The 42311-nt window shown below is 33.6% G+C and carries 39 protein-coding genes; 18 read left to right on the top strand and 21 right to left on the bottom strand.

Annotated elements, in window-relative coordinates; genetic code table 11:
* Positions 1 to 774 precede the first annotated feature (774 nt).
* Positions 775 to 1356: an LOG family protein gene (locus tag E0F91_RS16075; RefSeq protein WP_132067434.1), complete on the top strand. Its 582-nt coding sequence runs from the start codon at positions 775 to 777 to the stop codon at positions 1354 to 1356.
* Between the two features lie 160 nt (positions 1357 to 1516).
* On the opposite strand, the gene E0F91_RS16070 is transcribed toward E0F91_RS16075, so the two are convergent.
* The gene (locus E0F91_RS16070; protein WP_132067436.1) at positions 1517 to 2746 is read right to left on the bottom strand and encodes a multidrug effflux MFS transporter; all 1230 of its coding nucleotides are present in this window, start codon (positions 2744 to 2746) and stop codon (positions 1517 to 1519) included.
* Between the two features lie 117 nt (positions 2747 to 2863).
* Positions 2864 to 3583, bottom strand: coding sequence for a sulfite exporter TauE/SafE family protein (locus E0F91_RS16065; RefSeq protein WP_132067433.1), 720 nt, complete (start codon positions 3581 to 3583; stop codon positions 2864 to 2866).
* Positions 3584 to 3689: 106 nt separating this feature from the next.
* Between E0F91_RS16065 and E0F91_RS16060 the strand changes: the two genes are divergently transcribed.
* Complete coding sequence (locus E0F91_RS16060) at positions 3690 to 4109, top strand: Lrp/AsnC family transcriptional regulator (protein ID WP_132067432.1); 420 nt, start codon at positions 3690 to 3692, stop codon at positions 4107 to 4109.
* A gap of 233 nt (positions 4110 to 4342) precedes the next feature.
* Here E0F91_RS16060 and E0F91_RS16055 read toward each other — a convergent pair whose 3' ends face one another.
* The gene (locus tag E0F91_RS16055; RefSeq protein ID WP_132067431.1) at positions 4343 to 4849 is read right to left on the bottom strand and encodes a DUF2911 domain-containing protein; all 507 of its coding nucleotides are present in this window, start codon (positions 4847 to 4849) and stop codon (positions 4343 to 4345) included.
* Positions 4850 to 5032: 183 nt separating this feature from the next.
* On the opposite strand from E0F91_RS16055, the gene E0F91_RS16050 reads away from it, so the two are divergent.
* Both E0F91_RS16050 and E0F91_RS16045 read left to right on the top strand, forming a co-directional pair.
* Positions 5033 to 6949: a DUF294 nucleotidyltransferase-like domain-containing protein gene (locus E0F91_RS16050; protein WP_132067430.1), complete on the top strand. Its 1917-nt coding sequence runs from the start codon at positions 5033 to 5035 to the stop codon at positions 6947 to 6949.
* Positions 6950 to 6951: 2 nt separating this feature from the next.
* A complete protein-coding gene (locus tag E0F91_RS16045) occupies positions 6952 to 7548 on the top strand; it encodes a 3'-5' exonuclease (protein ID WP_132067429.1) in 597 nt (198 codons plus the stop codon).
* A gap of 8 nt (positions 7549 to 7556) precedes the next feature.
* Here E0F91_RS16045 and E0F91_RS16040 read toward each other — a convergent pair whose 3' ends face one another.
* Genes E0F91_RS16040 through E0F91_RS16010 form a run of 7 tightly spaced genes read right to left on the bottom strand, consistent with a single transcriptional unit; the run spans position 7557 to position 13030 of the window.
* Positions 7557 to 8048, bottom strand: coding sequence for a 4'-phosphopantetheinyl transferase family protein (locus tag E0F91_RS16040; protein WP_132067428.1), 492 nt, complete (start codon positions 8046 to 8048; stop codon positions 7557 to 7559).
* A 27-nt stretch (positions 8049 to 8075) separates the two neighbouring features.
* Positions 8076 to 8333, bottom strand: a complete 258-nt coding sequence (locus E0F91_RS16035) for an acyl carrier protein (RefSeq protein ID WP_132067427.1) — start codon at positions 8331 to 8333, stop codon at positions 8076 to 8078.
* Between the two features lie 52 nt (positions 8334 to 8385).
* Positions 8386 to 9657 carry a beta-ketoacyl-[acyl-carrier-protein] synthase family protein gene (locus E0F91_RS16030; RefSeq protein WP_132067426.1) on the bottom strand — a complete coding sequence of 424 codons (1272 nt, stop codon included), beginning with the start codon at positions 9655 to 9657 and terminating at the stop codon, positions 8386 to 8388.
* 38 nt (positions 9658 to 9695) lie between these two features.
* Positions 9696 to 10142: a 3-hydroxyacyl-ACP dehydratase FabZ family protein gene (locus E0F91_RS16025; RefSeq protein WP_132067425.1), complete on the bottom strand. Its 447-nt coding sequence runs from the start codon at positions 10140 to 10142 to the stop codon at positions 9696 to 9698.
* Between the two features lie 15 nt (positions 10143 to 10157).
* Entirely contained in the window at positions 10158 to 11210 is a 1053-nt protein-coding gene (locus tag E0F91_RS16020; protein ID WP_132067435.1) for a type III polyketide synthase, read from the bottom strand.
* Positions 11207 to 11917 (bottom strand): methyltransferase domain-containing protein, encoded by a 711-nt coding sequence (locus E0F91_RS16015; protein WP_132067424.1) that lies wholly within the window; start codon positions 11915 to 11917, stop codon positions 11207 to 11209. The genes E0F91_RS16020 and E0F91_RS16015 overlap by 4 nt, the downstream gene beginning before the upstream one ends.
* A complete protein-coding gene (locus tag E0F91_RS16010) occupies positions 11918 to 13030 on the bottom strand; it encodes an NAD(P)/FAD-dependent oxidoreductase (RefSeq protein ID WP_132067423.1) in 1113 nt (370 codons plus the stop codon). It lies immediately after the preceding gene.
* Between the two features lie 103 nt (positions 13031 to 13133).
* Between E0F91_RS16010 and E0F91_RS16005 the strand changes: the two genes are divergently transcribed.
* A complete protein-coding gene (locus tag E0F91_RS16005; protein ID WP_132067422.1) occupies positions 13134 to 13859 on the top strand; it encodes a hypothetical protein in 726 nt (241 codons plus the stop codon).
* A gap of 5 nt (positions 13860 to 13864) precedes the next feature.
* Here E0F91_RS16005 and acs read toward each other — a convergent pair whose 3' ends face one another.
* The 7 genes from acs to E0F91_RS15970 all read right to left on the bottom strand — a co-directional run bounded on the left by acs (position 13865) and on the right by E0F91_RS15970 (position 24278).
* Entirely contained in the window at positions 13865 to 15772 is a 1908-nt protein-coding gene (gene acs / locus E0F91_RS16000) for an acetate--CoA ligase (RefSeq protein ID WP_132067421.1), read from the bottom strand.
* A 511-nt stretch (positions 15773 to 16283) separates the two neighbouring features.
* Complete coding sequence (gene ilvC / locus E0F91_RS15995; protein WP_132067420.1) at positions 16284 to 17753, bottom strand: ketol-acid reductoisomerase; 1470 nt, start codon at positions 17751 to 17753, stop codon at positions 16284 to 16286.
* A 110-nt stretch (positions 17754 to 17863) separates the two neighbouring features.
* Positions 17864 to 18397, bottom strand: coding sequence for an acetolactate synthase small subunit (gene ilvN, locus E0F91_RS15990; protein WP_132067419.1), 534 nt, complete (start codon positions 18395 to 18397; stop codon positions 17864 to 17866).
* A 75-nt stretch (positions 18398 to 18472) separates the two neighbouring features.
* On the bottom strand, positions 18473 to 20167 hold the full coding sequence (gene ilvB, locus E0F91_RS15985; RefSeq protein WP_132067418.1) for a biosynthetic-type acetolactate synthase large subunit: 1695 nt from the start codon (positions 20165 to 20167) through the stop codon (positions 18473 to 18475).
* Positions 20168 to 20207: 40 nt separating this feature from the next.
* The gene (ilvD, locus tag E0F91_RS15980) at positions 20208 to 21881 is read right to left on the bottom strand and encodes a dihydroxy-acid dehydratase (RefSeq protein ID WP_132067417.1); all 1674 of its coding nucleotides are present in this window, start codon (positions 21879 to 21881) and stop codon (positions 20208 to 20210) included.
* A 68-nt stretch (positions 21882 to 21949) separates the two neighbouring features.
* Entirely contained in the window at positions 21950 to 23065 is a 1116-nt protein-coding gene (leuB, locus tag E0F91_RS15975) for a 3-isopropylmalate dehydrogenase (RefSeq protein ID WP_132067416.1), read from the bottom strand.
* Positions 23066 to 23102: 37 nt separating this feature from the next.
* Complete coding sequence (locus E0F91_RS15970) at positions 23103 to 24278, bottom strand: 2-isopropylmalate synthase (protein ID WP_132067415.1); 1176 nt, start codon at positions 24276 to 24278, stop codon at positions 23103 to 23105.
* 154 nt (positions 24279 to 24432) lie between these two features.
* On the opposite strand from E0F91_RS15970, the gene E0F91_RS15965 reads away from it, so the two are divergent.
* The gene (locus E0F91_RS15965; RefSeq protein ID WP_132067414.1) at positions 24433 to 25977 is read left to right on the top strand and encodes a hypothetical protein; all 1545 of its coding nucleotides are present in this window, start codon (positions 24433 to 24435) and stop codon (positions 25975 to 25977) included.
* Positions 25978 to 26067: 90 nt separating this feature from the next.
* Here the strand turns inward: E0F91_RS15965 and E0F91_RS15960 are convergent, their stop codons facing one another.
* Together E0F91_RS15960 and E0F91_RS15955 are read right to left on the bottom strand one after the other, a co-directional pair.
* Positions 26068 to 26358, bottom strand: a complete 291-nt coding sequence (locus tag E0F91_RS15960; RefSeq protein ID WP_132067413.1) for a putative quinol monooxygenase — start codon at positions 26356 to 26358, stop codon at positions 26068 to 26070.
* Between the two features lie 2 nt (positions 26359 to 26360).
* Positions 26361 to 26954 (bottom strand): NAD(P)H-dependent oxidoreductase, encoded by a 594-nt coding sequence (locus tag E0F91_RS15955; protein ID WP_132067412.1) that lies wholly within the window; start codon positions 26952 to 26954, stop codon positions 26361 to 26363.
* A 95-nt stretch (positions 26955 to 27049) separates the two neighbouring features.
* Here E0F91_RS15955 and E0F91_RS15950 point away from each other — a divergent pair, with 95 nt between their 5' ends.
* Complete coding sequence (locus E0F91_RS15950; RefSeq protein ID WP_132067411.1) at positions 27050 to 27943, top strand: LysR family transcriptional regulator; 894 nt, start codon at positions 27050 to 27052, stop codon at positions 27941 to 27943.
* A gap of 211 nt (positions 27944 to 28154) precedes the next feature.
* Here E0F91_RS15950 and E0F91_RS15945 read toward each other — a convergent pair whose 3' ends face one another.
* Positions 28155 to 30131 (bottom strand): alpha-ketoacid dehydrogenase subunit alpha/beta, encoded by a 1977-nt coding sequence (locus tag E0F91_RS15945; RefSeq protein WP_132067410.1) that lies wholly within the window; start codon positions 30129 to 30131, stop codon positions 28155 to 28157.
* Positions 30132 to 30301: 170 nt separating this feature from the next.
* Here E0F91_RS15945 and E0F91_RS15940 point away from each other — a divergent pair, with 170 nt between their 5' ends.
* From E0F91_RS15940 to E0F91_RS15900, 9 genes are all read left to right on the top strand, one after another.
* Positions 30302 to 31252: an isopenicillin N synthase family dioxygenase gene (locus E0F91_RS15940; RefSeq protein WP_132067409.1), complete on the top strand. Its 951-nt coding sequence runs from the start codon at positions 30302 to 30304 to the stop codon at positions 31250 to 31252.
* A gap of 114 nt (positions 31253 to 31366) precedes the next feature.
* Positions 31367 to 31750: a GxxExxY protein gene (locus E0F91_RS15935; RefSeq protein ID WP_132067408.1), complete on the top strand. Its 384-nt coding sequence runs from the start codon at positions 31367 to 31369 to the stop codon at positions 31748 to 31750.
* Positions 31751 to 31806: 56 nt separating this feature from the next.
* Positions 31807 to 32136: a translation initiation factor gene (locus E0F91_RS15930; protein ID WP_073351110.1), complete on the top strand. Its 330-nt coding sequence runs from the start codon at positions 31807 to 31809 to the stop codon at positions 32134 to 32136.
* A 114-nt stretch (positions 32137 to 32250) separates the two neighbouring features.
* A complete protein-coding gene (locus tag E0F91_RS15925; RefSeq protein ID WP_132067407.1) occupies positions 32251 to 33120 on the top strand; it encodes a nucleoside phosphorylase in 870 nt (289 codons plus the stop codon).
* Between the two features lie 93 nt (positions 33121 to 33213).
* Positions 33214 to 34338: an SDR family oxidoreductase gene (locus E0F91_RS15920; RefSeq protein WP_132067406.1), complete on the top strand. Its 1125-nt coding sequence runs from the start codon at positions 33214 to 33216 to the stop codon at positions 34336 to 34338.
* A 186-nt stretch (positions 34339 to 34524) separates the two neighbouring features.
* Entirely contained in the window at positions 34525 to 35052 is a 528-nt protein-coding gene (locus tag E0F91_RS15915) for a GNAT family N-acetyltransferase (protein WP_132067405.1), read from the top strand.
* Positions 35052 to 35903 (top strand): substrate-binding domain-containing protein, encoded by an 852-nt coding sequence (locus E0F91_RS15910; RefSeq protein ID WP_132067404.1) that lies wholly within the window; start codon positions 35052 to 35054, stop codon positions 35901 to 35903. Before E0F91_RS15915 ends, E0F91_RS15910 begins: the two co-directional genes overlap by 1 nt.
* A gap of 22 nt (positions 35904 to 35925) precedes the next feature.
* On the top strand, positions 35926 to 36858 hold the full coding sequence (locus tag E0F91_RS15905; RefSeq protein ID WP_132067403.1) for a transglutaminase: 933 nt from the start codon (positions 35926 to 35928) through the stop codon (positions 36856 to 36858).
* Between the two features lie 143 nt (positions 36859 to 37001).
* The gene (locus E0F91_RS15900; protein WP_132067402.1) at positions 37002 to 39269 is read left to right on the top strand and encodes an acyl-CoA dehydrogenase family protein; all 2268 of its coding nucleotides are present in this window, start codon (positions 37002 to 37004) and stop codon (positions 39267 to 39269) included.
* A gap of 37 nt (positions 39270 to 39306) precedes the next feature.
* On the opposite strand, the gene E0F91_RS15895 is transcribed toward E0F91_RS15900, so the two are convergent.
* A complete protein-coding gene (locus E0F91_RS15895) occupies positions 39307 to 40224 on the bottom strand; it encodes a bestrophin family protein (protein ID WP_132067401.1) in 918 nt (305 codons plus the stop codon).
* Positions 40225 to 40445: 221 nt separating this feature from the next.
* Between E0F91_RS15895 and E0F91_RS15890 the strand changes: the two genes are divergently transcribed.
* Positions 40446 to 41855: a glycosyltransferase family 2 protein gene (locus E0F91_RS15890; RefSeq protein WP_132067400.1), complete on the top strand. Its 1410-nt coding sequence runs from the start codon at positions 40446 to 40448 to the stop codon at positions 41853 to 41855.
* Positions 41856 to 42078: 223 nt separating this feature from the next.
* The coding region (locus tag E0F91_RS15885; protein ID WP_207919034.1) for an ISAon1 family transposase N-terminal region protein at positions 42079 to 42311 on the top strand (233 nt) is incomplete at its 3' end.

The raw sequence follows: 42311 nt of genomic DNA, 5'->3' as shown, positions 1-42311 counted from the left end.
TTGGGTGCTTCTTTTTTTAAAATAACTACATCTAATTTTGATTTTGAAATGTCAATACCTACGTAAAATAAATAGTTTTTCATAACTTTGAATTTAGGATAAACAAAAATGTTGAACTTCTTTAGAGCCTTTATTAGACCTTGATGTCTATCATTCTATTTGAAGCAATTCAACGGGATTCAAGGAGAAGACAGAGGACTAATGCGCTAAATAAGTCACAAACTTGGCGGATTTGATAGTTCACCTCTGTTTTCCTTTGAATAAATTTAATGTTTTTTTGTCAAATACAAAGTAAAGGCGGAATTGCATTCCAGATGGAAGAGGTGTTCGAGGAGATATTAGATTTAGTAAAATGTTAGAAATTAAAGCTAGTATCAAATACAATTATAAAGATGATAAGTCTGAAGAGGGAAAATGGAGAATAGATAGGTTGAATGAAATAGGTTTTGATTGGACATAAAGGTAATATCTGCCAACAGCTAGAATCCAGATCGCTCAGATATCATAACGCGAAGTTACCGCAGAATTGCATTCCGTACCCACCATGAGAATCCTGCTAGCCATAGTACAATAGTATGCAGGTATAAAAACCGTTAATCAAATTTGCGTTTATTTTGTCATTTCTATAAAGGAGAAATCACATAACATGAGCAAGTAATAAAATTGGCTAAGCCTATTCGAGTTTTACTCTCGGGTCTCCTTTGTCTGAATCACAAACCACCATAAAAATATCAATTAAAAGTTTCCTTTTCCTACTATACAAAAACAATTACAATGAAAAGAATTACAGTTTTTTGCGGTTCCAGCATGGGAACAGAGGAAGTTTTCCAATCACAAGCGACCTTATTGGGTCAAACATTAGCTAAACAAAACATTGAATTAGTTTATGGTGGCGCAAATATTGGCCTCATGGGAGCAGTTGCAGATGGTGTGTTGAGCGAAGGAGGTAAAGTCATTGGAGTTATTCCGTTCTTTTTGCAATCCAAAGAAATTGCACATACCAATTTGACAGAGTTAATTATAGTAGACACGATGCACGAAAGAAAGACAAAAATGAATGCGCTATGCGATGGCGTCATTGCAATGCCAGGTGGTTTTGGTACGCTTGAAGAATTATTTGAAATGCTCACTTGGGCACAACTTGGACTGCATAAAAAACCAATTGGCCTTTTAAATACAAACGGTTTTTATGATGCTTTAATCGTTTTAATCCAGACCATGGTAGAAAAAGGATTGTTAAAAGCCGTCAATCAACAAATGCTTTTAGTTAGCGATAACATTAATGAATTACTGCATAATATGAAAAACTATAAAGCTCCTGTAGTTACAAAATGGATTAATAAAGAAACCCTATGACGACAATTTATAAACGTTTTCAACTAACGTTTTAAAACTCCTTTAATTAAGAAAGAGCCGCGTGTTGAAGAGTAAATTCGAAAAGAATGAAATTTCAATTATTCTTCTTTTCTAATTATAAAAAAATTGATTAGTGTTATTACGCTCTTACTACAAACCATTAATCTACTGGTGCCATTTCTTCATCTGCTGAAGTTGTAACTATTTTTTTAATATTTCGCTTTCCAAGAATTAAAATAAGCAATGCCAGAACGGTTGAAACCGTCATAATCATCACCATAGGCAACATGGAATTGGTTACAAAAATTCCCACTGCAAAGGATGCAAAAGCACCTAATCCCAACTGAATAGCACCCATAAGCGCTGAGGCACTTCCTGCATTTCTAGCAAAAGGAGCAAGGGTAAGTCCTGCTGTATTCGGGTTTGAAATTCCTAAACAAGCCAGAAATAAAAATAACATTGCGATAGTTTCATACAATCCTAAAAGATCATTCACTGCTAAAATTAGAAATATAACACTAATTACAGTTTGTGAAAGTAAGGCTCCTAAAATCATTTGTTCACTATTGAACTTTCTTAAGAGCAACGAATTCAATTGACTGGCACTTATGAAACTCAATGACATGAACGCAAATATCCAACCATAGGTTTTGGCATCGACCTTAAATATATCCATAAATAAAATAGGAGAGGCGGCCACGTAGGTAAATAAACCAGAGAACGCAATGGCTCCTGCAAAAGCGTAAGTGTAAAATTGTGGTTCTTTCAGAATCTTAATAAAATTAGTAATAATTGGTTTGGGTTTAAGTGAAATCGAAGTGTCCGGCAAATAGGTATTTGGTAAAATAATCTGGGCGGCAATTAGAATTACAATTCCCATACACATCAAGATAAAAAATACAGTATGCCAGCCATAATATTCGGTAACGTAACCGCCAATTGTAGGCGCCAGCATTGGCGAAAGCCCAACAACCAACATCAACATGGAAAATACTTTTGGAATATCTTTCACAGGAAACAAATCCCGAACCATAGATACAGAAGCTACAGTTGCCGCACAACTGCCAACTGCTTGAATGAAACGCAAGCCAATAAAAGTATCTATATCAGTTACGAAGACACAACCTAAGGATGCTGCTATGTACACTAACAAACCAATAAAGAGTGGTTTTTTTCGGCCAAAACGGTCTAACAACGGTCCATAAAGTAATTGTCCTGCTGAAATTCCAATAAAATAACTGGATAAAGTCATTGAAACATTGGCAACTGAAGTATTCAAGTCCTTGGCAATCCCGGCAAAACCAGGTAAATACATATCTATAGAAAAAGGTCCTAAAGCGGTTAATGAGCCCAATATTAGAATTAATTTGATGTATTTTTTCTTTGTAATTGTGGTATTTGTAGTCAAAATCGTTTTTTAATATTTTTGCAAAGGTAAATCAATTAAAGATGCTAATTATCCATATAAAAGCGCAAGATTAAATAAATTTGAATCACTAAAATCGCTTTAATTTTTGATCAATAGTACCGTACCCGATATAAAAAGCAATCCTAAAATCAATTTTTTCAAAAATCCCTCATTTAATTTCAAGTAAACCATATTTCCTAAAATTAACGCTGCAATAAAAAAGGGCAAAACATATAACGAATTATGTAATTCAGTAGCGGTTAAAATGCCTTCAAATACTAAAACTGCTATGCGCATCATGGAAACTAATCCCAGAATTCCAAACATTGTAGCGCGAAAAACTTTAACATCATCGGTTTTATTTTTGATAATTATCGCATATAAGGGGCCACCTGTAGAGAAAACGCCAGAAAAAAATCCACCAAGAAGACCTAAAATAGATTGGATTTTAAACCCAAATGGCTGCTTGTTTTTAGTAATTAAACTGTTCAAAACAAATAAGATAATAAACAAACCAAGCGCCTTTTTTAGTAGTATAGGCTGACCATAAATTAAAACGATCGAACCAATAAGGATTCCAAAAAAAGAAGTTAGCGCTAGTTTTTTTAGCAAGGGTTTATCCATATTTTTCCATTCTTTGTAAAAATAGATAGGAGAAGATAAAGAATAAAATATAGAAATATAACTAACCGCTTCTGTTAGCGGCATCACAAGAAGCAAAAAGGGTAAAGCAACCAAAGCACCAGCAAAACCGCTAATCGTTTGAATAAAAAAACCTAAAAAAATTCCAATAATAAGTAAAAGTAACATTAAATCCATACTGCAAAATTAGAATACCACAGTAAGAACATAAAATTTAATCAATGGAATTAGCATCATTTTCCCATATTTTAAATGTATTTTAGCTGAAATTAAAACTTTATTTATGGTTGATACCGTTGATTTAAAAATAATAGAAAGTTTAAAGGTGAACTCTAGAACTTCGTTTGTAGAAATAGGAAAACAAGTTGGACTTTCTCCATCATCAGTAAGAGAACGCGTTCAAAAATTAGAAGATACTGAAGTTATTAAAGGATACAATGTTCAACTTAATAATAGAAAACTTGGATTTGGTTTAGAAGTTTTCATCATGTTTAAATTGTTCAGCGGGAAGCTAAAAACATTTTGTGAACAATTAGAACAATTTCCGGAAATATGCGAGGTTTTCCGAATTACAGGAACTCATAATATTTTCATGAAAGTGATACTAGTAGATCAATTGCACTTGCAACAGTTTATTGACAGACTTTTGCTTTATGGTGAACCTACAACACACTTAATTCTATCTGATTTGAAGAATTTATAAATCTATATTTAGTTTCATTATTTTACATGTACTAAGGAGGTTTTCTATATTTCTAATTTGTCAAGATGGACTCAACAAAGATATCAATTCCGCCTGCTTTGTACTTGCTTATAAAAGCACTATAATTTATATTATGTAAAATAGAAAATATTCAAATTAAAACACACTCTGGAATTGCCTTCATAAAAAAAACACCACCTACTGGTGATGCTTTTTGTATTTGCTGTCCGTAATTATTTAATACTGATTGGAATATTCCAATTTTCCCAACTTAGCGTAACGTTATTAGCATTAACGGCATACACTAATTTTTCAGCGGTTGTTTTAGCTACTTTTTGTTTTACAGTTACACGCAATTGATCTTCTTTTTCTTTATAATCATAAGCTCCCCATTGTTTCGCTTCTTTGTTAAAGATGATTACAGATTCTTTTTCACTTGGTATAATAAAAAAAGAATATTTTCCTGCTGGCAATTTTGCTCCTTCAATTGTTACCTCTTTATCTGTTTCAAATGTAGTTGCGTCGTTTGCTCCGGCACGCCAAACTTTATTAAATGGTACTAAAGCGCCCCAAATTTTTCTTGCATTTACCGACGGACTGCCATAATTAATAGTGATCGTAGCCCCATTTATTTTTCCTGTAGCTATTTCTTTGCTACTTGTAGGTTTTCCCTGAGCAGCAATAATATTCACAATGAATAAAGCAATAAGCGAAAAATGTATTTTTCTAATTCCTTTCATGATTTTATATTTTAAGTTTAAGTCATAAAAGTAAAAAAAGGCAATTTAATTCATTGTGATTCTTGTTTATTTTATGAAAATATTAAGTAATTTATAAATTAATAGTTTTGCCTGATAAATGGCTGTGTTATAATTTTAAATTTTGTTATTTTTACAGAAATATACATTCTTTATTTGCAAACTATGAATACAATTGCGGAAAACATTGCTGACTTTTTAAAGGAATATCCACCATTTAATCATTTGACTTTTGTAGAGTTATCAATAATTGCAACTAGTATCCGAGTGGTAAATTTGGAAAAACATAAAATATTATTTCAAATAAATGATCTTTTGCACGATAGCTTTTATGTGGTAGCTTCTGGAGTGATCAATTTATCTGTTATAGCGGATGCTGAGGAAACATTATTAAACAAATGTGTTGAAGGAGATATTTTTGGTCTACGCCCATTTTTTGCCAAAAATAATTATATGATGACGGCAAAAGCCAGAGAAGAAAGTATAGTTTATGCCATTCCTATAGCCACTTTTCGGCCTTTTGTAGCCAATAATTCTGATGTTTTAAACTTTTTATTGGAAAGTTTTGCCGTGAACACCCGAAATCCAAAGGATAAAGAAAATTTAATAGGAAAATTGATATCTGATAACGTTTTTTATTCAGATCAACAGTCCGAAATGCAATACTTTCAGACTTTATCTTACAACACTTCGCCCTTAAAAACAAATAGTAGCGCAATAGTTCAAGAGGTTGCACAATTAATGACCGAAGCTTTAAAGAATAATATTGTCGTTTGTGACAATAATATTCCCTTAGGTATTGTTACGGACGCCGATATGCGGTCTAAAATTGCCACAGGACGGTTTCCAGCAACTGCCCCCGTTGCTAAAATAATGTCTTCGCCTGTTATCACGGTATTGGAAAATGTTTCTTTAGCCGAAGCGCAATTGTTGATGCTAAAATATAATGTGACTCATTTGTGTGTAACGCAAGATGGTACCGATAAATCTATCGTTAAAGGAATTATTAGCGAACACGATTTAATTCTTGCGCAAGCCAATAATCCTGGAGTTTTAATCAAAGAAATTAAACGCTGTCAAACATCAAAAGAATTAAAACAAATTAGGGAACGGCTAACTGATTTAATTCAGACTTCCATTTCTAAAAATATACCGCTTTCTCATGTCTTTAATATCGCCAGCGAAATCAATTTGGCAATTATTAAACGTTCAGTTGAATTGTCAATTTTAGATTTAGGCTCACCTCCTGCCCGTTTTGCTTGGTTGAGTATTGGAAGTCAAGGTAGAAAAGAACAATTGTTATTGACGGATCAAGATAGTATTTTGATCTTTGAAGATGTGTCTGCAGACAAATATCGAGAGGTAAAAGACTATTTCCTAAAGTTGGGAAAAAGAACGACGGCCACGCTTGAAAAAATTGGTTATGAACTTTGCCCAAACGGACACATGGGAAGCAATATGCTATGGTGTAAGTCATTAACTGACTGGACAAAACAATACGACAACTGGATGAATACTCCAGGTGAAAACAGTAATGATTTAAGCAGTATTTTCTTTGATTATGAAATCACTTTTGGAGAACAAAAAATTGAAGATGCAATTGGAAATGTCGTATTCAAAAATGCCAAAAACAACACTTTGTTTTTTGACTTTCTTGGAAACGATGCATTACGAAAAAACGCTCCACTAACCTTTTTCAAAAAATTCAATGTTGAAGAAGAGGGAATCAATAAAGACAAATTTGATATTAAAACACGTGCCTTGATGCCATTAATTGATGGCGCGAGACTTTTTGCTTTATATTTTGATATTAGAGGCATTAATAATACGTTCCAAAGATTCAAACAACTATCAATCACAGACCCAAAACATGCTGAAATTTATCTTAATTGTGCCGAAGCCTTTTTGACTTTATCAAAATTTAGAATACTTGAAGGTCTTAAAAATGACAATTCAGGCCAATTTATAAATTTGGAAGAATTATCAAAAATTGATCGTGAAAAATTAAAAAATGCATTAGCTCCTATGAGGGAATTAGAAGAACTTATAAAAGGAAAATTTCAACTTACACAATTTTCATAATCATGTTAGACTGGCTAAAAAATATTAATAAAGAACAACCTGAATTTTGGAAAAATTATGTTTCAAAATTTGAAAAAAAATCATCTCGATTTGTTGTTTTATCAACAGAAACTTCTGGGTTAAATTCGGATAAAGATGTTATCCTTTCTATAGGTTCTTTTGCGGTAATTGATAACAGCATTGTTATTGCCGATAGTTTTGAAGCGGTTTTATTACAATATAAGTTTTTACATGATAATGGACTTTCTAATGAATTCCTGGTAGAGAGTAAAATGAAAAAACTAGGAGAGCCAGATGCTATAAAAGCATGTATCGATTTTATAGGGAATTCCACTTTAGTTGGACATCATATCGATTTTGATGTCGAAATAATCAACGCTGCTTTAGAACGATTAGATTGTGGGCGTTTAAAAAATGAAGCATTAGACATTGATGTTATGCATCGAAAACTAAATGATATTAACGACAAGCAATTTTCCCTAGATGAACTTTGCACTGCCTACAATATTCCTAAAAGCGATCGAAATTCAGCAGCTGAAGATGCCTATAAAACAGCGTTGTTATTTTTAAAGTTAAAATCGAGATTGGGTATAAAATAATATTTTCATTAATCCAAAAGAGTTATTCCTTTCCAAAATCTTCCATGATGCGTAATCGAAACCGCTTTTTTTTTCTTTGAAACAGAATCTATAACAAAAGGGATTCCATTATTTTTTAAGAGTGTTACAGCCGAATCAATACTTTCGATTTTATCAAAATTATTTTTATTTGTTACAGCAATGGTGTAGATAGAATTGTTTTCAATTATACCTTTGGTAAAATAGATTTTCTCTTTTATAGAGACTGTTCCCAAAGTTGCATTTTCGTAAAAACACTCCAGTTGCAAAGGAATATAGCCTCTAATTCCTGTTTCCCTATTGTAGATTTTATAAGCAGCTTCTTTTCTAGTCCATAAGTTCCAAACCATTATTTCTGGATTTATAGCATTCGCAATTAAAAACTGCTCTTTTAGGGTGAAAATTTTATCCAAAAAGCCTTTTCGTTTCCAATTGCTTTCTTTTCTGGCTAAAGCCAAATCTACTATGTCGTTTCCAATCATTTTTACCGACTTTTTAAATCAAATTCACTAATTTTTTTCTGATAATTTAGTCGCAATAATCTCTAATGCAGCTTTTACATTGACCATACGTTCCATTGCTTCATTGTCAATTACAATGTCATATTTCTCTTCGATGTCTAAAATAACATCTACTAAATTAGCAGAGTTTATCTTTAAATCATTGATAAAATCAGTATCTTCCGTTAAAATATCAAATGCTTCTTGATTTTGAATATACGGCTGTACTATGTTTTTTAACTCTTCAATTGTTTGTTCTTTATTCATAATTTTTACTTTTTGTTAATGTTTTCAATTCGAGATTAGCAGTAAATTTTGATTAAATGTATTTCTTAAAAATTACGCATCCATTTACATCGCCAAAACCAAAACTTGCCTTTGCAATTATATTTAATTCCTTTTCAATCAGTTGTTTTGGTATTCTCGATTCATCAATTGTTGCTGTAATTTCGGGGTGCAAATCTTCACAGTTGATATTCGGAAAAACAAATCCGTGGTACAATTGCAATACTGAAGCTACGCTTTCAATGCTTCCCGCACCAGACAAACAATGACCTACCATTGATTTCAAGGAGTTTATAAATGGAAAATCTTTTCCTTTTCTCCCCAATGCTTCACTCCAATTCTGGATTTCTAAACTGTCTTTGGATGTGGCTGTCAAATGACCGTTGATGGCATCAATTGCATTGGCTGAAATTCCTGCATTTGCAATAGCATCAGTTATGCATTTCTGAACAGCAATAGGATTTGGCGCAGTCATCGTTCCTAAACCGCGTTGTCCGCCAGAATTTACATTTCCACCTAAAACTTCAGCATAAATTGTAGCACGTCGATTCAATGCACTTTCTAGATCTTCCAAAACCAAAGCTCCTGCTCCACTTCCAGGAACAAATCCTGAAGCACTCTCTGACATTGGCCTTGAGCCTTGCTCCGGATTTTCATTATGCTTAAAAGTACAGACTTTCATGGCATCAAATCCACCCCAAATATAAGGTCCCGAATCACTAGTGCTTCCTGCTAAAATGCGTTTAGCCTGACCGGATTTAATTCGTTCATACGCCATCAAAATACTCTCGGATCCAGTGGTACAAGCCGATGAATTAGTAGACACTTGATTCCCAAGTCCTAATTTCCCGCCCAGATACGCACTCACGCCACTATTCATCGTTTGCGCTACTGCTGTACTGCCCAATCTTCTCGTTTGAAAATCATCTATTTTATAAATGCTTTCGCGAAATTTATCAATTCCAGAAGTTCCGGTACCAAAAATAGTTCCACTGTTCCAATCCGGCTCTTCCTTTATTTCTAAAGATAACCCCGCATCTTTCCATGCATCAATCCCTGCGATTACACCGTATAAAATCCCTGTAGAATTGAAATTTCGTAATTCTAACTCAGAAAAATATTTTAAAGCTAATTCCGTAGAAATCTCCGGTTTTCCTGCTATTTGACAAGAAAATTGCAATCGTTCTAACTCCGCGTCGTGCTTAATCCCAGAAATTCCGTTTTTGATGGAATGAGTAAACACATCAAGTCCTACTCCATTTGGAGCAACAACACCAAGACCCGTTATAACTACTCTTTTTTGCATACAAAAAATTAATTTTAAACCATTAAGGCATTAGGCCCTTAAGTTATTTCACTCTTTGAAACCATTATTCCTGCTATTGTTCCCGTACAAACATTTTCTCCATTTTCGTTTTTCATGATGACTTTACATTTCAATTTTCCAAATCTAAAGTATACTTTTTCCGAAATTACGATCACTTTTTCTTTAGGAAATACAGGTTTTAAAAATTCTATTTCACTTAATGTTAAAGCAATTGAAGTGGTTGAATTAAATGAATAATCTAATAAAAAAATCCCTAAACAAACCAATCCAATTTGCGCCATCACTTCGGTTAAAATCACTCCTGGGGTTACTGGATTATCTTTAAAATGTCCTTTATAAAAATCCAAATGCTCGTCAAAATAATACGTACCTTCTACTCCATTTTCATTAATTTGAAGAATTTCATCCACAAACAAAAACGGTTTGGAATACGGTAATTTTGCTATGATTTCTTGGTTAGTCATATTTTGAACACTGATTTAAAACTGCAATAAAACCCGTTGTGCTGAAAAACCTGGTCCAAAACTCAACATTAATCCTTTCTCTCCTCTTTCTGGCTGATTGTCCATAATGCGCTCTAAAACATACAAAACAGTTGCACTTGACATATTTCCATACAAACGCAACACTTCTTTAGTATCGTCTATATTTTTCCCTAAACTTGAAAATAATCCTTCTACCGTTTGCACAATTTTCTTTCCGCCAGGATGAAAAATTAGATGATCAATATCTTCTATTTTTAAATTGTTTTTGTCTAAAAAGGGATGAATAATATCCGGAAAATGAGAAGCAATCGTTTCTGGAACTTCAATATCCAAAACCATTTGCAAACCAGAATTCGTGAGTTTAAAACCCATCATGTGAATATTATCATAGAAATGATACATTTCCTCTGCCAAAATTTCCGGACCTTCATCGTCTTGATGTGAAGAAAGCAACACACAAGCCGCTCCATCGCCAAAAATTGCTGCACTTACAATATTTGCCATTGAAAAATCATCCAATTGAAAGGTTGCCGTTGGACTTTCAACTGCAATAACTGCAGCACGTTTCCCCGGATTAGCTTGCAAAAAGTTTTTAGCATAAATAATTCCTGAAATTCCAGCAGCACAACCCATTTCAGTAACGGGAAGCCTAACAATATCTTGGCGTAATTGCAATGAATTGATTAAATACGCATCAAGTGAAGGAATCATAATACCAGTGCAGCTCACTGTAATGATGTAATCTAGATCTTCCGGGTTCCAATTGGCCTTTGTCAGTGCTTTTTCGAGAACTTTTTCACCTAAATCAATGACTTCACGAACATAGATATCATTTCTTTCTTCAAAAGAAGTTTTTGTAAATACTTCAATTGGATCCATAATGGAATACCTTTTGTCAACGGCAGCTCCTTCAAAAATTTTCTTCACTTTTCTAATAAAACGGTCGTCTTGCCCAACGAGCCAAGCATCCAAAAAAGGAATAATTTCATCCGTATTTCTGGAATATTTTGGTAACTGTTTGGTTACGGTTTTGATTTTTACACTCATATTTTTGAAATTATCCATTGGTAACGAAAAGCCCATTTCCAATGAATTTTATAGTTTTTAAAATTTAATTTTTTAGAAAACTGAATCAGTTCTTCTTTTTTAAAACCTCTTAAAATCGAAGTTAATCCGTCTTCTCGAGACATATCGTTCAGTTGAAATACAATACATAAAGCTTGAAATAAACGATAAGCAACCGCACTGCGATGTAAATCATTGATCACTATACCCATACTTGCATTGCTTTCAAATACGTTCAACAACTGAACAATTTCATCGTCTTTGAAATGGTGCAATGTCAAAGTACACAGAACGATATCATACTTTAATTCTGCAAATGAAGGTTTGAAAATATCTAAACATTGGTAGCTGATATTGGAATAATCTTCAGATAATTTTCGAGCATGTGAGATCGTAAAATTATTAGCGTCAACTCCTATCAATCGGAATTTGAAATTATTTTTTAATCCAAAATCGGCTAAAGTTCGTAACATATCACCATTACCGCAACCTACATCAAGAATTACAATTTCTTTTGATTTGGAATTCTGAATCAGTTCTTGTACTCCTTTTAAAGTTAATTGATTTCCTCCTAGAAGCTGATTAATTTTAGCTATTTTATCCAAGGCATCTCTTAATTCTTCGCCTTCGAGCAGAAAGTCATCCATTATTTCGGAATCATTGGTTCTGTGCGTTGTGTTTATAGCCATTTATATAGGTTTACCATGCGTTTTTTTTATTATCATTGGCAGAAGGAATGGGAAAAGTATCAAGATTTTCAGTACAATTTGTGCTGTTTTTTCATGTTGTAATAGCTTTCCTAACCGACGACCTGTTTGCAATCTTTTTTTGAAATTTTTATTCCAATCGTTTAAATAATTATTTTCTAAGGTGGCTCTATCTATTTTATTTTCTAAAAAATGTATTGTATTTTCTGCCGCTAGTTTCGCACTATGAATGGCCATTGCCATTCCATTTCCGCATAAAGGATGAATTAATCCAGCGGTATCACCAATCATTAGAATATGCTCTTCTACACATTTTTTTTCTTCAAACGAAACTTGACTAATTGTTAAAGGCTTTTCAAATTGTATGTTAGCATTTTTAAAAATATTTTTCAAATTGGGATTTTGACAAACTACTTTAGTTTGATAATCTTCAATAGATTTGTACTTTTTGAATGTTTCGTAATTGGCAAGGTAACATATATTTACCAAATCATTTTCTACTTTTGAGACGCCACAATAGCCACCTTTGAAATGATGTAAACCAACATAGTTTTCTGGAAAATCTAGCTTATAATGGGCCTTAACTCCCAACCAATGTGATTGTTTTTGAATAAAATTGCGCTTGAATTTGATGTCTAGATTGGATCTTTTTCCAAAAGCTCCAAGAACAATAGGTGCAGAATACGTATTCAAATTGGTGACGATTGTGAATCTACCGGCTAAAAATTCAATATCAGATACCGTCTCTTGAACAATTACACAACCACGATTTTTAGCTTCGTTATATAAATAGTGGTCTAACTGATACCTACTTATTCCAAATCCACCCATAGGCAAAACTGTGTTTACTGATTTTCCAGAAACCAACGAAAAAGAAAGTTTGTCTATGTAAGTAGGATGTAACGAATTGATGTCTAAACCAATTAATTTTAGATAAGGTAAAACTTCGTTGGAAATGTATTCGCCGCAAACCTTGTGCTTGGGAAAGTCATTTTTTTCGATTACTAAAACAGTATAATTATTATTTTTAAGATGGATTGCTGCAATAAGTCCAGCTAAACCGCCACCAACAATAACTATTGAATTTTGTATCATAGTGGTAAACTTAAGAATTTAGATTTATAAAGTGCTTTAAAATACTCTAAATTTTCACATAAATTTTGTAATAAAAAAATTAAAGCACTAGATTTGTTTCACTATGAAAAGAACCATAATCAATAGAGTATTGCTTTCAATTACTGTAACTTTATTGACTGTTTATTATTGTGCAGGTTTTCTTTTTGATCCCAATCTAGTAATTTTTATTAAGCCATTCATAATACCAAGTTTTATTGCCTATGTAGTAATAAATAATGGCAATAAACTCACTTTAAATTATATTTTATTTGTCTCTTTTTTTTATATTTATCAGCTTCTGATCTTGTTTTGGGAAGATTCACCACACTTATTTAGAGCGGCCATGGTAGCGTCTTTTTTTAGCTACCTATCTTTGATGAATTTAGGCTACCGTTCCATTAAAAGCAGAAAACTATTCACATTACCTAGTGGTTTTACACTCTTTATCTTATTACTAAATTGCCTTTTTTTACTACTAATTCTATATATCTTGATCTCTACCATTGGGGATCAATATTTAAATATAATTTTAGTTTTTAATGGTATTATCACTCTGTTTTTGGGCGCTACGGCCGTATTGTACTTAAGCAAATTTGGAGATAAAAAAGCATATTATTACTTTTTTGGAAGCTTTGCCCTCATTTTTAATGACGTTTTTGCCGCTGTTGGAACTTATTTTTTAAACAATATAGTTTTAAATAGTTTGGACCGAATGCTTCATTTTGGTTCATTTTATTTAATTTATCTTTTTGTTGCGCATAAAAAAAAGGTTGACAATCATTTAATTGATTCCCAACCTTCGCTTTAATTTAATTAAACCCTATTATTTTTAATTTCCTCAACAATTTCAGGATTTAATAGCGTTGATGTATCTCCAAAATTAGAATAATCTCCTTCGGCAATCTTTCGAAGGATTCGTCTCATAATTTTTCCAGAACGGGTTTTTGGCAAACCAGATACAAATTGGATTTTATCTAATTTTGCTATTGGTCCAATATGATCGGAAATATGTTGATTAATTTCTTTAGCCAGATTCTCTTTGTTTCTGGTTTCTCCAGTTTCTTTAAGAATAACAAAACCATATAAAGCATTTCCTTTGATGTCATGTGGAAAACCTACAATAGCAGATTCAGCAACTGCTGGATGTTCATTAATCGCGTCTTCTATGGGTGCTGTCCCTAGGTTGTGTCCTGAAACAATTATTACGTCATCGACCCGACCCGTGATTCTGTAATAGCCCACTTCATCTCGCAATGCACCGTCTCCCGTGAAAAATTTCCCTGGAAATGCTGAGAAATAGGTGTCTTTATAGCGCTGGTGATCACCCCAAATGGTTCTAGCGATTCCTGGCCACGGAAATTTAATACATAAACTACCAACTACCTGATTTCCTTCTATTTCATTGCGTTTGTCATCCATTAAAACGGGTTGAACACCCGGTAAAGGTAAGGTTGCATACGTCGGTTTTGTAGGTGTTACAAATGCCAAAGGCGAAATCATAATTCCTCCTGTTTCTGTTTGCCACCACGTATCTACAATAGGACATCTTTTATCTCCAACATGGTCATTGTACCAGTGCCAAGCTTCTTCATTGATTGGTTCTCCTACAGATCCAATTACTTTAAGCGACTTCAATGGATATTTTTGTACAAATTCTATATTTTCTTTTGCCAAAGCACGAATAGCAGTTGGAGCCGTATAAAACTGTGTTACTTTATGTTTTTCGATAACTTCCCAAAAGCGACTAAAATCAGGATACGAAGGAACTCCTTCAAAAATCACTGTAGTTGCACCGTTCAATAATGGTCCATAAAGAATATACGAATGTCCGGTAATCCAACCTATATCGGCAGTACACCAAAACACATCATTTTCCTCATAATTGAAAACATTCTTAAAAGTATAAGCGGTGTACACCATGTAGCCAGCCGTAGTATGCACCATTCCTTTTGGTTTTCCTGTTGAACCAGACGTGTATAAAATAAATAATGGATCTTCAGCATCCATAATTTCAGCAACATTATTATCCGAGGCTTGATCTAAAAGGGGTTGCAACCATTGGTCACGTCCTTCTTTCATAGTGATATCAGAGTGAATTCTTTTGGCTACTAAAACTTTTTCTACACAAGGACATTTTTCTAATGCTTCATCAACAATCTCTTTTAAATCAATGGTTTTATTACCACGGAAACCTCCATCTGAGGTGATCACCATTTTACACTCACTATCATTGATACGAGTCGCTACTGCAGTAGCTGAAAATCCTGCAAAAACAACAGAATGTATGGCTCCAATTCTAGCACAAGCCAATACTGAAACGGCTAATTCCGGTATCATTGGTAAATAAATGCAAACTCTATCTCCTTTTTTTATGCCTTGCTCACGCAATACGTTTGCCATTTTACAAACGCGTTGGTGCAATTCATTATAAGTTATGTGTAATGCCGCTTCCGAAGGATCATTAGGTTCAAATATGATTGCTGTTTTTTCTCCTCTTTTAGCAAGATGTCTATCAATACAATTTTTTACGATATTAACTTTGGCTTCCGTAAACCATTTGATGTCGGCATCCGCCATATTAAACTCAACCACTTTGTCCCATTGTTGGTACCAAGTGAAATTTTCTTCTGCTATTTTACCCCAAAATTTTCTAGGTTCACGAACTGATTTATTATAATGTTTAAAATATTGTTCTAGATTTTCAATTTTGTAGTAGCTCATGATATAATTTTTTATAAAAGTATTAAATCTCTCGCTATTCTTAAAATTATATATTTTATAAATAGTAACAAAAAAAAACAGATTCCCAAATAAAAAAGCACTTTTTGTATTAATTTGTTTAATTTTTGCTGTTTTTGACAAAATTTATAAAACACAAAAAGGCGAGATAGACAAAATCTATCCCACCTTTTGAATCAACAAAATTTAATAACAATTTTTAATAGCCTAAAATCTCTTGATAAATTATAGTTAACGTTAACCATTTTATCTGAGATCTTACTTTAGCGCTACGTTTATTTTAAAATGTAATCAGATATGAATTTTCTGATAATCAGATAAAATTGTAGGGACTACTTCACTTAACTTTGTTGGTATTTAAAGTTAAGTGAATGTACAAGCATCTATATCTATTTATCTTTTTTAATACTTTTTAACTAATCCAAGATATTATGAAATCAAATGATATAGTGCTAATCCCTGCACACCCTCATGTGTGGTAATTTCTATTTTATTATCCTATTTTTTTCATGGCAGTCATAGATTCTCTCAACCATTCCCCAACTTCTTCAATTGGATGCTGACGAATAGTTTTGTTTACCGCAATAAGAACTGCATTATCCACTCCATTTGAAGTTGAAAAAGGTTTACCTATTACATTTGTATCAATTGTTTTCATAAAATCAGTCAATAACGGTTTACATGCATGATCAAATAAATAGCAACCATATTCTGCAGTATCCGAAATAATTCTGTTCATTTCATACAATTTTTTTCTGGCTACTGTATTTGCTATCAAAGGCAATTCGTGTAACGACTCATAATAGGCTGATTCTTCAATAATTCCTGTTTGAGTCATGGTTTCAAAAGCCAACTCTACACCAGCTTTTACCATTGCAATCATCAAAACTCCATTGTCAAAATACTCTTGCTCTGAAATAGCAGCTGCTGTTGGTGCAGTTTTCTCAAAGTTAGTTTCTGCAGTTGCGGCTCTCCAAGTCAATAAATTAATATCATCATTGGCCCAATCAATCATCATGTTTTTTGAAAATTCACCAGAAATAATATCATCCATGTGTTTTTGAAACAACGGACGCATGATCTCTTTTAGTTCGTCAGCCAAACGGAAAGCTTCAATTTTTGCAGGATTTGACAAACGATCCATCATATTTGTAATTCCACCATGTTTCAAAGCTTCTGTTACTGTTTCCCAACCGTATTGAATTAATTTTGAAGCATATGCTGGCTCAATTCCTTTTTCAACCATTTTATCAAAACATAAAATAGAACCGGTTTGTAACATTCCACAAAGGATGGTTTGTTCTCCCATTAAATCTGATTTTACTTCGGCAACAAATGAAGAGTTTAACACTCCAGCTTTGTGACCACCAGTAGCAACTGCATACGCTTTTGCTTGTTCGAAACCTTCTCCGTTTGGATTATTTTCTGGATGAACCGCGATTAACGTTGGTACACCAAAACCTCTTTTATATTCTTCACGTACTTCAGATCCAGGACATTTTGGCGCACACATAATTACTGTGATGTCTTTACGAATTTGCATGCCTTCCTCTACGATATTAAACCCGTGAGAATAAGCTAAAGTTGATCCATTTTTCATCAAAGGCATGATTGCTGTTACGACAGCCGTATGTTGTTTGTCTGGTGTAAGGTTACATACCAAATCAGCTGTTGGGATTAATTCTTCATAGGTCCCCACTTTAAATCCATTATCAGAAGCATTTTTGAACGAAGCTCTTTTTTCTGAAATTGCATCAGCGCGTAAGGCATAAGAAATATCCAATCCTGAATCTCTCATGTTCAAACCTTGGTTCAAACCTTGTGCTCCACAACCTACAATGACTACTTTTTTTCCTGCTAAAGCTTTAATTCCGTTTACAAATTCAGATTGATCCATGAATTCGCAAACGCCTAATTGTTCTAATTGTAATCTAAGTGGTAATGAATTGAAATAATTTGCCATTTTTTATTATTTAATGATTGTAAATTTTATGTTTTAATATTTAATTCCTGATCAGTTTGAAATTCCTCCTTCGTCGGAATGACAAACTTCAAAGGACTGAAAACTGCAAACTAAACAGGTTCTTGTTTAAGTTCTTCTAATAATGTTGAAATTTGCATTCTTTCTTTTGAAACGGAAATTCTTCCAGAACGAACAAATTGCATGATTCCGAAGGGTTTTAATTTTTCGTACAACGATTCTATTTCAGCACGTTGTCCTGATTTTGAAATAACAAAAAATTCTCTTGCTACTGTAACTATTTCGGAATGGCTTTCTTTGATTATATTCTGAATTTGTTTTTCATCAAATAGCAAGCTCGACTCAATTTTGAATAATGCATTTTCCAAGAAAATGGTTTCTTCATCAACATGATAAAATGCTTTGATGACTTCGATTTGTTTTTCGATTTGTCCTACAATATTTTGCACCCATTTTTCGGTTGTATTAACCACAATGATAAATCTGGAAACACTTTCGATTTCAGATTCGGATACATTTAAACTCAAAATATTGATATGGCGTTTCAAGAATATTCCAGATATTCTATTTAATAAGCCAACGTTGTTTTCTGAATAAACAGAAATGGTGAATGTTTTATTTTCCATTTTAAATTTTTGTTTAAAGTTTTCTTTGTTTAAAGTTTCAGGTTATGCAACTTGAAACTTTAAACTTGAAACTTTTTATGATAACCTAATATCCGATACCGATGCTCCTGTTGGGATCATTGGGAATACGTTATTTTCTTTTTCTACCATAACTTCCAGGAAATACGATTCTTTTGAAGCCATCATTTCGGCAACAGCAGCATCTAAATCTTCTCTTTTGGTTACTTTTTTCGCTTTAATATAATAGCCTTCAGCAATGGCTATAAAATTAGGATTGATCATTTCTGTAGAAGCGTATCTTTTGTCAAAAAACAATTGTTGCCACTGGCGTACCATTCCTAAAAATTCATTGTTTAAGACCACAATTTTCACTGGAACTTTGGTTTGGAAAATAGTTCCTAATTCCTGAATGGTCATTTGAAAACCTCCATCGCCAATTATAGCTACGACTTCACGATCTGGCATTCCCATTTTAGCTCCAATTGCAGCCGGTAGTGCAAATCCCATAGTTCCTAAACCACCAGATGTAACATTACTTTTGGTTGAATTAAATTTAGCATACCGACACGCAAACATTTGGTGTTGTCCCACATCAGAAACCATAATGGCATCTCCTTTAGAATGTTTATTAATCATTTCAATCGTTTCTCCCATAGAAATTCCTTCTTTCTTAGGTTGTAACTCATCATTGATTACGGCTTCTAATTCTATTTCATATTTCTCTTTAAATTCATTGTGCCAAGATTCGTGCGTGTTATTATCAATTAAAGGAAGTAAAGCAGTCAAAGACTCTTTTAAATCTGCCAAAACTGCTACGGTTGTTTTTACATTTTTATCTACTTCTGCAGGATCAATTTCAAAGTGAATTACTTTGGCTTGTTTCGCATAAGTAGCTAAATTTCCGGTTACACGGTCATCAAAACGCATTCCAAGTGCAATCAACACATCACATTCATTAGTCAATACATTTGGGCCATAATTACCATGCATACCTAACATTCCAACGTTTAATGGGTGATCTGTTGGTAATGCCGAAAGTCCTAAAATGGTCCAAGCAGCCGGAATTCCTGATTTTTCAACCAAAGCTTTTAGCTCTGCTTCTGCTTCACTAAGAATTACTCCTTGACCAAATAGGATAAATGGTTTTTTAGCTTTGTTAATTAATTCTGCTGCTGCCGCTACTTTTTCAAGGTTTAAAATTGGTTTTGGATTGTAGCTTCTAATACTGGTACATTTTTTATAGCTGAATTCAATTTCATCAAATTGCGCATTTTTTGTAATATCAATTAATACTGGACCTGGACGACCAGATCGTGCAATATAGAATGCTTTTGCAATAATATCTGGAATTTCTGAAGCCTCTGTAATTTGGTAATTCCATTTAGTGACTGGAGTCGAAATTCCAATAATATCTGTTTCTTGAAACGCATCAGAACCCAATAAATGTTTCCCTACTTGTCCTGTGATACAAATCATAGGAGTCGAATCAATTTGCGCATCTGCAATTCCAGTAACTAAATTGGTAGCTCCTGGACCCGAAGTGGCAATTGCAACTCCCACCTTTCCTGTTGCTCTTGCATACCCTTGTGCAGCATGCGTTGCGCCTTGTTCGTGACGCACTAAAACGTGGTGCAACTGATCTTTAAATTTATACAACTCATCGTAAACGGGCATTATAGCACCGCCTGGATATCCATAAACCAAATCTACACCTTCCTCTAATAAGCATTTTATAACGGCTTCAGCGCCGGATATTTTAGTTGTTCCCATGGGTATTTTTTTATTCGCTTTAGGCGTTGTGCTTTAGGTTTTATTTATCAGTAACACATCCTGTAGATGCGCTTGAAACAGATCGAATGTATTTTAATAAAACTCCTTTTTTTATGTTCGATATGGGTTGTACCCATAATGCTTTTCTTGTCTCAAACTCTTCATCAGAAATTTTGAGATTTATAGTGTTTTTTACTGCATCGATGGTAATAATATCTCCATTCTTGACTAATGCGATTCCACCGCCATCATATGCTTCGGGTGTTACGTGACCTACTACAAAACCGTGTGAACCACCAGAGAATCTTCCATCAGTAATTAAAGCGACACTTTTACCTAAACCAGCGCCCATAATGGCTGACGTAGGCTTTAACATTTCAGGCATTCCGGGACCGCCTTTGGGTCCACAATACCGAATGACGACTACATTTCCTGGTTTCACTTCTCCGCCACGAACTCCTTTTATAACGTCATGTTCATTTTCATAAACAATGGCATCACCTTCAAAATACTCTCCTTCATTACCGCTAATTTTAGCAACACAGCCCTCTTTTGCAAGATTTCCGTATAAAATTTGGATATTTCCTGTCGCTTTTAGTGCTTTTTGAATTTCATGAATCACCTCTTGACCATCGTGTAAATCGGGTACAACAGCTAAATTTTCAGCTAATGTTTTTCCGGTAACAGTTAAGCAATCTCCATGAAGTAATCCTTGTTTTAACAAATATTTCATTACGGCAGGTACACCGCCTGCTTCATGAAGATCTTCCATTAAATATTTTCCACTTGGTTTCAAATCAGCAAGTAGTGGTGTTTTATCACTGATATCTTGGAAATCTTTTAATGTAATTTCGATATCTACCGAATGTGCCATAGCGATTAGATGCATAACAGCATTTGTAGAACCTCCTAAAACTGCCACCATAGTTATAGCATTTTCAAAAGCTTCACGAGTCATGATATCTCTTGGTTTGATATCATTTTCTAATAATATTTTAATTGCTTTTCCAGCATCAAGACATTCTTGTTTTTTTTCGGGACTAAGGGCTGGATTAGAGGAACTATAAGGTAAACTCATTCCTAAAGCTTCAATAGCTGAGGACATTGTATTTGCTGTATACATTCCACCACACGCACCTGCTCCTGGGCAAGCATTTTGGATTACTCCTTTAAAATCTTCAGGTGAAATGGTATTGTTGAATTTTTTTCCAAGAGCCTCAAATGCCGAGACAATGTTCAATGATTCGCCTTTCCATTTTCCAGAATGAATACTACCTCCATACACCATGATTGATGGGCGATTCACTCTACCCATTGCAATTATAGAACCAGGCATGTTTTTATCACAGCCTGGAATAGCAATTAAAGCATCGTACCATTGTGCACCCATTACAGTTTCAATTGAATCTGCAATAACATCTCTAGAAACTAAAGAAAAACGCATTCCGTCGGTACCATTTGAAATACCATCACTCACACCAATAGTGTTAAAAATCAATCCAACTAAATTTTCTTTCCAGACTCCAGTTTTTATTTCACTTGCTAAACCATTTAGATGCATATTACATGGATTACCTTCGTAACCCATACTAACAATTCCGACCTGTGCTTTTTTTAAATCTTCTTCAGTTAGACCAATTCCGTACAACATAGCTTGTGCTGCTGGTTGTGTTTCATCTTGTGTAATGGTTTTACTGTATTTATTTAATTCCATTCTATGTTGGTTTATATATAATTTGTTTTTTATGAAAAAATTAGAGTCGACGTACCGCTTCTTTAAGACTAAACTATTGTGGACTGTCCTATGTAAACATTGTCACTTTTAAAATACAAGTCGTCTTTGCTTAAAATATAATTGGATATAAAGTCTCCTACTTCATTGGTTCCAAATTTTGAATACGGATTTAAATCAGCCGTAACGACATTGAATTCAATTGCTTTTTCAACTGCCTCATATACTCTTTGAGATTCCTCTTGTAGACCAAAATGATCTAAAAGCATGGCTGCTGAAAGTATAGAGGCAATAGGATTTGCAATATTTTTCCTTTTTGCTTCAGGAAAAGATCCATGAATAGGTTCAAAAAGTGCATTTGAATTTCCTAAAGATGCTGAAGGCAATAATCCGATTGCTCCCGTAATTACACTAGCTTCGTCTGATAAAATATCCCCAAATAAATTCTCCGTTAAAATGACGTCAAATTGCTTTGGATTAATAATTATTTGCATCGCTGCGTTGTCAACATATAAAAAGTCTACTGCCACATCTGGATAATTTTCACTAATTTCTTTAACAATTTTTCGCCACAATCTAGAGGTTTCTAGAATACTTGCTTTATCTACTAGGGTAACCTTTTTTCTTCTTTTTTGAGCAGTTCTGAAGGCCAAATGTGTAATCCGAGTAATTTCTTCATCAGAATATTCACACAGATCAGAAGCTAACGTTCCTTGTTCGTTGATTTTTTTTTCACTAAAATAGGATCCTCCTGAAATTTCTCTAAAAATAACGAAATCAGTATTTTCAATAATTTTTCTTTTTAAAGGAGACAAATCCAATAAATCGTTGTAGGGTTTTATGGGCCTAATGTTAGCATACAATCCCAATGATTGTCTCAGTTTTAATAATCCTTGGATAGGACTTAAATGGGTATTAGAATTACTATCCTGCTTAAGATCTCCAACAGTTCCAAACAAAACCGCATCAGTATTAAGGCAAAGATTTAAAGTTTGCTCTGGTAGTGGCTTTCCTGTTTTTTCAATGGCAATAGCACCAATAAGAGCATCTTCAAAGACAAACTCATGATCGAAAACTACGCCAATGGCATACAACACTTTTTTTGCCTGTAAAACTACTTCAGGGCCTATTCCATCTCCTGAAAGTACTGCTATTTTTAAGTTCATAATGTAGGATTTAGATTTTAATAGAAATCAAAATATTTTAGTTAAGGAGTAATTCCTTATTCATTTTACAGGCTTCAATGATTTGATGGATATCATTATCAAGAATTTCTTTTTTTATATCGGCAAACCTTAAAAACTCAAGATAAACGGCATCTAGCTGAACTTTTGTAAGTTCATACCCTACTTTTTTGGCTCTGTAAGCCAATGCTGCTCTACCACTTCTCGCTGTTAACACTATTGAAGATTCATTGACACCCACTTCTAATGGATCCATGATTTCATAAGTAGCTCTATTTTTTATTACACCATCTTGATGAATTCCAGAGCTGTGTGCAAAAGCATTAGCACCAACAATCGCTTTATTAGGCTGCACTATCATTCCCATACTTTCAGAAACCAATCTACTCATTTCATTCAGCTGACGTGTATTAATATTAGTATCTAGATTCAAATACGGATGTTGTTTAAAAATCATCACTACTTCTTCTAGTGCTGTGTTTCCCGCCCTTTCACCAATACCGTTTATCGTGCATTCAATCTGTCTCGCTCCATTCACGGCTCCTGCAATTGAATTCGCAGTTGCCATTCCTAAATCATTATGGCAATGACAGGAAAGAATTACATTATCAATCCCTTTTACATTTTCTTTTAAATATTTTATTTTGGCTCCATATTCCTCTGGCAAGCAGTACCCTGTTGTGTCTGGAATATTAAGAACTGTTGCCCCTGATTTAATCACTTCCTCACAGACTCGAGCCAAAAATTCGTTATCTGTTCTTCCAGCATCTTCGGCATAAAATTCAACATCTTCTACATACGATTTGGCATGTGAAACGGCAAATTTTGCTCGGGCAATAATATCTTCTCTGGTGGTATTTAGTTTATGTACAATATGTGATTCCGAAGTTCCTATTCCGGTATGTATACGCGGTCTTTTTGCATATTTTAAAGCTTGTGCTGCAACATCAATATCATTTTTTACTGCTCTTGTTAATCCGCAAACAATAGCGTTTTTAACAACTTTACTTATTTCTGAAACAGATAAAAAATCACCAGGACTTGACACAGGAAAACCAGCTTCGATGATGTCAACACCCATTTCGTCCAGTCGATTTGCTATAACGAGTTTTTGATTGGTATCTAACTTACATCCCGGAACCTGTTCGCCATCTCTTAAAGTGGTATCAAAAATTTGAACTTTCTCTCTATTCATTTTCATTTATTTAATGTAATTTCACATCTTGATAACAAAAATATCTTTCATTACTTTATTATAAAAGTCAATTAAATGAAATATACTGCTCATAAAGCATTTAAATACTTTGTAATCATCTGAAAAACAAAACGTTAAGAGACCACATTTTACAATGGCTAACCATCAAAAAGATTTCTTGTTTGTATTAATTAAATCCCTTTCAAAATCTGAAAAAAGACAATTCAAGATTTTTGCAAGCCGATTAGAAACCAGTTCCAATACAAAATTCATCGAATTATTCAATATCTTGGACAAATCAGAAGTCTATGATGAGAAACTTATTCTAAAAAGTGGCATCATCAAGAAAGTACAATTATCGAATCTAAAATCGTATTTGTACAAGCAAATTCTGGTTAGCATCCGTTTGAATATTCCAAGCCAGAACATTAGGTATCAGTTGAGAGAGCAAATTGATTTTGCTGCCATATTATACAATAAAGGATTGTACAAGCAGAGTTTGAAAATTTTGGACAAAACAAAAATTTCAGCTTTGGAGAATGACGAAAAATTGATGGCGTATGAAATTGTAGAATTCGAAAAATTAATTGAATCACAATACATCACCCGAAGTATTCAAGGACGCGCTGATGAATTAGTCGTTCAAGCCAAAGAATTAAATTATCGCAATACCATTTCCAGTAAATTGTCCAATTTATCTCTTCAGTTATATGGCATTATGCTTAAAACCGGTTATGTAAAAAGTGACGAAGAATATAAATATATAGACGATTATTTCCATAAACACATTTCTAAATTTGATGAGAAAAAATTTGGATTTAGGGAGAAATATTGGTTTTATAACGCCAATCTTTGGAGAAGTTTTCTGGTGCAGGATTTTCTTTCGTGTTACAAATATTCTTTAAAATGGGTGACCTTGTTTTATGATAATCCTAGTATGATTCATTTAAATCCGGTATTTTTTCTAAAAGGAAATCATTATTTGTTGGAATCTTTATACATGTTGAAGTACAAATCTAAATTTAAAAAGTATTTAGAACTGCTTGAAGATACCATCAAAGATTCCCATTTCCCGGTAAATGATAACATTGCGTCATTATCATTTTTATATGTCTACAATAATAAATTGAACTACCATATTCTGGAGGGAACTTTTGCCGAAAGTGAGTATTTAATTCCCGAAGTATTAAATAAATTAAAAATTCATACGGATCATCTTGATGAACACCACGAAATGTTGTTCTATTATAAATTTGCATCTATTTATTTTGGCAACGAAAAATATGCGGAGTGTATCTTTTATTTAGAGAAAATCATAAATAACAAAAATCTCTCGATGCGAGAAGATTTGATGTGTTTTGCCAGATTACTCTGTTTGATTGCGCATTATGAATTAGGAAAAGATTATTATCTGGAAAATCAGTTAAAAAACACCTATAAATTCTTGATCAAAATGAATGATTTACATGAAGTGCAAAAAGAAATCATTAAGTTTTTGAAAAATTTGAACTCCATTTATCCAACAGATATCAAAAAGGAATTTGTAAAAATGAGACAACGATTTATTGAATTGGAAAAAAACACCTATGAAAAAAGAGCTTTCCTTTATCTTGATATTATTTCTTGGCTCGAAAGCAAAATTGAAAACCGAAAAATAAGCGATATTATTAAGGAAAAAGCCAAATTGATTAATCGATAAGACTTTAATTGACGAAAGGAGGTTCAAGACCTCCTTTTTGGTAACTTATATTTTTTTACCGTTGAAAAATTGAAAATTATACCCTATTTATTACGCTAATTTCTCTGTTCTATAAACAATTGGCGGTTCTTGCAACAATGGTTTTACATTTTCGAAAAACGAAATAAGATACGATTGCTCATTATGAAGCTTTAATCCCACTTCATTTTCCCAAATTTCGTGAAAAATAAAAATAGTTGACTCTTCCACACTTTGATGTAAATCGTACTGTAAACAAGCGGCTTCTTTAGTTGAATTTTGAACCAAATCCAGTAATAGTGATTTGAACGTTTCTTTACTTTCTGGTTTACTTTTTAGGATAACTGTTAGATTTATTGGCATAATTAATTTAAAAATAGTTGTGTTAAATGGTTTTGATATACTTTAAGATCATTTTCAACATTTACATTTTTTTCAATGTCATGAAAGTGAATACTTTGCATCGGTTGCATTCCTGTAAAAGCGTTCATTCGGTGAAAACCAAATAACGGTCCTTCATCCACACTATGCTGATTGAAAAATTCTCCAGGTAAAGTAAAAGCTTCTTTTGGTGCATTCCAAGAGGTGGTCAACATATATTTTTTGCCGTGAAGCATTCCTCCTGTTCCGTAATTAATGGTCGGATTTTCAGCGGAACGTCCATCACTTTTATAAATTCCTTTGGCGTGACCTTCAGTAAAAACCACATCAATATATTTTTTAAAACCGTGTGGCAACTGGAACCACCATATTGGCGTGTGGTAAATGATTACATCTGCCCAAACAAATTTCTCCACTTCAGCAACAGGATTGTAATCGTCATTGATGTTCGTAGTTTTCACTTCGAAATCGCTATTCCTCATAAAAAAATTCAAGGTTTCGTTCGAAATAGTTTCATTAAAACGTCCTCCAGAATGGCCAAACTTTTGTCCGCCATTGATTATAAATATTTTTGTCATAATTTCTATTTTAATTTGATTGTGCAAAGTTAGAACGAGAAAGTCTATTATTAAAATAACATAATTCATACCTTTGTATCATAATTATAATAGTTATGGTGAATTTAGAATGGTATCGAACGTTTAAAGCAGTTTATAAAACTGGAACGTTGACCAGCGCAGCGGAAGTATTATTTATTTCACAACCAGGTGTGAGTCTACACTTGAGTTCTTTGGAGAATTATGTGGGTTACAAATTATTTGACCGAACGGGTCGAAAAATGGTTCCTACCGAAAAAGGAAAGGTACTCTATAATTTCATCATTGAAGCATTAACTAAATTGGAGGAAGCCGAGAAAAATTTTCAACGCAGCACCGAGAAAAATACGCCAACAATAAGTGTGGGAATGTGTTTTGAAACATTCCAAATTACACTGGAACAGTATATTTCGACCTTGCCATTTAATGTGATTATTCAATTTGGAGATTATCCTGAAATGGTTGAAAATTTAGAAAAAGGAATTCTGGATTTAATCATTACACCACAAATGGTGGTTAAAAATGCCATCGAATATCAAGCATTTTCATCTGAAACTATTGTGCTTGTTGGCGGTAGCGAAATTGACGATTTGGAATTCAATTCGGTAGGAAAAAATGAAAATTTAGAAGAAATCGAACTTTGGTTAAAGCAACAAAAATGGTACGGAACCACAGGCGACATGGAACATTTGCGTCGTTTTTGGCAATTAAATTTCAATAAGCATCCTGATTTCAGACCTAATTATATTGTTCCAAATCTAAATTCTATCGTACGTTGTTTGAGCAGTGGCAAAGGATTAGCCGTTGTTCCTGATTTTCTTTGCCGTAAAGAAATTGATAATGGAAAGATAAAACTAATTTGGGAAGGAAAAACACCACTAAAAAACACACTCTATTTTGCAACCCGAAAAAAGACAATATATGAGGAAGAAATCGCCTTGATTAAGAAAATCTTCATTGAGTTAAACTAAAATTTGTTATTCTGGAAATATATTTTAATTTTATAAAACACTAAATTTTAAACTTATGAATGGATTTTTCAAGACAATACTCGCAGGTTACGGAGCCAAAAAATTAGGCGGTGGCTGTTTTGGCACAATTCTAATTTTTATAATTATCTATTGGATATTAGGTTATTTTTAGAATTAAAACTCTAAAAATAACCCAATTAAAAACTTATAATTAATATGCCAAGAGGTCTTTTAGATCATTTTCAAATCTACCTTTTGGCAAATATTGATCTTCCAATGCTTTTGTAAAGGGAATTGGTGAGTCTAAACTTGCTACACGTTTTACTGGCGCATCAAGATATTTGAAACAGTTTTCCATTATCATTGCCGAAATATCACTGGCTATTCCACCAAATAGGCTGTCTTCCTGATAAATAATCACTCTTCCTGTTTTCTTCACAGAAGCAAAAATAGCTTCGGTATCCAAAGGCTGTAAGGTTCTTAAATCCAATAAATCTGCCGAAATTTCAGGATTTTTGGCTAAAGTTTCCAAAGCCCAATGTACCGCTGCTCCAAACGAAATAATCGTAACCTGATTTCCTTCTTTCAACAAAGCCGCTTTTCCTAATGGAATTGTGTAGTAGTCTTTTGGTACCTCTTGGTAAACACTTCGGTATAATTGTTTGTGTTCAAAGAAAAGTACAGGATTTGGGTCGTTTATGGAAGTATTCAACAAACCTTTCGCATCATACGGAAATGCTGGATAAACCACTTTTAAACCCGGTGTTTTAGTAAACCAAGCTTCATTGGTTTGCGAATGAAAAGGCCCCGCTTGCGTTCCTCCACCACAAGGCATTCGGACTACAACATCTGCTTTTTCTAACCAACGGTAATGAGATTTGGCTAATAAATTGACAATTGGATTAAATCCCGTCGAAACAAAATCGGCAAACTGCATTTCCACAATCGCTTTGTATCCATTGATTGATAATCCCATTCCTGCTGAAACTACTGCACTTTCGCAAATGGGTGTATTGATAACACGTTCTTTACCAAACTGCGCAACAAAACCATCAGTAATTTTGAAAGCACCACCATATTCAGCAATATCCTGCCCCATGATTACGGAGTTTTCATGACGTTCCATCGATTGTCTCAAACTACTGGAAATGGCATCTATAAAACGAATATTTTCGTTTTCCTCTGATGGATTAACTTGTTCAAATACATACGGTTTGTAAACATCATTTAGTTCTTCACTTAAAGAAGCCTCAATCTCCGGTTCCGCATTGGCAATAGCCAAACTTTCGTCAATATCCTTTTTAATTTCAGCATGTAAAGCCGCATCAAAATCGGTGGTAAGAACGCCGTTTTCGGTTAAATATTTTCTGTAATTTTCAACTGGATCTTTAATCGCCCACATATCCATTAAATCTTGCGGAACGTATTTAGTACCACTCGCCTCTTCATGCCCGCGCATTCTGAAGGTTTTAAATTCCAATAAAACGGGACGTGGATTTTCTTTCATCGAAGCCTTCAATTCGGATAATAAATTAAAGACTTCCAAAATATTATTCCCATCCACAATATGACTTTCCATTCCGTAACCTTTTCCTTTATCAGCCAAATTTTCACAACGATACTGTTCATTGGTTGGCGTAGAAAGTCCATATCCATTATTCTCAATGACAAATAGAACTGGTAATTCCCAAACCGAAGCAATATTCAATGCTTCATGAAAATCACCTTCACTTGTTGCTCCTTCACCGGTAAAAACTGCGGTAACTTTTCCGTTTCTCTTCAATTTATTGGCCAAAGCGATTCCGTCAGCAACTCCTAATTGTGGTCCGAGATGCGAAATCATACCTATAATCTTATATTGTTGTGTTCCAAAGTGAAAACTACGATCACGACCTTTGGTAAATCCATTGGCTTTGCCTTGCCATTGCGAAAAAAGACGGTACAACGGAATGTCTCTTCCCGTAAAAACTCCTAAGTTTCTGTGCATTGGTAAAATGTACTCATCCGAATCTAAAACTGCCGTAACACCAACAGAAATAGCCTCTTGACCTATTCCAGAAAACCATTTGGATACTTTTCCTTGCCGAATAAGAATCAACATTTTCTCCTCTATAAGCCTTGGTTTCAGTATTCTTTTATATAAATCTAATAATTGATTGTCAGTAAGATTTTTTCTATCGAAGATCATTTTTTCAATTTTATTGTATGGTTCAAAGATAAAAAAATATAACAGTTTTGTATTAATTTGTTATATTTTTTCGTGTTGTTTGTAAATTTAAAAATTCAAATATAAAATTATTCTTTACATTTGTATCTGCAAGGTTTTTAACCTTCAAGTTATTAAAAATATTTAAAAGTATGCAAAACATTCCTAGTGTTGACTTGCGTGATTTCCTGTCGGATGACCCGGCACGTAAACAAAAATTTGTAAATGAAATCGGAAGTGCATTTGAAGATATTGGCTTCGTAGCACTCAAAGGGCATTTTTTAAACGACCAGTTGGTTGATGAATTGTATAGTGAAATTAGAAATTTTTTCGCTTTACCTTTAGAAACAAAACACAGTTATGAAATCCCTGGCATAGGCGGACAAAGAGGCTATGTTTCTTTTGGAACAGAGCATGCTAAAGGCAGAAAAGAAGGAGATTTGAAAGAATTTTGGCATTTTGGACAATATGTGTCTGAGAATTCAAAATACGCATCAGAATATCCTGAAAATGTCGAAGTAAAAAAACTTCCTCGTTTTAACGTAGTTGGTAAAGAAGCCTACCAAATGCTGGAGAAAACAGGTGTTTATGTATTAAGAGCTTTGGCTTTGCGTCTCGGTTTAGATGAATTTTATTTTGACAATTATGCCAAAGACGGAAATTCAATCTTAAGACCTATTCATTATCCACCAATCACATCAGAACCAGCAAACGCAATTCGTGCTGCTGCTCATGGTGATATCAACTTGATTACTTTGTTGATGGGTGCGCAAGGAAAAGGATTGCAAGTACAAAACCACAATGGAGAATGGATTGATGCCATTGCTGAACCGGATGAATTAGTGATTAATGTAGGTGATATGTTATCGCGTCATACCAATAACAAATTGAAATCTACGATTCATCAAGTGGTTAATCCACCAAGAGAATTATGGGGAACTTCCCGTTATTCTGTTCCATTTTTTATGCATCCAGTGAGTGATATGCCGTTGAATTGTCTAGAAAACTGTATTGATGCAGAAAACCCAAAACAATTTGAAGATATTACAGCCGGTGATTATTTATACGAGCGCTTAGTAGATTTAGGGCTTATTAAAAAGTAATTCTTAATATATAGTTCAAGGAAGACATCGAGTTCGCTTGATGTCTTTTTGTTTTAAAAAAAATAGGAACGCGGATAACGCAGATTTTAAGGATAAACGCTGATATTTTTATCTATGGGTACAATTTTACATGAAGAATTAACAAAGCCGATAATAAAGATATTCTTTGACGTTTATAATGAGTTAGGATATGGTTTTCTCGAAAGGGTGTATCAAAACGCATTGTATTTTGAACTCAAAGCAAATGGTTTTGATGTTGAAGCGCAAAAAAAAATTAAAGTTTATTATAAAGAAATTGAAGTTGGTGATTATTATGCTGATATTATTGTAAATGATTTAGTAATCTTAGAGTTAAAAGCCCAAGAATATATGGTCGAAGCAAATGAATTTCAATTAATCAATTACCTAAAAGCGACAAATTGCGAAGTTGGACTACTTTTAAACTTTGGTAAAAAGCCGGAATTTATTAGAAAAGTATATCAAAATAATAGAAAATAAAAAATCCGCGACAATCCGTGAAATCCGTTTGATCCGCGTTTAATAATTATAAAGTTATGGACTTACAAGACCAATTAAAAAATCTTTTTCCAGATCACGAACCACTTCCTGAAGAAACAGTTGAAGCCGTTCCGCACGAATTATACGTTCAAAAAGAACCTATGATTTGTAAATTCGAAAAGCGAAAAGGAAAAGCGACTACCATAATTGAGGGTTACGAAGGAAGCGACGCCGATTTTAAAATTCTAGCCAAAGAAATCAAAACAAAATTGAGTGTTGGTGGTACTTTTAAAGATGATGCTATCATCATTCAAGGAGATTATCGCGATAAAATAATGATTATCTTAAAGGAAAAAGGATTCAAAGTAAAACGAGTTGGAGGATGAAAGTGAGCAGTTTGCAGTCTCAGTGAACAGTCTCAGTGAATAGTCTCAGTTTTAATGTTCAGTTGAGCAACTTGAAACTCTGAACTTTAAACTCTAAATTTAAAATAAAAACAAATGATACAATCATCAGAATTAATATTAAATCCAGACGGTAGTGTATACCATTTGAATTTAAAACCAGAACATATTGCACACGACATCATCTTTGTAGGAGATCAAAATCGCGTGGAGAAAATCACTCAATTTTTTGACAGTATTGAATTTTCGACACAAAAAAGAGAATTCAAAACTCAAACCGGTATTTTCAAAGGCAAACGAATTACCGTAATGTCCACAGGAATTGGTCCTGACAATATTGATATTGTAATCAACGAATTGGATGCTTTGGTCAATATCGATTTGGAAACCCGCCAACCAAAAGAAAATTTGACTTCGTTGAACATTATCCGAATTGGAACTTCGGGTTCTTTGCAAGCGGATATTCCTGTAGACAGTTTTGTACTATCAAAATTTGGATTAGGATTAGACAACATGCTTCGCTCCTATTTGATTGACGAAGTTTCGAATCTTGAAATGGAAGATGCTTTTGTGAAACACACCAATTGGGATTTACGAAAAGGTAAACCTTATGTAATCGCTTGTTCTGAAAAATTAGAAAAAATCATAGAGAGCGAAAAAATGCACAAAGGAATTACCGCAACCGCCGGAGGTTTTTACGGTCCACAAGGTCGAGTGTTGCGCTTGAATATTCAAGATGAAGAATTGAATTCTAAAATGGATAATTTTAATTTTGGTGACAACCAAATCACTAATTTAGAGATGGAAACCGCAGCAATTTATGGGCTTTCGGCGCTTTTAGGACATAATGCATTGTCATTAAACGCTATAATTGCCAATCGCGCTTCAGGAACATTTAGCGAAGATCCATACAAAGCCGTTGATGAATTGATTGCGTATACATTGCAGAAAATTGCATTAGGATAAGCAATGCTAATTTTCAAAATCACATACATTTATAGTTTTAAAAAATAATATAAGCTTTTTTAAAACTACTTTTGTTTTTAGAACAAAACGATAATGAAAATAATTCTTACAGGTGCAACAGGAGTTCTAGGATCTCATATTATGTATGAAATTCTGGAACTTTTCATCAACACTAAAATTGATGGAAAACTTTTTATAATTGCCCGAAATAAAGGTAAAAAATCTGCTTTAGATCGCATAAACGAACTTTTATCGAGCAGTTATACGCCAAAAATTATAAAAGAAAAAGGCCTAGAAAAACTACACGAATACATTGAAATCATTGATACCGATTTGGCTGAAATTCAAGATACTTTTTCAAGCCAAATAAAAGATGCTTATTTTATCCATTCTGCTGGATTCGTGAATTTATCTACTGATGAAGCCCAGCGCGAAAAGATTTTTGATGAAAATACAACCATCACCAAATCTATTTTTCAGCTCTTTCATCCTTTTATAAAAAAATTCATTTATATAGGTACCGCTTTTTCTTCGGGAAACCGAAAAGGACTGATCGACAATGATTTTCATAGTTTAGGATTTGAACTAGAGCATCGCAATGCGTATGAAAATGCCAAATTCCATTCGGAAAACTATATCGCTGCAGAATGTAAAAAAATAGATTTACCTTTTCAAATTCTGCGTCCAAGTGTTATTGGCGGAAAAATGTTAGGGACTGAAAATCAATATTTTATATCAAAATATATGGTTTTTTATCTTTTGGCAAAATTCTTTCACTTTACTTCCCAGCGAAAAGGAGATCAAGAAAATGTACGTTTTATTGTGAATCAAGATACCGTTTTGAACATTATCCCTGTTGATTATGTGGCGAAAGTGATAGTCAATACGTTTCAAAGAAATGACATTGAGCAACTGAACATTGTGCACAACAAAAGTTTCAATATGGTTAAAGGACTGCAGTTGATTATGAAAGATGTGGGTTACACTAATTTTACTTTAATACAAAATTCTATTGATTTTACATATAAAAATACGATCGAAAAACTGTATTATGAAAGCATTGGAAAGCACTTAAGTCCATATTTTACAGCTGCTGCCAACGAATACGATACCACGTTATTGAACAGCATTCTGGAAATACCAAAATTGGACCAAGAAGCGTTTACCAAGATGATTACCCATGCAAGATTAAATAATTTTAAAGACATTAATGTGTAATTTAAGGAGCTATTTACTTCGTCAGTTCGCTACGCTCGTGTCCTGCTATACGTTGCAAATGAAATTCACTGAACTCAAATAAAAATAAAAGTATGGTGAATAATCTTTTCCTTTTTGGCAGCAAAAAGAAAAAGGATTTTCACTGCTATCGGGGCTCAATTGTTAACCATCAAATTTTCAATAAAAATGGATCTTATTTTAGAAACCGACCGCTTAATTTTAAGAGAAATGCTCGTTTCAGATGCCAAAGCATTATTTGAAATGGACAGCAACCCTAAGGTACATCAATATCTTTGGAATAAACCATTGACTAAAATTAGCGAAGTACATTCCTATATAGAACTTGTTAGAGCACAATACATTCAAAATAATATTGGACGATTCGTGATTGTTTTGAAAGAAACCAATGAATTAATTGGTTGGGCTGGATTAAAATACAACATCGAAATGGTAAATAAAAAGGTTGACTTTTACGATATTGGCTATCGGTTAAATGAAAAATTCTGGGGCAATGGATACGCCAGCGAAGCCAGTTTTGCTTGGTTGGATTATGGTTTTAATGTAATGAAAGTCAAAATCATGGAAGCTGCAGCGCATACAGATAATATCGCCTCAAACACAATATTACAAAAAATCGGACTGAAAATGACCGAGCAATATCTTGAAGATGGTATTTCTTGGAACTGGTATGAATTAAAAAATCCTAATGTATAATGACTATAATAAAAATTGCAGGCGTTCCAGAACATTTTAATTTACCTTGGCATTTAGCCATAGAAAACGGAGATTTCGAAAAAGAAAATATCGATTTACAATGGACTGATGTTCCCGAAGGAACCGGAAAAATGTGTCAAATGCTTCGGGATAGTGAAACAGATATCGCCGTAATCCTTACCGAAGGAATTGTAAAAGATATCGTTGCTGGAAATCCAAGTAAAATAGTTCAGACTTATGTGGAAACTCCATTGATTTGGGGAATACATGTAGCAGCAAAATCAAATTATAAGACATTAGCCGACTTAGAAAACAAAAAGGTTGCTATTTCAAGATTAGGTTCCGGTTCGCAATTAATGGCGTATGTCAATGCTGATAATCAAGGATGGAAAACAGATAATCTGGAGTTTGAAATTATAAATACCATTGATGGCGCTGTCGAAGCCTTGACAAATGGAACTGCTGATTATTTTATGTGGGAACGTTTTATGACTAAACCACTTGTGGATAAAGGTATTTTTCGAAGAATTGCAGATTGCCCTACACCATGGCCTTGTTTTGTAATTGCAGTTCGAGAAGAAGTTTTGGAAAATAATCCAGCTATTATTTTAAAAATTTTAGCGATCATTAATCAAACTACAGAAGATTTTAAAGATATTCCAAGTATTGACAAAACGTTGGCTTCAAATTACCATCAAAAAATTGAAGATATTCAAGAATGGTTGTCTTTAACAGAGTGGTCGCAAAAACTATTAACCCCAGAAATGTTAAACAAAGTTCAAAATCAACTTTTTCAACTTAAAATTATCGATAAAAAAGGTACTTTTGAGGATATTGTAAAAACAGTATAGATTACTGTTTTTATTTTTCACTATGATAAAAATAAAAAAAATTAATTTTCAAGGTCTAAAACAGCGATTTCAGGTAAAAAAACCTTGGGATGACGTTATTATTCTTGTCCTAAACATATTAATTGCTATACCCCTTTTTATCATTGTTCATCAAAATTTAATTAATCCAAACTGGTTTTTAAATATTGATAGAGTAGTTCTATTTTTAGTAATGATTGTAGTCATTCAAATTATCCTTCGATTTCTAAGAACGATTATTCTCTTTTGCATTATTATATATTTATTAGTTTTAGTTTATGGTTCTACTATTGGAAACTATGGATTTAACAGCGTTTTTGAAGATTATAATTCAATTATGTATACCATGTCTGATAATCCATATCCGCAAGACATCATCATTGCAAAATTGCTACCATTTCCTAACAAATCAAAAATTGTAAATGCGATAGAATATCAAAATCCTAAAGTTAGGAACTTTGCAATTATGGCTACTTCAAAACATTTTAAAAATCTGAAAGGATATTCTGATTACAGAACTATCATACAATGTTTTGCTGTTTTTAAAGAAATAAATAGTAGATGGAATTATGTAAGCGATCCAAAAGCACGCGATTATATTGCTACAGCTACAGAATCACTGCTTTATTTTTCCGGCGATTGTGATGATCATTCCATACTAATGGCAGCCAGTATCAAGTCTATTGGAGGAACTCCCCGACTGATACATACTACAGGACATATTTATCCAGAAATACTGATTGGTTCTCAGACTGATCTTGAAAAAGTTAACTTTCTAATAAAAAATATTTTATTTATAAATGAAAGTAAAGACAACAAACTCCATTATCACGTTGATGAGCGCGGACAAATCTGGATGAACCTAGATTATACAGCCAAATATCCCGGAGGACCCTTTATGTCTGAAGAAATCCTCGGTGCTTTGACATTGGATTAATACCATTTTTGTTTTTCTTATTTGCAAATAAATAGCTTTCATTTAGTATTATCTGAAAGTGAAAATGGTGTTAATTTGAGTTTTAACCATTTAAATTTTGTTATCTTAACCAAACTTAAGATTCCTATTTAATTTAGTGTACTATGAAAAATTCAAAGCTCAAAGCATTTATACCTTTTTTTTATCTCGTGTGGTCAGACGATCTATTAACTAATACAGAATTTTTAACTTTACAAAAATTTATCCTTTCCCAGAGTTGGCTTTCCAATGAGGAACGAGAAAATCTTCTTTCAAAACTTGCCGTTTCATCGCCTCCATCCAGAGAGGTAGTAGACCATTGGAAATTTGAGATTGAGACCGTTATTCAAGAAAATCCTTCGGTCAAATCTCTTTTTAATCTTTCTATCTTACTTTCTGAAATGGATAAAATTATCAAAGATCAAAGCGCTGCTTTTGTTCAACTCGAAATTGATTTAGGAATTTCAGGTGAGGAAGCTATGGGCAATTTCAAAACTTTAGCCAATACCTTTACCTCAAAGGATCAAACCAACAATAGATTTGAGATAGAAAAACTAACTCAAATTCTTGATGGAAAACAAGCCGCAATTATTAAAAAAGTAAAGTCTGTTATTAGCCGTCCTGAATTTGCTTACGAAACGTCTACTGATACCGCAGTTTATCGTGAAAAAGTTTACAGCTGGTGTAAAACATTAGCAGATGAAAACTTAGGAAATATGGCCTATCCGAAGCAATATGGTGGTGGTGAAAACATCGCCGATTATTTTGCTATAATGGAAACATTGAGTTACCACGATTTAAGTTTAGTAATCAAGTTTGGCGTGCAATTTGGACTTTGGGGAATGAGCGTTCAATCTCTTGGTACAGAAAAACACTATAGTAAGTACTTAAAAGATATTGGTTCACTCCAGCTTCCAGGCTGTTTTGCTATGACGGAAACAAATCATGGTTCTAATGTAAAAGGAATGGAAACGACAGCTACCTACAATCATAAAAACCAAACATTTACCATTCATACACCACACGAAAAGGCGCAGAAAGAATACATTGGTAATGCAGCAGTACACGGACAAATGGCTACAGTTTTTGCTAAATTAATCATTGGTGAAACTGATTATGGGGTGAATGCCTTTATCGTTCCGCTTCGGGATGCTAACAGTACCGTTCTTGAGGGAATTACTATTGGTGATTGCGGACTTAAAATGGGTCTTAATGGGGTTGATAATGGAACTATTCGCTTTGATAATGTTGTGATTCCAAAAGAAAACATGCTAGATCGATTTGCTTCTATTAATGAAAAAGGCGAATTTGAAAGCCCAATTCCTAGCGATAATAGACGCTTTTTTACCATGCTAGGAACCTTGGTTGGAGGCCGAATTGGAATTCCGAGATCTGCCTTGGCTGCAGCCAAATCAGGATTAACAATAGCCATTAAATATAGCGACCAGCGCAAACAATTTGGTCCAGAAGGAGGTTCAGAAGTTCCTATATTAAATTACCGCATTCATCAACGCAGACTGCTACCGTTGCTGGCAAAAACGTATGCAACCCATTTTGCTTTACAATACGTTACGAAGCGTTTCATAGCTAAAAACGAATCTGAAATGCAGGAAATTGAATCCCTTGCTGCTGGCATGAAAGCCTACTCTACTTGGAATACGACTGCTGTTTTGCAAGAATGTCGCGAGGCTTGTGGAGGTAAAGCTTATTTATCCGAAAATCGTATCGACGCCTTAAAAAATGATACCGAAATCTATACTACTTTTGAAGGAGACAATACCGTATTAATGCAATTAGTAGCTAAAAACCGTTTGTCAGAATTTCGAAAATCATTTGGACAAATGGATGCCATGGGAATAATCAACTATGTTTATGAAAATGCTAAAACAGTTATTTCTGAAAAAAATCCAATTGTAACCCGAAAAACCGAGGATGCTCATTTAATGGATGGAGAGTTTCATTTGGAGGCTTTTCAATACCGAGAAAAAACAACTTTAGCTTCGGCAGCAAAGCGTTTGAAAAAACTAATTGACAGCGGACTAGATCCTTACGATGCCTTTAATATAGTTCAGCATCAAATGATTGATGTTGCTCAAGCCTATCTCGAACGAATTGTTTTAGAGCAGTTTCAAGAAGGTATTCGTTTGATAGAAGATCAAAAAAGTAAAGAAATCATGGTAAAAATGTGTCAATTATATGCGCTTTCTCAAATTGAAAAAAATAAAGGATGGTACCTAGAAGATGGGTATATGGAAGCCGTAAAAACTAAAGCAATACGCAAGATGGTCAATCAGCTTTGCTGGGAAATTAGACCAGATGCTGTTTCCTTAGTTAATGCTTTTGCTATTCCTGACAGCTGCCTTGCTGCCCCAATTGCCTTTTTAAAACATTGATCTGTAATTAATCAATCACTTTTTTATTTTTCAAAATCTAAGTGATATAATAATATTTAGCCAGTTTTATTGGTTCTATTTGTTTATTATCTAGCTCTAAAAGTGTGTTTTCGATCATTTCGGACATCGCATTTAGAGCTAAATCATTGGGCTCTATACCAAATGGATCTTCTAACTCATCAGCAATCGCTTCAAGAGCTACAAAGGTATAGGCAATAAAAACAGTTACAAAAGGTAAAGTCCATAACATGCTTTCGCCAAAACCAAAAGGAAGTAAAAAGCAATAAATATATACTGTGCGATGCAGTAAAACACTATAGGTATAAGGTATGGGTGTACTAGCAATCCTTTCGCAACCTCCTATAATATCTGACAATTTATTTAGATTTTCATCAAAAGCAACCTGTGTGATACTATCTAATTTACCCTCTTTTTTTGCTGTATTTACCCAAAGTCCGAGTTCTTTTAAAATAATAATGGGTTTGTAAACTGCTGTTTGCATTTTTTTATCCAACGAATTTACTAATAGGCGATTCATATCAGAATCAGCATTCGTTTTTCTTAATTGGTGCTTTAAAGCATGAACCAATGCGATCAGGAGTAGTATAAACTGAGTACGTTGTTTGTGATAATCCAACCCGTCTATCAACGTATGTGATTGTCTAGCAAGCGAACGAGTATCATTTAAAAGTGCTCCCCAAAGCTTTCGGCCTTCCCAAAAACGATCATAACTGACCGTATTTCTGAATCCAAGGAAAATAGCCAAGGCAATTCCGAAAAGCGTAAAAATAGCTGGATTAATATAAAGGTGATATCCAAGTAAAGTATCTCTAAAATAAACAATAGCTATAGTATAGAGGAACAGTATAAATAAGCGCGGCAATAATTGAGGAAGAACGGAACCATTCCATTCAAAAAGCATTCCAAACCAGTTTGTTTTTTTCTTTATAATCATACCGCAAATTTAGTAAAATATACCAATTCCCAGGCTACGTTTATATTTGGTTTCCGATAATTAGAAAAGTCGGAAATGGGGCAATGGGAACACTATGGGTAATTTTTACACAGTTGTAAAAACCTTACATCATAGTAAGTATTTGATTTTCAGTGTTTATTTTATTTGGAATAGTACTTGACTACTTTTAAAAAAATAAAAACCTCAATCTAGCCCATCATATGAAAACACAAACCTTAACACCACAAAAAACTCTCTTTACCAAGAAAGAATCAGCAACTGTAACCGAACAAAAACAAGATCAAAGTAAATTGTTTAATCGAATCGTTTTATCAGCTACTATGGTGCTGTTGATTATGGGCGCTATACTAGTATACTTTCAACAACCCGATTTATACCGTTTTAACCAAAGTAGAATTAACTCGCCAATAGGATTTGCTTTTCTATCAGTTACTATAGCTTTGCTGATTTTTAAAGTTGGATTCTTACTGTATAATGTATACTTGTACTTTCAGTATAAAGCCATTGAATCAGTGTCTGAGGAATTGTTGCCCACCTGTACCATAATTGTTCCTGCTTACAACGAAGGTAACCTGGTATATCAGACATTATTGAGTATTGCCAATAGTGATTTTCCAAAACATAAATTACAAATTTTAGCAATCGATGATGGAAGTAAAGATGATACATGGTATTGGATGAAAAAAGCAAAAGAAGAGTTAGGTGATCAAATAGTTGTTTTTCAACAACCTGAAAATAGAGGTAAAAGACACGCATTATACCGTGGTTTCAACTTAGGAACTGGTGAAATTTTTGTAACTATTGACAGTGATTCGATTATTAAACCAAATACATTAAGAAACTTAGTAAGTCCATTTGTAGTAGATAAAAATTGTGGAGCTGTTGCAGGAAATGTTCGTGTCTTGAATAAACAAAGCGCTATTTTGCCTAAAATGCTAAACGTAAGTTTTGTTATGAGTTTCGAATTTGTGCGATCGGTAGAAAGTCAATTAGGAAGTGTATTATGTACTCCAGGAGCTTTAGCCGCTTATCGCAGTTCGGCTGTTTTCAAATGTCTTCCAGAGTGGATTAACCAGACTTTTATGGGTGTAGCTTCTGATATTGGTGAAGATCGTGCGATGACTAATATGATATTAAAGCAAGGTGAAAAAGTACTTTTTCAACGCAATGCATTAGTTCTAACAGATGTTCCGGAAAAATATCAGGGATTGTACAAAATGTTCATTCGTTGGGGTAGAAGTAATGTTCGTGAAAATTTAGCTATGGCAAAATATGTTTTTACTGACTTTAAAAAAGAATCCAAAGTTGGAACGAGATTGTTATTTACAAACCAATTTCTAACAATTTTGATGACTTACCCGTTTCTACTTTTTATGTTATTTTTTATCATCGTCCATCCATTATTATTTTTAAGTTCTACACTTCTAGGAATACTCATTTTATCTAGTTTTCCAATGCTTTTTTATGCTAAAAAGTATAGTATTTCAGAGTCCTTATGGGCTTATGCCTACAGCGTACTATTTACTTTTGGACTTTTTTGGATTTCACCTTATGCCATTGCAACTGCTGGCCGTAGCGGTTGGTTGACTCGAGAATTGTCTCAAAAATAAAAGATAATACAGCGATATCTACTTAAAGTTACTCAACAAGAATAGTAGGATTTCATTATGGTTGCTAGTACAAGATATGCTGACAAAAAAAACCGTCACAATAAATTGCCCCCAAAAAGTTTGATACTATTTGGGGGTATTTTTATAGAAATAAAAGGGATCAAGACAAAATGTTGTGGGGAAATATTAAAATCTAGATATTTGTGTTTCCAAATTATACCAAATGCAAGACTCCTATAGCGAACTAATCAAGTTATTATTACCTGAAATCATTGTTGAATATTTTGAATTGACGTCTTACAAGAAAGGAGATGAAGTCTTGCATATATTTCTTAAAGAGATAAATTCGATTCCTAAAGAATACAGACCGTATAAGTTAAGCTCAAAAGGCTTCTTTGATGAAATTACAGTTCAGGATTTTCCTATTCGGGGACATCAGGTATATCTACATATTAC

The sequence above is a fragment of the Flavobacterium sandaracinum genome (genome assembly GCF_004349135.1).
In the GTDB taxonomy this organism is placed as follows: domain Bacteria; phylum Bacteroidota; class Bacteroidia; order Flavobacteriales; family Flavobacteriaceae; genus Flavobacterium; species Flavobacterium sandaracinum.
This window is presented reverse-complemented; position numbering and strand designations above follow the sequence as displayed.

Excerpts from the sequence above, each read along its gene's own strand:
- leuB (WP_132067416.1), bottom strand. The coding sequence starts at position 23,065 with ATGAACTTAAAAATAGCAGTACTTTCAGGAGATGGAATAGGCCCTGAA.
- E0F91_RS15965 (WP_132067414.1), top strand. The coding sequence starts at position 24,433 with ATGGCTAACCATCAAAAAGATTTCTTGTTTGTATTAATTAAATCCCTT.
- E0F91_RS15890 (WP_132067400.1), top strand. The coding sequence starts at position 40,446 with ATGAAAACACAAACCTTAACACCACAAAAAACTCTCTTTACCAAGAAA.
- E0F91_RS15920 (WP_132067406.1), top strand. The coding sequence starts at position 33,214 with ATGAAAATAATTCTTACAGGTGCAACAGGAGTTCTAGGATCTCATATT.
- ilvC (WP_132067420.1), bottom strand. The coding sequence starts at position 17,753 with ATGGCAAATTATTTCAATTCATTACCACTTAGATTACAATTAGAACAA.
- E0F91_RS15930 (WP_073351110.1), top strand. The coding sequence starts at position 31,807 with ATGGACTTACAAGACCAATTAAAAAATCTTTTTCCAGATCACGAACCA.
- E0F91_RS15895 (WP_132067401.1), bottom strand. The coding sequence starts at position 40,224 with ATGATTATAAAGAAAAAAACAAACTGGTTTGGAATGCTTTTTGAATGG.
- E0F91_RS15955 (WP_132067412.1), bottom strand. The coding sequence starts at position 26,954 with ATGACAAAAATATTTATAATCAATGGCGGACAAAAGTTTGGCCATTCT.
- E0F91_RS16065 (WP_132067433.1), bottom strand. The coding sequence starts at position 3,583 with ATGGATTTAATGTTACTTTTACTTATTATTGGAATTTTTTTAGGTTTT.
- E0F91_RS16040 (WP_132067428.1), bottom strand. The coding sequence starts at position 8,048 with ATGATTGGAAACGACATAGTAGATTTGGCTTTAGCCAGAAAAGAAAGC.
- ilvD (WP_132067417.1), bottom strand. The coding sequence starts at position 21,881 with ATGGAATTAAATAAATACAGTAAAACCATTACACAAGATGAAACACAA.
- E0F91_RS16045 (WP_132067429.1), top strand. The coding sequence starts at position 6,952 with ATGTTAGACTGGCTAAAAAATATTAATAAAGAACAACCTGAATTTTGG.
- E0F91_RS16020 (WP_132067435.1), bottom strand. The coding sequence starts at position 11,210 with ATGAGTGTAAAAATCAAAACCGTAACCAAACAGTTACCAAAATATTCC.
- E0F91_RS15970 (WP_132067415.1), bottom strand. The coding sequence starts at position 24,278 with ATGAATAGAGAGAAAGTTCAAATTTTTGATACCACTTTAAGAGATGGC.
- E0F91_RS16060 (WP_132067432.1), top strand. The coding sequence starts at position 3,690 with ATGGTTGATACCGTTGATTTAAAAATAATAGAAAGTTTAAAGGTGAAC.
- E0F91_RS15935 (WP_132067408.1), top strand. The coding sequence starts at position 31,367 with ATGGGTACAATTTTACATGAAGAATTAACAAAGCCGATAATAAAGATA.
- E0F91_RS16025 (WP_132067425.1), bottom strand. The coding sequence starts at position 10,142 with ATGACTAACCAAGAAATCATAGCAAAATTACCGTATTCCAAACCGTTT.
- E0F91_RS16015 (WP_132067424.1), bottom strand. The coding sequence starts at position 11,917 with ATGGCTATAAACACAACGCACAGAACCAATGATTCCGAAATAATGGAT.
- ilvN (WP_132067419.1), bottom strand. The coding sequence starts at position 18,397 with ATGGAAAATAAAACATTCACCATTTCTGTTTATTCAGAAAACAACGTT.
- E0F91_RS16050 (WP_132067430.1), top strand. The coding sequence starts at position 5,033 with ATGAATACAATTGCGGAAAACATTGCTGACTTTTTAAAGGAATATCCA.
- E0F91_RS16055 (WP_132067431.1), bottom strand. The coding sequence starts at position 4,849 with ATGAAAGGAATTAGAAAAATACATTTTTCGCTTATTGCTTTATTCATT.
- E0F91_RS15945 (WP_132067410.1), bottom strand. The coding sequence starts at position 30,131 with ATGATCTTCGATAGAAAAAATCTTACTGACAATCAATTATTAGATTTA.
- E0F91_RS15910 (WP_132067404.1), top strand. The coding sequence starts at position 35,052 with ATGACTATAATAAAAATTGCAGGCGTTCCAGAACATTTTAATTTACCT.
- E0F91_RS16035 (WP_132067427.1), bottom strand. The coding sequence starts at position 8,333 with ATGAATAAAGAACAAACAATTGAAGAGTTAAAAAACATAGTACAGCCG.
- E0F91_RS15950 (WP_132067411.1), top strand. The coding sequence starts at position 27,050 with ATGGTGAATTTAGAATGGTATCGAACGTTTAAAGCAGTTTATAAAACT.
- E0F91_RS16005 (WP_132067422.1), top strand. The coding sequence starts at position 13,134 with ATGAAAAGAACCATAATCAATAGAGTATTGCTTTCAATTACTGTAACT.
- E0F91_RS15900 (WP_132067402.1), top strand. The coding sequence starts at position 37,002 with ATGAAAAATTCAAAGCTCAAAGCATTTATACCTTTTTTTTATCTCGTG.
- E0F91_RS15940 (WP_132067409.1), top strand. The coding sequence starts at position 30,302 with ATGCAAAACATTCCTAGTGTTGACTTGCGTGATTTCCTGTCGGATGAC.
- ilvB (WP_132067418.1), bottom strand. The coding sequence starts at position 20,167 with ATGGGAACAACTAAAATATCCGGCGCTGAAGCCGTTATAAAATGCTTA.
- E0F91_RS16030 (WP_132067426.1), bottom strand. The coding sequence starts at position 9,657 with ATGCAAAAAAGAGTAGTTATAACGGGTCTTGGTGTTGTTGCTCCAAAT.
- E0F91_RS15905 (WP_132067403.1), top strand. The coding sequence starts at position 35,926 with ATGATAAAAATAAAAAAAATTAATTTTCAAGGTCTAAAACAGCGATTT.
- E0F91_RS16075 (WP_132067434.1), top strand. The coding sequence starts at position 775 with ATGAAAAGAATTACAGTTTTTTGCGGTTCCAGCATGGGAACAGAGGAA.
- E0F91_RS15915 (WP_132067405.1), top strand. The coding sequence starts at position 34,525 with ATGGATCTTATTTTAGAAACCGACCGCTTAATTTTAAGAGAAATGCTC.
- E0F91_RS15960 (WP_132067413.1), bottom strand. The coding sequence starts at position 26,358 with ATGCCAATAAATCTAACAGTTATCCTAAAAAGTAAACCAGAAAGTAAA.
- E0F91_RS16010 (WP_132067423.1), bottom strand. The coding sequence starts at position 13,030 with ATGATACAAAATTCAATAGTTATTGTTGGTGGCGGTTTAGCTGGACTT.
- acs (WP_132067421.1), bottom strand. The coding sequence starts at position 15,772 with ATGAGCTACTACAAAATTGAAAATCTAGAACAATATTTTAAACATTAT.
- E0F91_RS15925 (WP_132067407.1), top strand. The coding sequence starts at position 32,251 with ATGATACAATCATCAGAATTAATATTAAATCCAGACGGTAGTGTATAC.